General features: G+C 74.3%; 45 protein-coding genes, 1 other RNA gene and 1 pseudogene (1 of these 47 running past the window's edge). 24 read left to right on the top strand and 23 right to left on the bottom strand.

Annotated features, from left to right (window positions below; genetic code table 11):
- On the top strand, nt 1–1,521 hold a 1,521-nt coding region (locus K1Y72_RS34660), incomplete at its 5' end, for a copper resistance CopC/CopD family protein (protein WP_220170777.1).
- 96 nt (nt 1,522–1,617) lie between these two features.
- On the opposite strand, the gene K1Y72_RS34665 is transcribed toward K1Y72_RS34660, so the two are convergent.
- The 3 genes from K1Y72_RS34665 to K1Y72_RS34675 all read right to left on the bottom strand — a co-directional run bounded on the left by K1Y72_RS34665 (nt 1,618) and on the right by K1Y72_RS34675 (nt 4,373).
- Complete coding sequence (locus tag K1Y72_RS34665; RefSeq protein ID WP_220170778.1) at nt 1,618–2,865, bottom strand: GNAT family N-acetyltransferase; 1,248 nt, start codon at nt 2,863–2,865, stop codon at nt 1,618–1,620.
- Nucleotides 2,866–2,950: 85 nt separating this feature from the next.
- Nucleotides 2,951–3,532, bottom strand: a complete 582-nt coding sequence (locus tag K1Y72_RS34670) for a hypothetical protein (RefSeq protein WP_220170779.1) — start codon at nt 3,530–3,532, stop codon at nt 2,951–2,953.
- Nucleotides 3,533–3,596: 64 nt separating this feature from the next.
- Nucleotides 3,597–4,373 (bottom strand): C40 family peptidase, encoded by a 777-nt coding sequence (locus K1Y72_RS34675; protein WP_220170780.1) that lies wholly within the window; start codon nt 4,371–4,373, stop codon nt 3,597–3,599.
- A 330-nt stretch (nt 4,374–4,703) separates the two neighbouring features.
- On the opposite strand from K1Y72_RS34675, the gene K1Y72_RS37500 reads away from it, so the two are divergent.
- Both K1Y72_RS37500 and K1Y72_RS34685 read left to right on the top strand, forming a co-directional pair.
- A complete protein-coding gene (locus K1Y72_RS37500) occupies nt 4,704–6,326 on the top strand; it encodes a serine/threonine-protein kinase (protein WP_220170781.1) in 1,623 nt (540 codons plus the stop codon).
- A 186-nt stretch (nt 6,327–6,512) separates the two neighbouring features.
- On the top strand, nt 6,513–11,357 hold the full coding sequence (locus K1Y72_RS34685; protein WP_220170782.1) for an NAD-glutamate dehydrogenase: 4,845 nt from the start codon (nt 6,513–6,515) through the stop codon (nt 11,355–11,357).
- A 25-nt stretch (nt 11,358–11,382) separates the two neighbouring features.
- On the opposite strand, the gene K1Y72_RS34690 is transcribed toward K1Y72_RS34685, so the two are convergent.
- The 3 genes from K1Y72_RS34690 to prfB form a co-directional block, all read right to left on the bottom strand.
- Nucleotides 11,383–12,240, bottom strand: coding sequence for a DUF8094 domain-containing protein (locus tag K1Y72_RS34690; RefSeq protein ID WP_220170783.1), 858 nt, complete (start codon nt 12,238–12,240; stop codon nt 11,383–11,385).
- A 140-nt stretch (nt 12,241–12,380) separates the two neighbouring features.
- Nucleotides 12,381–13,340 (bottom strand): DUF8094 domain-containing protein, encoded by a 960-nt coding sequence (locus K1Y72_RS34695; RefSeq protein ID WP_220170784.1) that lies wholly within the window; start codon nt 13,338–13,340, stop codon nt 12,381–12,383.
- 132 nt (nt 13,341–13,472) lie between these two features.
- Nucleotides 13,473–14,591: a peptide chain release factor 2 gene (gene prfB, locus K1Y72_RS34700; RefSeq protein ID WP_220170785.1), complete on the bottom strand. Its 1,119-nt coding sequence runs from the start codon at nt 14,589–14,591 to the stop codon at nt 13,473–13,475.
- A gap of 185 nt (nt 14,592–14,776) precedes the next feature.
- Here prfB and K1Y72_RS34705 point away from each other — a divergent pair, with 185 nt between their 5' ends.
- A complete protein-coding gene (locus K1Y72_RS34705) occupies nt 14,777–15,838 on the top strand; it encodes a DUF8094 domain-containing protein (protein WP_220170786.1) in 1,062 nt (353 codons plus the stop codon).
- A gap of 39 nt (nt 15,839–15,877) precedes the next feature.
- Here the strand turns inward: K1Y72_RS34705 and K1Y72_RS34710 are convergent, their stop codons facing one another.
- The gene (locus K1Y72_RS34710) at nt 15,878–16,063 is read right to left on the bottom strand and encodes a hypothetical protein (protein WP_220170787.1); all 186 of its coding nucleotides are present in this window, start codon (nt 16,061–16,063) and stop codon (nt 15,878–15,880) included.
- Between the two features lie 576 nt (nt 16,064–16,639).
- Between K1Y72_RS34710 and ftsE the strand changes: the two genes are divergently transcribed.
- The 5 genes from ftsE (at nt 16,640) to ssrA (ending at nt 21,681) form a co-directional block, all read left to right on the top strand.
- Nucleotides 16,640–17,329: a cell division ATP-binding protein FtsE gene (gene ftsE / locus K1Y72_RS34715; RefSeq protein WP_220170788.1), complete on the top strand. Its 690-nt coding sequence runs from the start codon at nt 16,640–16,642 to the stop codon at nt 17,327–17,329.
- Between the two features lie 187 nt (nt 17,330–17,516).
- Nucleotides 17,517–18,422 carry a permease-like cell division protein FtsX gene (gene ftsX, locus K1Y72_RS34720; protein WP_220170789.1) on the top strand — a complete coding sequence of 302 codons (906 nt, stop codon included), beginning with the start codon at nt 17,517–17,519 and terminating at the stop codon, nt 18,420–18,422.
- A 143-nt stretch (nt 18,423–18,565) separates the two neighbouring features.
- Nucleotides 18,566–19,039 carry an SsrA-binding protein SmpB gene (gene smpB / locus K1Y72_RS34725; RefSeq protein ID WP_220170790.1) on the top strand — a complete coding sequence of 158 codons (474 nt, stop codon included), beginning with the start codon at nt 18,566–18,568 and terminating at the stop codon, nt 19,037–19,039.
- Between the two features lie 3 nt (nt 19,040–19,042).
- Nucleotides 19,043–21,004, top strand: a complete 1,962-nt coding sequence (locus K1Y72_RS34730) for a penicillin-binding transpeptidase domain-containing protein (protein ID WP_258574533.1) — start codon at nt 19,043–19,045, stop codon at nt 21,002–21,004.
- A 305-nt stretch (nt 21,005–21,309) separates the two neighbouring features.
- Nucleotides 21,310–21,681: a transfer-messenger RNA gene (ssrA, locus tag K1Y72_RS34735) on the top strand.
- Nucleotides 21,682–21,947: 266 nt separating this feature from the next.
- Here the strand turns inward: ssrA and K1Y72_RS34740 are convergent.
- From K1Y72_RS34740 to K1Y72_RS34755, 4 genes are read right to left on the bottom strand one after another with little or no spacing between them, the layout of a single operon-like run.
- Entirely contained in the window at nt 21,948–22,295 is a 348-nt protein-coding gene (locus K1Y72_RS34740; protein ID WP_220170791.1) for a hypothetical protein, read from the bottom strand.
- A complete protein-coding gene (locus K1Y72_RS34745) occupies nt 22,292–22,756 on the bottom strand; it encodes a hypothetical protein (protein WP_220170792.1) in 465 nt (154 codons plus the stop codon). The genes K1Y72_RS34740 and K1Y72_RS34745 overlap by 4 nt, the downstream gene beginning before the upstream one ends.
- A 47-nt stretch (nt 22,757–22,803) precedes the next feature.
- On the bottom strand, nt 22,804–23,181 hold the full coding sequence (locus K1Y72_RS34750; RefSeq protein WP_220170793.1) for a nitroreductase family deazaflavin-dependent oxidoreductase: 378 nt from the start codon (nt 23,179–23,181) through the stop codon (nt 22,804–22,806).
- A gap of 40 nt (nt 23,182–23,221) precedes the next feature.
- On the bottom strand, nt 23,222–24,001 hold the full coding sequence (locus K1Y72_RS34755) for a helix-turn-helix domain-containing protein (protein WP_220170794.1): 780 nt from the start codon (nt 23,999–24,001) through the stop codon (nt 23,222–23,224).
- An 85-nt stretch (nt 24,002–24,086) separates the two neighbouring features.
- Between K1Y72_RS34755 and K1Y72_RS34760 the strand changes: the two genes are divergently transcribed.
- From K1Y72_RS34760 to K1Y72_RS34785, 6 genes are all read left to right on the top strand, one after another.
- Complete coding sequence (locus K1Y72_RS34760) at nt 24,087–24,635, top strand: TIGR03086 family metal-binding protein (RefSeq protein WP_258574539.1); 549 nt, start codon at nt 24,087–24,089, stop codon at nt 24,633–24,635.
- 48 nt (nt 24,636–24,683) lie between these two features.
- Nucleotides 24,684–25,559, top strand: coding sequence for an SDR family NAD(P)-dependent oxidoreductase (locus K1Y72_RS34765; RefSeq protein ID WP_220170796.1), 876 nt, complete (start codon nt 24,684–24,686; stop codon nt 25,557–25,559).
- 10 nt (nt 25,560–25,569) lie between these two features.
- Nucleotides 25,570–26,394: an EI24 domain-containing protein gene (locus tag K1Y72_RS34770; RefSeq protein ID WP_308287376.1), complete on the top strand. Its 825-nt coding sequence runs from the start codon at nt 25,570–25,572 to the stop codon at nt 26,392–26,394.
- 72 nt (nt 26,395–26,466) lie between these two features.
- Nucleotides 26,467–27,957 (top strand): flagellar basal body-associated FliL family protein, encoded by a 1,491-nt coding sequence (locus tag K1Y72_RS34775; protein WP_220170797.1) that lies wholly within the window; start codon nt 26,467–26,469, stop codon nt 27,955–27,957.
- Nucleotides 27,958–28,005: 48 nt separating this feature from the next.
- Nucleotides 28,006–30,072 carry an acyl-CoA dehydrogenase family protein gene (locus K1Y72_RS34780; protein ID WP_220170798.1) on the top strand — a complete coding sequence of 689 codons (2,067 nt, stop codon included), beginning with the start codon at nt 28,006–28,008 and terminating at the stop codon, nt 30,070–30,072.
- Nucleotides 30,073–30,145: 73 nt separating this feature from the next.
- Nucleotides 30,146–31,603, top strand: a complete 1,458-nt coding sequence (locus tag K1Y72_RS34785; protein WP_220170799.1) for an acyltransferase family protein — start codon at nt 30,146–30,148, stop codon at nt 31,601–31,603.
- A 96-nt stretch (nt 31,604–31,699) separates the two neighbouring features.
- On the opposite strand, the gene K1Y72_RS34790 is transcribed toward K1Y72_RS34785, so the two are convergent.
- The 4 genes from K1Y72_RS34790 to K1Y72_RS34800 all read right to left on the bottom strand — a co-directional run bounded on the left by K1Y72_RS34790 (nt 31,700) and on the right by K1Y72_RS34800 (nt 39,232).
- Nucleotides 31,700–35,944: an alpha-(1->3)-arabinofuranosyltransferase domain-containing protein gene (locus K1Y72_RS34790; protein WP_220170800.1), complete on the bottom strand. Its 4,245-nt coding sequence runs from the start codon at nt 35,942–35,944 to the stop codon at nt 31,700–31,702.
- On the bottom strand, nt 35,941–37,383 hold the full coding sequence (locus K1Y72_RS34795; RefSeq protein ID WP_372453067.1) for a glycosyltransferase family 4 protein: 1,443 nt from the start codon (nt 37,381–37,383) through the stop codon (nt 35,941–35,943). The genes K1Y72_RS34790 and K1Y72_RS34795 overlap by 4 nt, the downstream gene beginning before the upstream one ends.
- 14 nt (nt 37,384–37,397) lie before the next feature.
- A complete protein-coding gene (locus K1Y72_RS36905) occupies nt 37,398–37,526 on the bottom strand; it encodes a hypothetical protein (protein WP_258574540.1) in 129 nt (42 codons plus the stop codon).
- 68 nt (nt 37,527–37,594) lie between these two features.
- The gene (locus K1Y72_RS34800; protein ID WP_504739495.1) at nt 37,595–39,232 is read right to left on the bottom strand and encodes an MmpA family trehalose lipid delivery protein; all 1,638 of its coding nucleotides are present in this window, start codon (nt 39,230–39,232) and stop codon (nt 37,595–37,597) included.
- Between the two features lie 193 nt (nt 39,233–39,425).
- On the opposite strand from K1Y72_RS34800, the gene pgfA reads away from it, so the two are divergent.
- Both pgfA and K1Y72_RS34810 read left to right on the top strand, forming a co-directional pair.
- A complete protein-coding gene (pgfA, locus tag K1Y72_RS34805) occupies nt 39,426–40,481 on the top strand; it encodes a cell envelope lipid trafficking protein PgfA (RefSeq protein ID WP_220170802.1) in 1,056 nt (351 codons plus the stop codon).
- 91 nt (nt 40,482–40,572) lie between these two features.
- A complete protein-coding gene (locus K1Y72_RS34810) occupies nt 40,573–41,685 on the top strand; it encodes an NAD(P)H-dependent flavin oxidoreductase (RefSeq protein ID WP_220170803.1) in 1,113 nt (370 codons plus the stop codon).
- 75 nt (nt 41,686–41,760) lie between these two features.
- Here K1Y72_RS34810 and K1Y72_RS34815 read toward each other — a convergent pair whose 3' ends face one another.
- From K1Y72_RS34815 to K1Y72_RS34835, 5 genes are all read right to left on the bottom strand, one after another.
- Nucleotides 41,761–42,282: a hypothetical protein gene (locus K1Y72_RS34815; RefSeq protein WP_220170804.1), complete on the bottom strand. Its 522-nt coding sequence runs from the start codon at nt 42,280–42,282 to the stop codon at nt 41,761–41,763.
- 101 nt (nt 42,283–42,383) lie between these two features.
- Nucleotides 42,384–44,612 carry a DUF7927 domain-containing protein gene (locus K1Y72_RS34820; RefSeq protein WP_220170805.1) on the bottom strand — a complete coding sequence of 743 codons (2,229 nt, stop codon included), beginning with the start codon at nt 44,610–44,612 and terminating at the stop codon, nt 42,384–42,386.
- 57 nt (nt 44,613–44,669) lie between these two features.
- Nucleotides 44,670–46,202, bottom strand: coding sequence for a sulfatase family protein (locus K1Y72_RS34825; protein WP_308287377.1), 1,533 nt, complete (start codon nt 46,200–46,202; stop codon nt 44,670–44,672).
- 1 nt (nt 46,203) lies between these two features.
- Nucleotides 46,204–47,322, bottom strand: coding sequence for a hypothetical protein (locus K1Y72_RS34830; protein WP_220170806.1), 1,119 nt, complete (start codon nt 47,320–47,322; stop codon nt 46,204–46,206).
- 99 nt (nt 47,323–47,421) lie between these two features.
- Entirely contained in the window at nt 47,422–48,234 is an 813-nt protein-coding gene (locus K1Y72_RS34835; RefSeq protein ID WP_220170807.1) for a crotonase/enoyl-CoA hydratase family protein, read from the bottom strand.
- A 169-nt stretch (nt 48,235–48,403) separates the two neighbouring features.
- Here K1Y72_RS34835 and K1Y72_RS34840 point away from each other — a divergent pair, with 169 nt between their 5' ends.
- The 5 genes and pseudogenes from K1Y72_RS34840 (at nt 48,404) to K1Y72_RS34860 (ending at nt 54,818) form a co-directional block, all read left to right on the top strand.
- Nucleotides 48,404–49,969, top strand: a complete 1,566-nt coding sequence (locus K1Y72_RS34840) for an acyl-CoA synthetase (RefSeq protein ID WP_220170808.1) — start codon at nt 48,404–48,406, stop codon at nt 49,967–49,969.
- Nucleotides 49,959–50,903 carry a Zn-ribbon domain-containing OB-fold protein gene (locus K1Y72_RS34845; protein ID WP_220170809.1) on the top strand — a complete coding sequence of 315 codons (945 nt, stop codon included), beginning with the start codon at nt 49,959–49,961 and terminating at the stop codon, nt 50,901–50,903. The genes K1Y72_RS34840 and K1Y72_RS34845 overlap by 11 nt, the downstream gene beginning before the upstream one ends.
- 109 nt (nt 50,904–51,012) lie before the next feature.
- On the top strand, nt 51,013–52,056 hold the full coding sequence (locus K1Y72_RS34850) for a thiolase family protein (RefSeq protein WP_220170810.1): 1,044 nt from the start codon (nt 51,013–51,015) through the stop codon (nt 52,054–52,056).
- Nucleotides 52,049–53,203: pseudogene (locus tag K1Y72_RS34855) on the top strand (thiolase family protein); the annotation flags it as partial. The gene K1Y72_RS34850 and the pseudogene K1Y72_RS34855, both read left to right, overlap by 8 nt.
- 43 nt (nt 53,204–53,246) lie before the next feature.
- Nucleotides 53,247–54,818, top strand: coding sequence for an acyl-CoA synthetase (locus tag K1Y72_RS34860; protein WP_220170811.1), 1,572 nt, complete (start codon nt 53,247–53,249; stop codon nt 54,816–54,818).
- A gap of 9 nt (nt 54,819–54,827) precedes the next feature.
- Here K1Y72_RS34860 and K1Y72_RS34865 read toward each other — a convergent pair whose 3' ends face one another.
- Nucleotides 54,828–55,466: a Uma2 family endonuclease gene (locus K1Y72_RS34865; RefSeq protein WP_220170812.1), complete on the bottom strand. Its 639-nt coding sequence runs from the start codon at nt 55,464–55,466 to the stop codon at nt 54,828–54,830.
- Between the two features lie 162 nt (nt 55,467–55,628).
- Between K1Y72_RS34865 and K1Y72_RS34870 the strand changes: the two genes are divergently transcribed.
- Together K1Y72_RS34870 and K1Y72_RS34875 are read left to right on the top strand one after the other, a co-directional pair.
- Nucleotides 55,629–55,919, top strand: coding sequence for a ubiquitin family protein (locus K1Y72_RS34870; protein WP_220170813.1), 291 nt, complete (start codon nt 55,629–55,631; stop codon nt 55,917–55,919).
- A gap of 79 nt (nt 55,920–55,998) precedes the next feature.
- A complete protein-coding gene (locus K1Y72_RS34875) occupies nt 55,999–56,466 on the top strand; it encodes a MarR family winged helix-turn-helix transcriptional regulator (protein WP_220170814.1) in 468 nt (155 codons plus the stop codon).
- On the opposite strand, the gene K1Y72_RS34880 is transcribed toward K1Y72_RS34875, so the two are convergent.
- Entirely contained in the window at nt 56,463–57,038 is a 576-nt protein-coding gene (locus K1Y72_RS34880) for a TetR/AcrR family transcriptional regulator (protein WP_220170815.1), read from the bottom strand. The two genes, K1Y72_RS34875 and K1Y72_RS34880, sit on opposite strands and share 4 nt — an antisense overlap.
- A gap of 14 nt (nt 57,039–57,052) precedes the next feature.
- Nucleotides 57,053–57,671, bottom strand: partial view of a YhgE/Pip domain-containing protein gene (locus K1Y72_RS34885; protein ID WP_220170816.1) — the 3' end only. It continues 1,457 nt past the right edge of the window; the window shows 619 of its 2,076 coding nt (coding positions 1,458–2,076); the start codon falls outside the window, past its right edge; it ends in the stop codon at nt 57,053–57,055.

Consider the following 57,671-nt stretch of genomic DNA (forward strand, 5'->3'; position numbering starts at 1 on the left):
GCGGCGGCCGTCGCGGTCGCCGTCCTCGCGCTGCTGCTCGCGCTCGCCCGCCCGGCCGGCGCGCACGCGCTGCTGGTGTCGAGCGACCCCGCCTACGGCGCGGCGCTCGCGTCCGCGCCCGCCCGGGTAACGCTGCGGTTCAGCGAGGCGGTCCACCTGTCGCGCGACTCGGTGACCGTCCGGGACGCCGCCGGGACGCTCGTCTCGCAGGGCGCCGCCGCGCACGCCGGGCGCGACGACACCGCGGCCGTCGCGCTGCGCGGCGGGCTGCCGCACGGCACCTACATCGTGACGTGGCGGCTGGTGTCGGCCGACACCCACCCGGTCGGCGGGTCGCTGGAGTTCGGCATCGGCGGCCCGCCCGACCCGGGCGCCGCGCCCGCGCCGCCGGAACCGTCCGCTCTGCTCACCTACGCCGCCGGCCTCGCGCACGCCGCCGCGCTCCTGGGGTTCGCGCTGTTCGCGGGCCTCGTCCTGTTCGGCTGGCTGGTCTGGCCCGACGCCCTCGTGCGGCGCGCGCCCCGGCAGCTCCTCACGATCGGCGGCTGGCTGCTCGCGGTCGCGACGGTCGCGCAGCTGCTCCTCCAGGGGCCGAGGACAGGGGAGTCCCTGGCGGGCACGCTCGGCTACCGCTACGGGCAGGCCGCCGTTGCGCGACTGGTCCTGCTCGCGGTCGCAGGGTGGGCGCTGCGCGCGCGCACGCCGTCACGTGCGCGGCGGGTGCTGGCGGGCGGAGCCGTCACCGGGGCGTTGTTCAGTGAGGCGCTGCTCGGTCATGCGGCGGCGGGCGGTGACGCGCCCTTCGCCGTATTCGCGGTGACGTTGCACCTGGCGGCGATGTGCCTCTGGACGGGCGGCCTCACCGTTCTCGTCCTGCTGGTGCTGGCGCGGCCCCGTCCGGACGCGCCGCTGCTGCTGCGGCGCTGGTCGCGCGCGGCGGCCTGGGCGGTCGGTGTGCTGGCCGTCACGGGCGCCTACCAGGCGTGGCGCGAGGTCGGCGCGTTCCCCGCCCTCGGCGGCACGCCCTACGGGCGGCTGCTCCTGGTCAAGCTCGGGCTGTTCGCGGCCGCGCTCGCCGCCGCCGGCGTCGCGCGCCGCCGCTTGGGCGCGCGGACGGCGCTGCGGCGCGCGGCGGCCGTCGAGCTCACCGCCCACCTGGCCGTCCTCGCCGTCACCGCGACCCTGACGGGGAGCAGGCCCGCCCGCACCGACTACGGGCCGCCCTTCCGGACGACCGCCGCCGCCGGGGAGACCCGCGTCCGCGTCGAGGTCGCCGCCACCCGCACCGGGCCGCAGCAGATCACCGTGTCCGCGCCGGGCCTCGCCGCCGTCACCGGCGGCCTCGCGCTGCCCGGCGAGCACCTCGGCCCCTTCGACGTGCGGTTCCGGCCCGACGGGCCGGGCCGCTTCACCAGCCAGGGCGCCGCCGCGCCCCGCCCCGGCACCTGGCGCCTCCGCCTGTCCCTGACCACCGGCGACCCTCTCGTCCACGTCCTCACCGTCCCCTACCGCGTCCACTGACCGGGGGGTCACCGAACGTCGAGTTGCGGCGTGTTGACCCTTGGGAGCGCTCCCGCAGGTCAACACGCCGCAACTCGACGGCGGGTGACCGGGAGGTCAGGGGCGGCGGGCGCGGCGGACGGCGCGCTCGCCGGCGGGGATCGCGAGGGGGAGGACGTTGCCGGCCGGGGGCAGCGGGCAGGCGACGTGGCGCGAGAACGCGCACGGCGGCAGGAAGGCGCGGTTGAAGTCGGCGACCGTGCGGCCCGCGGCATCGGGCGCGGGCAGGTCCAGGAAGCGGAAGCGCGGCCCGGCGTCGTCGCCGAAGACCGCGCGCAGCGCGCCGTCCTCGGCGGTGACCTTCAGGACGTGCGGGCCGCCCGGCAGCTCGACGGTCGCCTCGCCGGCGAGCGGCAGCTCGCGGCGCCCGCCGCCGGCGACGTCCACCGTCTCGGGCGTGACCGCCCGGTAGGGCCGGTAGGACGCCGCGCGCGTCCACGCCGGCGAGTACGGGAACGCGGCGATGCCGTCGAAGGCGAGCCGGGCGGGCGAGAACCCCTCGTAGGTGCGGACGGCGGGCGTCCCGTCCAGGACGAGCACGGCGAGCGGCCGCCCCTCGCCCGCCGCCAGGCTGCCCGTCCCGGCGGGCAGGTCGACGGAGCCCCCGACGGGGACGCCGTCCAGGGCGATCCCGTCGGCGGGGACCGCCTTCAGCCGGACGCCTCCCTCGATCGGCGCCCACAGCCCGGGGACACCGGGCAGCGGCCCCTCGCCATGGACGAGGTGCGTCCCGGTCAGCGCGAGCGGGCCGCGCGGCGCGCGCGCGTACCGCAACCGATCGTAGCGCCAGCGTCGCCACGCCTGCTCGGCCGGGGACGGGGCGGCGCCGGAGAGCTGCTTCTCGAACGGGAGCGGGCCGACGGTGAGGGGGTCGGCGTCCACGTCGAACATCGGCGTGTAGCCGGTCGCCAGGTACAGGCCGCGGGCCTCGGGCTGGCGCGGGCCGGTGGTCAGGTGGATCCGCTCGTAGCCGAGGCGCGCGGCGGCGCCCTCCAGCTCGCGCATGACGCGGCGGGCGAGGCCGCGCCGCCGCAGGGCGGGGTCGGCCCAGACCCGCTTCACCTCGGCGGTGACGGCGTCGTAGCGGCGGATCGCGCCGCCCGCGACCGTCCGGCCGCCCTCGGTCAGCACCACGAGGGCGCCGCCGGGCGCGGCGAACTCCGCGGCGGGGTAGCGGTCCATCTCGCGCGCGGCGCCCGGTCCGTAGCGGCCGGTGTACTCGCGCACCAGGTCGGCCAGCAGGGGTTCGACGAGCGGGTCGTCCAGCGCGACCCAGTGCGCCTCCAGCGGCACGGTCCACCTCACCGATAGCAGACTTTGTCTACCGGAATAGTATAGTTCATGGTCGCGGGGCGGGGCCGGGACCGCCGAGGACGTCTCCGCGCAGGGCTCAGCGGTCCTTGTACTTCAGGACGTCGGCGCGCCGGTAGAAGCGCCGCACCCGGCCGCCGCCGAGCGGCTCCTCCAGGGCGGGCTCGGGCCAGCCCGCGGGCGGCCGCTTCACGTAGACGGTGACGCTGCTCTGCGCCAGCCCGAGGATGCGCGCCGCCTCGGCCAGCGTGACGAGGTCGTCCGGCGCCTCCTCGGGCGCCGGCAGCGCCTCGTACCAGGTGAGCCACGCGACCTCGTCCCAGTACAGGGCCCGGCCGTGGCGGCGGGCGGGCTCGGGGTGGCCGTTGGACGCGCGGTCGGCCCACAGGGCCTTCAGGCGGTGCCGCCCCACCCCGTGCCGGGCGGCGAGGTCGTCGCGGGACGCCAGCCCCGGCGGGACGTCCGCCGCGCCGCGCCCGGCATGCCATCCGTCCCATTCCGCGGCGTCCCACACGAGCTGCGACCCGACCGTTCCGGCCGCTTCCGGATGGCCGTTCGCGGCGCGCTCGCGGTACCACTTCTCCAGCGTGCTGCGGCCGAGCCCGTGCGCCTCCATCAGCTCGGCGCGGGTGTAGACGCGGCGGCCGTCCAGCGTGGTCATGGGCTCATTGTGACCCATCGGGACCGCGCCGCGCGGGCGCGGCCCCGATATCGCCGGAGCCCTGTCAGAACAGGCTGGTCGGAATGGCGGGCAATTTCTTCCATCCCGGCCGCACCGCACCGGCGAAATTCGTCCGGTAATGGCCGCGGAGTTTCTCGACCGTCACGGTGCGGCCGGGCCGCGGCGAGTGCACGAACCGGTCGCCGCCGAGGAACATCCCGACGTGCGCGAGCCGGTTGAAGAAGATCAGGTCGCCGGGGCGCAGCTGGGTGCGCGCGACGTGCGTGCGCACCCCGGCGAACTGGTCGGTCGTCACCCGGGGGATGGCCACCCCCGCGTTCCGCCACGCCTGCTGGACGAGACCCGAGCAGTCGTAGCCGGAGGCCCCTGTGCCGCCCCACACGTAGGGGCGGCCCCGCTGCTGGAGCGCGAACCTCACCGCCTTCTCGGCCTTGGCCTCCCAGGACGAGACCAGCTTGGCCCGCTGCTCGCGCACGGCCTGCTGCAGCTCGGCGAGCATCCGGGCGTTCAGGCCCGCGCGCGTCCCGCGGGTGTGCAGCGTCCGGTGCGTCCCCCGCCCCTGCCGCACGGCCCGCGCGCGTCCTTCCTTGTTCTTGGCGGCCCTGCCCTTGAGCGCCTTGCCCCTGACGGCGCGGGCCTTGCGCGGGGCCTCCCTGCCGTCGGGGGAGGCGCGGCGCGCCTGCGGGACGCCCGGCGCGAGCCGGCCGTGCACCTGCTCCGAACGGATGTGCGCCTCCTCGGCGTGGGCCCCGGCCGCGCCCGGTCCGAGGACCAGGGTGACCGAGGCCGCTCCGCAGGCGGCCTTGAAGGGGATGTGCACGATCGCCGTACCTCCTTGTCAAGATCATCCGAGCGGATGTCTACCCGGCGCGCGCGGGCGGCATTCCTGCCATTCCCGCTAAACGCCCGTGTGACCTGCACAAATGTGGGACCATGTCGGAAGAGTGGCGGCTTGGGGGAGGGGCGGCCCGGTAGGGTGAAGCGGACTTGTTACACCCGAACGGCGGCCCGCGGCGGCATCGCGACGTAAGGTCTCCTGACCGGGTCAACTTCCGCGGACCCTGGGGCGTCTCACATCGGCGGTCCGCGCTTCGGCGGCCCGCGGCGGGCCCGCACGGGTCCGGGTGACAGGAAAGGGGCGGTTGCGCGCATGGAGGTTGGGACGCTGCGGCCCGGCGACCCGGAGACCCTCGGCCCCTACACCCTCATCGGCCGCATCGGCGAGGGCGGGCAGGGCAGCGTCCTGCTCGCCGAGGACGAGGCCGGCCGGCAGGTCGCCGTCAAGCTGCTGCACCCCGAGCTCACCGCCGACGACAAGGCCCGCTCGCGGTTCCTGCGCGAGCTGGAGGTCGCCAAGCGGGTCGCGCCGTTCTGCACCGCCCAGGTCATCGACGCCGACGTGGACGGCGACCGCCCCTACATCGTCAGCGAGTACGTGCGCGGCCCGTCGCTGAACCAGCTCGTGACGGCCGAGGGCCCGCTCGCCGGCGCCGCCCTGGAGCGGCTCGCCGTCGGCACCGCCACCGCGCTCGCCGCCATCCACCAGGGCGGCATCATCCACCGCGACTTCAAGCCGCACAACGTGCTGATCGGCCCGGACGGCCCGCGCGTCATCGACTTCGGCGTGGCCCGCGCCGTCAGCGGCGACACCACGCTCACCAGCAAGGTCATCGGCACCCCGTCCTACATGGCGCCCGAGCAGATCCAGGGCGAGCCGTCCGGGCCGCCCGCCGACGTCTTCTGCTGGGCCGCCACGCTGGTGTTCGCCGCGACCGGCGAGCCGCCCTACGGCCAGGACACCATCCCCGCCGTCATCAACCGCATCCTGCACGAGGAGCCCGATCTCGGCGGCATGACCGGGCCGCTTCGCGACCTGGTCGCCGACTGCCTGGAGAAGGACCCGGCGGTCCGCCCGAAGGCCCGCACCCTGCTGATGCGGCTGCTCGGCCACGAGGACACCACCGGCGGCCAGCGCGTGTACGCCGCGCCCGCCGCCGCCCCGGCCGAGACCGCCATCGACGGGCGCGCCGCCGCGGCGTCCCTGCACGGCGACGACGCGACGGCGATGCTGGCGGCGGGCAGCGAGCTCGCCGCCGACCTCGGCGACGAGGAGCTGCGCGCCGCCGAGTCCCGCGCCGTCCGCAGCCTCGACCTCGACGAGCCGTCCACCACCGGCACCGTCGCCGTCGCTCCCGCCGGTGGCGCGGCCGCCGAGCCGCCGTCCCCGCGCGAGTGGGCCGCCGAGAACACCCTGCCGCCCGACGCGACGGCCGCCCCGGCCGCCGCGCGGCGCGCCGGTCTCGCCGGGCTCGCGGCCCGCCCCGCCGCGCTCGCCGGCGCCGCCGCGCTGATCGTCGTGGCGGTGATCGCCTCCACGGTGCTGGCGCTCACCAGCGCGTCCGGCGACAAGCCGACCAAGCAGGTCAGCGACCCCCGGCAGAGCCTCCCGGCGGGCAGCCGCGCGCCCGAGGCGCAGGTCACCCACCGCCGCAGCCAGGTCCCCGGCACCGACCCGACCGCCTCGGCCTTCCCGACCGAGGGGACCGCCTCGCCGACCGCGTCCCCGTCGGCGAGCGCCACGCCCACCCCGACGGCGGCGCCGACCACGCGCCGCCCGACGCAGGGCCCGACCCAGGCGCCGCCGACGAGCGCGCCGCCGGTCAGCCCGCCGCCGAGCACGCCCGACACGCCCCCCACCACCGAGCCGGCCGACCCCGGCGGCGGCACCGGCGCGGGCACGGACGGCACCACCGCCCAGGACGCCGGCCACTGACGGGCCATTCCTGAAACTGGCCCGGACTAGTCCCCCCGTTTCGGCGGAACCCGCCGGGTAGGGGCTGACAGGCTGGGGCCGTGGCCACCCGCCGACCCCACCGGTCGGCTTTGTCATGTTTCGTGGCTACGCTGACGCAGTGAGCGGCGCCACAACGAGGTGGCGGAAGTTCTCTAGGGAGTGTTGATGGGCGGCAAGCTCGACCAGGCCAAGGACGACATGCTCCGGCGGGCGGCGGAGACCTGCGCGCAGCGGCCGGGGGCGCGGGGGGACGTCGCGGAGGCCGTCGCCTTCCTGCGCCTCTACTACCGGCACGTCGCCCCCGAGGACCTGCTGGCCCGCGACCCGGGCGACATCTGCGGCCCGGCGATGGCGCAGCGGCTGCTCGGCGAGGAGCGGCCGCAGGGCCGCGCCAAGGTGCGGGTGTTCACCCCCACCCTGGAGGAGCACGGCTGGGATCCCGGGCACACCGTCGTGCAGGTGGTCACCGACGACATGCCGTTCCTGGTCGACTCGGTGACGATGGAGCTGACCCGCCACCAGCTCACCACCCATCTGATCGTGCACCCGCTGCTCGGCGTGGACCGCGACGTCGCGGGCCACCTGCGCGGCTTCCGCGGCAAGCTGGACAGCGACACCGACCTGGACGAGTCGTGGATCCACATCGAGGTGGACCGCACCACCGACCGGGCCCGGCTGGACGAGCTGGAGGACGACCTGCGCCGCGTCCTGTCGGACGTGCGGGTCGCCGAGGAGGACGCGGCGAAGATGCGCGCGCGGGCCGGCGAGGTCGCCCGCGAGATCGGCGCGAACCCGCCGCCGCTGCCCGAGGCCGAGCGCGCCGAGGGCGTCGAGCTGCTGGACTGGCTCGCCGACGGGCACTTCATCTTCCTCGGCTACCGCGACTACACCCTCGTCGAGGACGGCACCGTCCTGCGCCCCGAGCCCGGCACCGGCCTCGGCATCCTGCGCAACGACAAGAGCGAGTCCGACAGCTTCGCGGCGCTGCCGCCCGAGGTGCGGGCCCGCGCCACCGACAGGCACCTGCTGATCCTCACCAAGGCCAACTCGCGGTCCACGGTGCACCGGCCGATCTACCTCGACTACATCGGCGTGAAGAAGTTCGACGCCGACGGCAACGTCACCGGCGAGCGCCGCTTCCTCGGCCTGTTCACGCACGTCGCCTATAGCGAGTCGATCGCGCACGTCCCGGTCCTGAAGCGCAAGCTCGCCGAGGTGCTGGACAGCGCCGGGTTCACCGCCGACTCCTACGACGGCCAGGACCTGGTGGAGATCCTGGAGAGCTACCCGCGCGACGAGCTGTTCCAGATCCCCGTCGCCGACCTGCTGCCGATCGCGCTCGGCGTGCTGCGCCTCCGCGAGCGCCGGCAGCTCAAGCTGTTCCTGCGCAAGGACCTGTACGGCCGGTTCATGTCGTGCATGGTGTACCTGCCGCGCGACCGCTACACCACGCAGATACGGCTGCGCATCCAGGAGATACTGCGCCGCGCGTTCGACGGCGTCAGCGTCGACTACAGCGCCAACGTCACCGAGTCGGTCCTCGCCCGCCTGCACGTGGTGGTGCGGGTCGAGCGCGGCCACGCGCTGCCCGACGTGGACGCCGACGAGCTGGAGGCGCGCCTCGCCGCCGCCACCCGCTCGTGGGCCGACGACCTCGCCGACGCCATCACCGACCAGTGCGGCGAGGAGGCGTCCGGGACGCTCGCCCGCCGCTACGGCGACGCGTTCCCCGAGGGCTACAAGGCCGACTTCCCGGCCCGCACCGCCGTCGCCGACCTGCGCCGCCTGGACGACCTCAGCGCGGACGCCGACACCTCCATCAGCCTGTACGAGCCGTTCGGCGCCGCGCCCGGCGAGCGCCGCCTGAAGATCTACCGGCTGGGCGAGCCGATCTCGCTGTCGCGGGTGCTGCCGCTGCTGCAGAACATGGGCGTCGAGGTCATCGACGAGCGCCCCTACGAGGTGATGCCGGCCGACCGGCCGCGCGCGTGGGTGTACGACCTCGGCCTCCGCTACGACCCGCCGCGGGACGTGTCCGAGGACGCCGCCAAGGCGCTGTTCCAGGACGCCTTCATCGCGCTCTGGCGCGGCGACATCGAGAACGACGGCTTCAACGCGCTCGTCCTGCACGTCGGCCTGGACTGGCGGCAGACGATGGTGCTGCGCGCCTACGCCCTGTACCTGCGGCAGACCGGCACCTCGTTCTCCAAGCGCTACATCGAGCAGGTGCTGCTCCGCAACGCCGGCATCACCCGGCTGCTCGTCCGGCTCTGGGAGTCACGGCTGGACCCGGGCATGGCGGGCGGCGAGGGCGAGCGCAGCGAGGCGATCGCCGAGGAGCTGCGCGGCCGCCTGGAGGAGGTCGCGAGCCTCGACGAGGACCGCATCCTGCGCGCCTACCTGGCGATGATCCAGGCGACCCTGCGCACCAACCACTACCAGCGCAAGCGCTACCTGTCGCTGAAGTTCGACCCCGAGGGCATCCCCGACCTGCCGCTGCCCCGCCCCAAGTACGAGATCTTCGTGTACTCGCCGGCGGTCGAGGGCGTGCACCTGCGGTTCGGGTCGGTCGCGCGCGGCGGCCTGCGCTGGTCGGACCGGCGCGAGGACTTCCGCACCGAGATCCTCGGCCTGGCCAAGGCGCAGGCGGTGAAGAACACCGTGATCGTCCCGGCCGGCGCCAAGGGCGGCTTCGTCGGCAAGCAGCTGCCCGACCCCGCCGCCGACCGCGAGGCGTTCATGAACGCCGGCATCGCCTGCTACAAGGACTTCATCTCCGGCCTCCTCGACGTCACCGACAACCTGGTGGACGGCAAGGTCGTCCCGCCCGAGGACGTGGTCCGCCACGACGGCGACGACACCTACCTGGTCGTCGCCGCCGACAAGGGCACCGCGACGTTCTCCGACATCGCCAACGGCGTCGCCCGCGAGTACGGGTTCTGGCTCGGCGACGCGTTCGCCTCCGGCGGCTCGGTCGGCTACGACCACAAGGCGATGGGCATCACCGCCCGCGGCGCCTGGGAGTCGGTGAAGTACCACTTCCGGTCGCTCGGCACCGACATCCAGAACGAGGACTTCACCGTCGTCGGCGTCGGCGACATGTCCGGCGACGTGTTCGGCAACGGGATGCTGCTGAGCGAGCACATCAAGCTCGTCGCCGCCTTCGACCACCGGCACGTGTTCATCGACCCCGACCCCGACCCGGCGGCGTCGTTCGAGGAGCGCAAGCGCCTGTTCGCGCTCCCGCGCAGCTCGTGGGCCGACTACGACGCCGCGCTGATCTCGCGCGGCGGCGGCGTGTTCCCGCGCACCGCCAAGTCGGTGAAGCTGACGCCGGAGATCCGCGCCGCGCTCGGCATCGCCGGCGACGTGCACGCCCTCACCCCGTTCGAGCTGATCCGCGCCGCGCTGACGGCGCCCGTCGACCTGCTGTGGAACGGCGGCATCGGCACCTACGTCAAGGCCGGGAGCGAGAACAACGCCGACGTCGGCGACAAGGCCAACGACCCGGTGCGGGTGGACGGCGCCGAGCTGCGCTGCCGCGTCGTCGGCGAGGGCGGCAACCTCGGCCTCACCCAGCTCGGCCGGATCGAGTACGCCCGCGGCGGCGGCCTCGTCAACACCGACTTCATCGACAACTCGGCGGGCGTGGACACCTCCGACCACGAGGTGAACATCAAGATCCTGCTGGACCAGGCGGTGCGCGACGGCGAGCTCACCGGCAAGCAGCGCGACCAGCTCCTCTACTCGATGACCGACGAGGTCGGCGACCTGGTGCTGCGCGACAACTACGCGCAGAACGTGGTGCTCGCGGCGGCCCGCGCGCAGGCCCCGGCGATGCTGCACGTGCACACCCGGATGCTGCGGCGGCTGGAGCGCGACGGGCGGCTGAAGCGCCGGCTGGAGTTCCTGCCCGACGACAAGGCGCTCGCCGAGCGCCGGCAGGCCGGCCTCGGCCTCACCGGCCCGGAGTTCTCGGTGCTGCTCGCCTACGCCAAGCTCGCCCTGGACGGCGACATCATCGCCTCCGACCTGCCCGACGACCCCTACCTGGCGTCCTGGCTCGTCGGGTACTTCCCGACGCCGCTGCGCGAGCGCTACGTCGACCACATGACGCTGCACCCGCTGCGCCGCGAGATCATCACCACCGCGGTGGTGAACGACGTGGTGAACTCCTCCGGCAGCACGTTCGTGTTCCGGCTGAACGAGGAGACCGGCGCGTCGTCGTCCGACATCGCCCGCGCCTACCTCGTCGCCCGCGAGGTGCTGGACATGCCGCGCCTCTGGGCGGCGATCGAGGGCCTGTCGCACCAGGTGGAGGAGTCCACGCAGGTCGCGATGCTGCTGGAGGGCCGCAAGCTGACCGAGCGCGGCGCCCGCTGGCTGCTGCACAACCGGCGGCCCCCGTTCGACATCTGCGACAGCATCGCGTTCTTCGGCGAGGGCGCGCTGCGGCTCAGCGGGCAGCTCCCGAAGCTGCTGTCGGGCCTGGACCTGGCGGCGTTCGAGGCGCGCCGCGACCAGTTCGCCGAGCTCGGCGTCCCCGACGAGCTCGCCGAGCAGGTCGCGATGCTGGTCAACGCCTACTCCACCTTCGACCTGGTCAACGTCGCGCACGACACGGGCCGCCCGGTGGAGGAGGTCGCCGAGGTCTACTTCGACCTCGCCGACAAGCTCCAGCTCAGCCGGCTGCGCGAGCGGATCATCGCGCTGCCCCGCGACGACCGCTGGAAGTCGATGGCCCGCAGCGCCCTCCGCGACGACCTGTACGCCGCGCACGCCGCGCTCGCCCGCGACGTCATCGTGACGAGCGAGCCGGGCGTGGACCCCGAGCAGCGGCTCGCCCGCTGGACCGAGAAGAACGGCCCGGCGGTGCGGCGGGCGGCGCAGACGCTGTCGGAGATCTGGGAGAGCGACAGCTTCGACCTCGCCACCCTGTCGGTCGCCCTCGGCTCCATCCGCACGCTGGTGACCGCCAGCGCCCTGCCGAGCGTCAAGACCGAGGCGTAGCCGTCCCGGCGGCCGGGGCCGCGCCTCAGTACGCGTCGGTGAGGGCGACCGACTCGTCGAGGACGCGGCTCCGGCCCTCCAGGGGCGCGGTGCCGAGGACGAGCCACTGCCGGCTCGTGCGGACCTTGCCGTCCGGGGACGCGCCGCGCTCGTCGAGGCGGGCGCGGACGTCGGCGGGCAGGTCGCCGCGGTCGCCGCCGGTGAGGGTCTGCTGCTGGGTGAGCCCGTACCAGACGAGCGCGCCGCCGTCCTTGGTGCGGAGGGCGTAGCTGGCGCCGGGGCCGGGGGAGAAGCGGCCGGGTTCGGCCTTCCAGCCGCCGACCTTCGCGGCGCGGGCCCTGGCGGACGCGGCGTCGGGGACGAGGGCGGACTGGTCGCCGCTCGCCAGGTAGTCGGCGTGCGCCGTGGGCAGCGCCCGGTCGTCGGCGGCGACGGCGTAGCCCTGCGCGTCGAAGGACGGCTCGGGCAGGCGGCCGGCGGTCTCGATCCAGTGCGCGGCCCGCCAGGCGTCCCCGGCCTTGTCCTGGACGAACACCGCGAGCGCCTGCTTCTTCCCGGCGGGCGCGGCGGCGGCGAACCAGCGCGGGTAGCCGGCGAGGCGGGGCACGTAGAACACCGGGTCGCGCAGCTCGACGTCCCCGGACGGCCCGCCGCCCGCGCGGACGGCCGCGGCGAGCGCCCCGGTGACGGCGTCGCGCCGGGAGTTCCCGCCGCCGTTGTACGCCTTCGCCCAGGCCGTGACGGTGCGCAGCGACGCGTCCGCGCCGATCGCGGGCGAGGCGGCGGCGCCGAGCGGCGCGCCCTGCGTGCTCTCGCCGCCGGAGCAGCCGGCGAGCGCGAGGGCGAGCGCGCAGGCGGAGGCCGCCCCGACGAATCCCCGCATATCCCCACTCCGGCGGACGTGTTCCGATGGCTGACGCGCCAGTGTACGGGCAGGTGACCGACGGGTGCGGGGCGGTCCCACCGCAGCGGTCAAGAAGAAGCGGGACCGCCCCGGCACCCGGCGGAGTCTGGACGGGGCGGCTAGGAGCCGCCCGCGGAGACGGCCTTGCGGTACATGCCGGACACCGGCGCGGCGCCCTTGCGGGGCACGGTCGCCAGGTAGGAGACGAGCACGGTGCTGGTCATCCGCGTCCGGACCCGGCGCGGCGGGACGAGCCCGACCAGATCCCCCGACACCGACAGTCTCCCCGCGTGAGCGGACGAGTACTCCTCGTTCTGCCGGATCGTGTACCAGACGACCGCGCCGCCGCCGCGCGTGCGCAGCGCGTAGGCCGGGACGGGGGCGGGCGCGAACGTCGAGGCCAGCGTGATGCCCTTGGCCGCGAGCGCGGCCTGCCCCGCGCGCAGCGCCCGGTACGCCTCGGTGGTCTTCGGACCGGCCGCGAGACCCTGCGCGGCCGGGGCCTTCGGCCCCTTCGACAGCAGCGCGGCGTGCGCGGCGGCCAGTTTCCCGGGCGCGAGGGGAAGGCCGGTGTTGCCGGCGGGCACGGCGGTGGCGAGGCCGTCGGCGTCGAGCGCGACCGCCGCCAGCGGGTCGTCGGCGGGGTAGGGGTCGGCGGTGGCGAGCCACGGCGCGCCCGCCCGCGCCTGCGTGAACAGCAGCGCGTGCCGGAGCAGGTCCTTGCCCGAGCCCGACATCGCGTCCACCGCGAACCAGCGCGGGTAGCCGGCGGCGCGCGGGATGAGGAACGCGGTGTCGGTGAACTTCAGCGGCGTCGTCTTGCGGCCGACCGCCTTGCGCAGCTTGATGGAGGCGCCGTCCATGGCCAGCAGCGGCGCGGTCTCGACGGCGGGCAGGCCCGCCGCGTCCAGGCTCCGGCCGGCGTGGTCGGCCGCGGCGGCGTACCGCGCCAGCACCCGCTCGGCCTCGGGACGCGCGAGCGCGGCCGGCGCCGCCGACGCGGCGTCGTCCGAGCACCCGGCGGCGAGCCCCGACGCGAGCAGCGCCGACGCGAGCAGGACGGTGGAGCGTGCGGTCATGGACGGCCCCTGGGGGATGAGGCGGACGAAAACCCGCGGAAGCGGGTCGCCGACATCATCGCAGGGTCATCGAGTGATCACGGAGCGAATCCGAAATGAGAGGTCCGCCCCGTCTCGCCCCGCCCGCCGCCGCTAGGAGGCCGTCCCCGACTCCTGCTGGCGGAGCCAGCGGATCTCGGCCTCGATGAACTCGTCCAGGTCGCCGTCCAGGACCGACGTCGGGTTGCCCGCCTCCACGCCGGTGCGCAGGTCCTTGACGATCTGGTAGGGGTGCAGCACGTAGTTGCGGATCTGGGTGCCCCACGAGCTGGTGCCCTCGCCGCGCAGGGCGGACATCTTCTCCGCCTCCTCCTGGCGCTTGCGCTCCAGCAGCTTGGCCTGCAGCACGTTCATCGCCGACGCCTTGTTCTGCAGCTGGCTCCGCTCGTTCTGGCAGGACACCACGATGCCGGTCGGCAGGTGGGTGAGCCGGACCGCCGAGTCGGTGGTGTTCACGCCCTGGCCGCCGGGGCCCGAGGACCGGTAGACGTCCACCCGCAGGTCGCTCTCGTCGATGTCGACGTGGTCGCTCTGCTCCACGACCGGGACGACGTCCAGGCCGGCGAACGAGGTCTGCCGGCGCGCCTGGCTGTCGAAGGGGGAGATGCGGACGAGGCGGTGCGTGCCGTGCTCGCCGCGCAGCGTCCCGTAGGCGTAGGGCGCCTTGACGGCGAAGGTGGTCGACTTGATGCCGGCCTCTTCGGCGTAGGAGGTCTCGTAGACCTCCGTCGGGTAGTTGTGGCGCTCGGCCCAGCGCAGGTACATGCGCTGGAGCTGCTCGGCCCAGTCGGCCGCGTCCACGCCGCCGGCCTGCGCGTTGATGGTGACGAGGGCCTCGCGGGCGTCGTACTCGCCCGACATGAGGGTGCGGACCTCCAGCTGCTGGACCGCCTTGTGCAGCGACTCCAGCTCGCCGTCGGCCTCGGCGCGGGTGTCGGCGTCGTCCATCTCGTCGGCCATCTCGTACAGCGTGACGACGTCCTCCAGCCGCTGCCGGAGGCCCTCGACGCGGCCGAGCTCGGCCTCCAGGTAGGACAGGCGGCGCGTCACCGACTGGGCGCGCTCCTGGTCCGACCACAGGTCCGGGTCGGCGGACTGCTCGCGCAGCTCGGCGATGTCCCGGCGCATCGCGTCCAGGTCGAGGACCTGCTCGATGCCCTCCAGGGTCGAGCCGAGCTCCCTGAGCTGTTCCTTCGTGTCGATTCCTGCCACGTGCCGAGCCTATCGCCGCCGCAGGGGTGCCCGAGCGGCCGGAGGGCCCGCACCGGTGGCAGAATCGCGTGCCGTGGAGATCGGTCCATGCCGGTCGGCGGGGACAAATAGAGTGTCCGCACGGATCCCCGCGGGGATCCGTCGATCGGTGAGTCGGTAGTCGGTGTTTGGAGCCGGGGGCGGGCGTGCGGAAGACCTCTGTGGCGGTGGCGGCGCTGCTGCTCGCCGTGCCCGCCGCGCTGGCCGGCTGCGGCGGCGGCGGCAAGGCCCGGGTGAGCCCGGTGGCGATGCCGAGCGTGCCGGCGCCGACGCCCGAGCCGCTCACGCCGCAGGCGGCGACGCAGGCATTCCAGTCCTACATCGTCAACGACGACGTGGCGCGCGCCGCGGGCGACGAGCGCCTCGCGCTGTCGTGGGTGTCGGACGGGCAGTTCGCGCTCACCGCGAGCGAGTACCGCAAGGCCGCCTTCGACGGGCGCCAGGTCGCGCGCTACACCTACGGCCGGCCGCGCCTCTACGTCCCGAAGATCGAGGAGAAGACCTACCCGCAGTGGTTCGTCGCCGACGTGCGGCGCGGCGTCGCCGGCGCGTCCGGCAAGGACGCGGGCGGCCGGCAGACGCTGATGGGGTTCGTCCGCAAGTCCGCCGCCGACGGCTGGACGCTGAGCTCCACCACCGCGCTCGCGCCGAAGGCGCACATGCCGAAGGTGCTCGTCGACGCCGACGGGTACGCCACGTCGCTGTCGCCGACCGACGCGTCGCTGCTCATCAAGCCGCGCTCGCTGCCGGGCATCCAGGCGACGATCGCGTCCGAGGGGCCCGACAGCGTCGCCACCGGCGTGATGAGGACCGGCGCCTTCACCACCGGCCTCTACAGCCAGACGCGCCGCGAGGTGCGCAAGGCCAGGAACCTGAACCGGCAGACCGTCGTCGTCGCGACCGGGTTCCCGCTGTTCGCGCTGCGCGCCGAGCACGGGGCGGCGCTGGTGCTCTACGCGCTGTCGCGCAACACGACGCTGACGCCGAAGAGCGGCGACCGCGACTCCAAGCCGCCGATCCCGGCCGAGGTCGCGTTCCTGCTGGACGGCACCGTCGACGGCAACGAGATCGACATGTACGAGACGCTCCAGATGGCCGCCTACGACCCGGGCCGGGCCAAGAAGGGCGCGACGCAGGCGAAGGCCGACGTCCTCGGCCAGGTCGGCGGGTACATCAAGGCGAGCACGCCGCCGCTCAAGTCGCCCTGACCCGCCGTCCCCCGGGACGGCGTTTTCCGGGCGGCGGGCTCAGCCGGCGACGCGCTGCAGCAGCAGCGCCGCGAAGAGCAGCGCGACGAGGCCCGCCAGCACCAGCATCGGCGGGATCGCCGGGCCGCCGGCGTGCATGCGGTCGCGGGCGTTCCGGCAGGTCGGGCAGTGGCCCTCCCGCACCGGGTGGGCGCAGTGAGCGCAGATCAGATGGTCGCAGCTCATGCCGACCGCCCCTCTCGACGGGCTCTCCTCGGGTGGTTCCTGTCACTGAGAACTTTAAGCTCCGTTTCGCGGCAATCGGCATGGACGGGCGGTAAAGTCCTGCCAGACCACCGGGTCCCGGGCGGGGCCGGCGGGCGGGCCGCGCGGCGGCCGCGTGGTCGAGGCAGGATCCCCCCGCCCCTACACTGCTCGGGACGTGTCGGGCCATCCGGCCGGCGCGTCCGGGAGCCCCGAAGGCGTCCCCCGCCGCAGGCGCGGACCGGCGCCGGCCGGGTCTCCCGAACCCCTGACGACGGCTGTCCGGGCCGGTCACGACCCGATCGGCGCAGCCCATGGCCGCCTGCGGAGGTGAGGTAACGGTCGGAGGGGCGGCGGTATGATGCCGCCCCAAGGCAGGTCTTCGGGCGGTGGGCGGACGGCCCGCCGGCGCCCGCGGTCCGCACCCCGGCCAACGCTCGGCAGGAGCCCACGGGACCGCGGCCCGCCGCCGCGACCTCCGGGGCGACCCCCCTGGGCCGCTCCGGGGGAAGACAAGGACTCTCCGCAAGAAGGTGCTGAAACCGCCGTGATGCAGCCGTGATCCACTTCGACAACGTCACCAAGTCCTACAAGACCCAGAACCGGCCGGCCCTCCAGCACGTGAACGTCGCCATCGAGAAGGGCGAGTTCCTGTTCCTGGTGGGCCCCTCCGGCTCCGGCAAGTCGACCTTCCTGCGCCTGATCCTGAAGGAGGAGCGCCCCTCCCAGGGCCACGTCCACGTGGCGGGCAAGGACCTCAGCCGCATCAGCAACTGGAAGGTCCCGCACCTGCGGCGCCGCATCGGCTGCGTCTTCCAGGACTTCCGGCTGCTGCCGAACAAGAACGTCTTCGAGAACGTCGCGTTCGCGCTCGAAGTGATCGGCAAGCCGCGGCGCTTCATCCACAAGGTGGTGCCCGAGGTCATCGACCTGGTCGGGCTGGAGGGCAAGGGCAACCGGATGCCCGACGAGCTGTCGGGCGGCGAGCAGCAGCGCGTCGCGATCGCCCGCGCCTTCGTCAACCGCCCCATGATCCTGCTCGCCGACGAGCCGACCGGGAACATCGACCCGGCCACCTCGATCGGCATCATGAAGGTGCTGGACCGCATCAACCGGACCGGCACCACCGTCGTCATGGCCACCCACGACGCCGCGATCGTCGACGCCTTCCGCAAGCGCGTCGTCGAGCTGGAGGACGGCCGCGTCGTCCGCGACCAGTCCCGCGGCGTGTACGGCCAGGCGTACTGACCGAGGACGGCCGCGGCGGCCCCCGCCGCCGCACCGCCCGAACCGCACGCGCGGTCCGCCCCGCCGCAGGCTGATGAACCGGCGGGCCGGGACGGCGCGTACGGCCATCCGACCAGAACAGTCCGATGACCTAGCCTGCACCGGACTTCCGCTCCCTCGGGGCACAGGCGATCAAGGACAGCGAGGCATGCGCGTACAGTTCGTTCTCCAGGAGATCTGGATCGGTCTCCGCCGGAACCTCACGATGACGGTCTCCCTCATCATCACCGTCGCCATCGCCATGGCGCTGGTCGGCACCGGCCTGCTCATCAGGGGGCAGGTGAACGCCTCCAAGAGCTACTGGTACGACAAGATCGAGGTCTCGGTCTTCCTGTGCGCCAAATCCAGCTCCAACCCCTCCTGCAACAAGCAGGAGGCGACGCAGGCGGACAAGGACGCGCTGAAGAAGCAGCTCGGCGGCATGTCCCAGGTCGCCGCCGTCACCTACGAGACCAAGGACCAGGCGTACGCCCGCTTCAAGGACCGCTTCTCCAGCTCCCCGGCGTTCGTCAACAGCGTGCGCTCCGGCGACATCCCCGACTCCTTCCGGATCCGGCTGAAGGACCCCCAGCAGTACAAGCCGGTGGTGCAGGCCCTGCTCGGCCAGAAGGGCGTCGACCAGGTCATCAACGAGCAGGAGATCCTGAAGAAGTTCTTCAACATCCTGAACGGCCTGCAGAACGCGGCCTGGATCGTCGCGGTCTTCCAGCTCGCCGCGGCGGTGCTGCTCGTCGGCAACACCGTCCGGCTGTCGGCGTTCAACCGGCGGCGGGAGACCGGCATCATGCGGCTGGTCGGCGCGTCCAACACCTACATCCAGATGCCGTTCATCCTGGAGGGAGCGGTCGCCGGACTGATCGGCGGCCTGGTCGCCGCCGTCCTGCTGGTGATGAGCAAATCCCTGCTCATCGACAAGCTGGCGGGGGACCTGCAGTTCGCCAGCCAGCTCGGCTGGGGGACGGTGCTCGCCGTCATCGTGCTGTCGGTCTGCTTCGGCGTGCTGCTCTGCGCGATCGCCTCCTTCCTGACGCTGCGGCGCTACCTGCGGGTCTAGGCCGGATACCCGCGCGACGGCGGGGCGCGGTGATCGTAGGATCTCCTACCTATGGGAAAGGGTTCGGATGGGCCGGGCGGCGCCCCAGCGGCACCGCGCGGCCCGTTCGCCATGCTGCCGGACAAGGACCGAGGCTGATCTCGTTGTCGCGTGAGACAGGGCGCAAGCTGATCGCCCAGAACAAGCGTGCCCGCTACGACTATGAAATCCCCGACACCTGGGAGGCCGGCATGGTGCTGACCGGCACCGAGGTGAAGGCCCTGCGGGCCGGCCGCGCCACCCTCACCGACGGCTACGCCCACGTCATGGACGGCGAGGTGTGGCTGGAGGGGGTGCACATCCCCGAGTACACCCAGGGGACGTGGACCAACCACGCGCCGCGCCGCCGCCGCAAGCTGCTGCTGAACCGGCGCGAGATCAACAAGATCGTCGCGGGGGTGTCGGAGCCGGGCTGGACGCTCGTCCCGCTGGCGCTGTACTTCAAGGACGGCAAGGCCAAGGTCGAGATCGGCCTCGCCCGTGGTAAGAAGTCCTACGACAAGCGTCAGGCGATCGCCAAGCGCGAGGCCGACCGGGAGATGCGCAAGGCGGCCGCGGCCCGGCTGAGGAGACGGTGAAGCATGCCGATGAACAGCCGTAGGCAGCGGCGCAGGGCCGTCTCGGCGGCCGTCGTCGGGACGCTGGTCGCGGGGCTCACGTCCGGCTGCTTCGCCGAGCCGTCGGCGATGCCGACCGTCCGCGACTTCCTCATCGCCTGGCAGGTCGGCAACTTCGAGGCCGCCGCCAAGCTCACCACCGGCGCCGACCGCGCCGCCGTCCGCGACACCCTCGGGCAGGTCGGCTCGCAGCTGGACGCGGCGTCGCTGAAGCTCGCGCTCGGCGTCCCCACCACCGACGGGCGGGACGGCCCCGACGCGATCCGCAAGCAGGGCGACGAGGCCGACGCCCGCTTCTCCGTCAAGATCGACCTGGGCGAGAACGGGCAGCCGTGGACCTACACGAGCCTGCTGCACCTGAAGCGCGTCGGCCGCGACTGGCGGGTCGTGTGGAACCCCTCGGTCGTCAACCTCAGCCTGAAGCAGGGGCAGCGCCTCGCCGTCCTCACCGAGGTGCCGAAGCGCGCCGACATCCTCGACAACGCCGGCAAGAGCCTGCAGAACAAGGTGCTCGCCGACGTCGTCGGCGTCTACCCCGGCCAGCTGAAGAGCCCGCAGAAGACGCTGGAGGGGCTCGCCAGGGCCGTCCGCCAGGAGCAGGGCGCCAGCCTCGACGTGGAGCGCCTCCTCGGCCGCGTCCGGTCGGCGCCCCCGCAGAACCTCCTGCCGCTGCTCACCCTCCAGCGCGCCGGCAACAAGTCGCTCGTCCAGCGGCTGCGGCAGGTGAGCGGCCTGCGGGTCGTCGCCCAGCAGCTGCCGATCGCGCCGAAGGCCGCGCCCGAGCTCGTCGGCAGCCTCGGCCCCGCCACCGACACCACCCTCCAGCAGGTCGGCGCCCCCTACCAGCCGGGGGACACCATCGGCGTCAACGGGCTGCAGCTCGCCATGCAGCGGCGCCTCGCGGGGACGCCGACCGTCAGCGTCGTCGTGCAGAACCCCTCCGGCGGGGACACGCAGGTCCTGAAGACCTGGCAGGGCGTCGCGGCGCAGCCGGTCAACACCACCCTCGGCAGCGTCTACCAGGCCCGCGCCCAGGCCGCCCTGGACGGGCTGACGGCGCCCGCGTCCATCGTCGCGCTGAAGCCGAGCACCGGGCAGGTGCTCGCCGTCGCCAACCACGGCACCAACGGCGCCGACCTGGCGCTGGAGGGCCGGTACGCGCCGGGCCTCACCTTCGGGCTCGTCTCGGCGCAGCCGTCCCTGCTGGCCGGCACGACCGTCAACACCAAGATCAACTGCCCGGCGACGGCGCCCGCCGGCGACCAGACCGTCGACGCCGCCTCGCCGGGGGAGACCACCCTGCTGAAGCTCTTCTCCAACGGCTGCTCCACCGGCCTCGCCGACCTCGGCAAGCGGACCGACACCGCGGCGCTGATGAAGGCGGTCGCCGACGTCGGCATCGGCAAGTCCTGGGAGCTGCCGGTCGGCGCCTTCACCGGCACCGTCCCGGCCCCCGCCGACGACAACGCCAAGGCCGCCGTCGCGGCGGGCGTCGGCGGCGTCCGGATGAGCCCGCTCGCCATGGCGGCGATCGCCGGCGCCGTGCAGAGCGGCACCTGGCGGCCGCCGACCCTGCTGGCGCCGCCGCAGGCCGCGGCGGGCCCGGCCCCCGTCGTCCTGAACTCCGGCGTCACCTCGGCCGTGCAGCAGCTCGCCCGCCGCTCGGTCAAGGACAGCGCCACCGCCGCCAACGTCAAGGGCGCGGGCTCGGTCTCGGGCATCGCGACGACCGTCGACTACAAGGACGGCGCGACGGCCAGGAAGGTCTCCTGGTTCGTCGGCTTCCGCGGCGACGTGGCCTTCGCCATCGCCGTCGAGGGCAAGGCCGACACCGCCGAGCTCGCCGCGCGCTTCCTCAAGGGCGCCCCCACCGTCCCGACCACCCCGCAGCGGACCGCCCCCACCACCCCCCAGCAGCCCCGCTGAGGCCCTTGGCCAGGTCTTTACCCGATGATCGTCAACCCGCCGGGACGCCCCCGGCGTCTTCCCGGATGACTGGGAACCGCTCGGGGGTTGCGGACTCAGTCGCCGTGATGAGACCAGAGCCTCGTCTCGGGGGAGGCTCTGCCGTCCGGACCGGCCCGACCCTGCCGGTCGGCCCCGGTGGCCGCGCCACGCGGCCACCGGGGCGTCACTCCCCCCACCCGGGAATCACGTTGGCGCCGCGCGCGTTGTGCCCTGTAGAGTCGGAACGCGGACGCTCCCACAGGTCCGCTTTGACAACTCAACATGGGGGTGACCGGCTTCGACTTCGGTAGGTCGAGCCAGGGGAAGCGGGTCGAGGGTGGTCGTCATGACCTCGTAAATCCTGTGACGGCGATCAATATCTGCCAACAAGAAGCAGAACGAGTTCGCCCTCGCCGCCTAGGCGAGGAGCGAACTCTGTCAGCCCGGGAGCGTCTCCGACCCGGGGTCTGGCATCGTAAGGAGACTCCACCTGCAAGCCCGGTCGCGGGACCTGTAGGGAAACCGAACAGCGACTGAGCCCGTCGGCGACACGCCTGCGTGAGCGCCGGGACTGAGAAAACGACTAGCAGGCTGCACCCGGAGAAGCCCTGACTCATCACCGAAGGACGCGGGTTCGATTCCCGCCACCTCCACTCATGCGATACGCGTGCCCGCAGACTCCGTCTGCGGGCCGCTTTCGTTCCGGCATGTCCCCCGGGGGACGACCCCCGGACCCCCGGGTGCTCGCGCGCCAGCGCGCCCTGCGCCGCCCCCGGGCTAAGCCTCAAGCTCACGCTGACGCGCCCTGCGCCATCCCGGGCCGAGCCTCAAACCCGCGCTGGCGCGCCCTGCGCGGGCTGGGCTCAAACACCGCGCGCTAGCGCGGCGTGTGCGGGCTGGGCTTTCAAGGCTCGCGGGCGGATCAGTCGGTCGCTTTGGGGTGGCCGGGGCCGGCGTGGACGATCCACAGGGTCTTGGCCGCGTCGTCAATGGCGTACCAGAGGCGGCCGGCACCGGTGATCTCGTACTGCCAGAGTTCGCAGACGACTCCCTCGACGCTCTTCTCGGCCAGCCGCCCCTTGAGTCGGTGCTGGCGCGAGGGATTCGCGCCACTGCGCGGATCCTCGGTCAGGGCGATCCACGCGCGGCGGAGGTTGCCACCCGCTTGGCGAGCCAGCTCGTGCCATCCGTCCGCTGCCTGCCTGTCGACAGCCCTCACCCGCCATGCCGACGGCGGAGGCAGGTGTTCGCCGCGCTTCCCCTTGGTCACTCACCGGAGTCTGGCATGGACAGGGCGACAGCGTCGGCGGTGTCGTCGGATCGCGTGAGGCGGGCGGCGGTCGCAGGGTCGCTCCACGCCTCGGCGGTGTGCTGCCAGGCGACGAGGCTGCGCGCGAACGGCATGAAGAGGCCGGTGTGCGCGCCGGCCAGGAGCTCGCCGAGGAGGTCGCGCACGCACTGCTCTCGATCGTCGGCGGGCAGCCAGCGCAGCCAGGGGAGTTCCTCGGCGAAGACCTCCTCGGCGAGCCCCCGGTCCGCCTTGGCGACCAGCGCGAGGGAGCGTGCGGCCAACCGCAAACTCCCGGCCATGGCCCGGTAGCGCTCGTCCCGCATGAGCACCAGGTTCTCGGCGTCCCGACGTTCCAGAACGACGTCCGAGTCCGCGAGCGCGGGGAACACGCTGGTCTGCTCGCGGATCAGCGTGCTGAAGGGGATGGACGTGGTGCTCATATCCCGAGTGTACCCCGGTTTACTGAACTAGTTCTGAAGTGGGCCGATCAGGGCCTGGACAGGTGGAGGAAGTCGGTGACGCCTAGGAGGGTGAGGGCCTGCTTGACGCCGGGGGGCATGCCGGTGCGGGCGGGGTCGTGGACGACGCGGGGGGCGGTGGCGGCGACGGTGCGGCCGCGGATCTCCAGTTCGCAGCCGCCGGCGGCGACGATGTTCTTCACCCAGTCGCGGTCCGGGCCGTAGGTGAGGGCGATGACGTAGCCGTCGGGGCGGGCGAAGAGGCCGACGGGCGTCCGGTAGGGGCGGCCGGACGTGCGGCCGTTGTGGCGCACGACGGCGAAGCCGGGCAGGCGGGCGGTGAAGGGCCGCAGCACGCGGTTGGTGGCGACCCGGTTGAAGCGGGCGACGGCGTTGGGGATCGGCATGCCTCCGATCCTCCCGAGGCGCACCGGCCCTGTCGACCCCCTAGGTACGGGCGTACTTACTCGGGGGTGTGCCGACGGTGGCGGTGAAGTCACGGCTGAGGTGGGCCTGGTCGGCGTAGCCGAGGTCGGCGGCGAGGGCCGCCCAGTCGACCGCCCGGCCCGCGTCCGCGCGCGCCGCCGCCTCCTGGAGGCGGGCACGGCGCAGCACCCACTTCGGGCTCGCGCCCACGTACTCGCCGAACAGCCGCTGCAGCGTCCGCACCGAGACGCCGAGCAGGGCGGCGGCCTCGTCGACGCGGGTGAGGGACGGGTCGGCGGCGATCCGCTCGACGATCTCGGCGGCGTCGGCGGCGAGCGGGTCGGGCTCGGCGGGCAGCAGCGGGTCGAGGAAGTCCTCGGCGAGCGCGGCCATGGCGGCGGCGTCGGGGGCGCCCAGGATCGCGGCGTTCAGCGCGGACAGGTCGCCGAACAGGTCGGCGGCGGGGACGCTGCGGTCGGCGAGGTCGAGGACGGGGCCGCCCGCCAGCGGCCGGAAGCCGCCGGGCCGGAACTTCACCCCGAGCACCTGCCCGCGCCCCTCCAGCGTCCGCACGAACAGCCCCCGGTCGACGCCGTAGACCCGCGCGGCGGGCTCCTCGAACACCAGGTGGACGCTCGGGTGCGCGAGGACCTTGGTCTGGTAGGGCTCCCGGACGTTCCAGCGCACGTTCCAGAAGTGCTCCACGAACGGCGCCAGCCGGGCCGAGGGCGCGCGGCGGTCGAGGACGGCCATCGCGGCGTGCTCGTCCGGGTAGAGGACGCCCCGTCCGAAATCTGCCATGGGTCCAGGCTAGTGGCGCGTTTGTTCAAGAGGCGGCCGGGCGGGCGGCCGTAGCGTCGCGGGCATGGGAACGCATCACGCATACATGGTCGAATGTGCCGCCGAGGCCGCGCGGGTCGCGCGCGGCGTCCGCCCGGAGCAGCTCGGCGATCCCACCCCGTGCGCCGACTTCGACGTCCGCGCGCTGGTCAACCACTGGGTGCTCTACAGCGGCTACGGGCTGGAGAAGCGGGCCCTGCGCGAGGACCTTCCCGAGGAGTGGACGGCGCGCGACTTCACCGCCGAGCCGGACTGGGCCGGGCGGTACGCCGCGCAGCTCGACCGCGCGGTCGCGGCGTGGGCCGATCCGCTGGTGTGGGAGGGCGACATCCCGCTCGGCGATCAGAAGGTGCCCGCCGCGACGATCGCCGGACTGGTGATCAAGGAGATGGCGGTGCACGGCTGGGACGTGGCGACCGCGACCGGGCAGGAGTTCGGGGTGTCCGAGGCGGTCGGGGAGTTCCTCCTCGGTGTCGTGGAGGAGAACGCCGAGATGTACCGGCGGTACGGCGGTTTCGCCGAGCCGGTGGACCCGCCGGCGGGGGCGCCGGCGTTCGCGCGGGCGCTCGCGCTGTCGGGACGCGACCCAAGATGATCATTCTTGGTCTTCCACTGTGACGCATATCTCCGCGAAGCTGTCCGGATGACGGACAACAGAATCGCCGTGGTGACCGGCGCGACGTCGGGGATCGGGAAGGAGATCGCCCGGGGGCTGGTCCGCGACGGCTTCCGGGTCGGGATCGTCGGCCGCGGCCAGGTGCGCGGCGACGACACCAGGGCCGAGCTGGAGGCCGAGGCGCCCGGCGCCCGGGTGGACTCCTTCCTCGCCGACCTGTCCAGCCGCGCGGAGGTGCGCGGGCTGGCGGGCGCGGTGCGCGAGCGGTACGGGCGGCTCGACGTCCTGGTGAACAACGCCGGCGTGCACAACCTGCGGGCCAAGGTCAGCGTGGACGGCTTCGACCGGATGGTCGCCACCAACCACCTCGGCCCGTTCCTGCTGACGAACCTGCTGCTCGGGCTGCTGAAGCGGAGCGCGCCGGCGCGGATCGTGGTGGTGGCGTCCGAGGCGCACCGGCAGAACGACCTGCGCGACGACGTCGCCGGCCTCGCCGAGCCCGCCTCCTACGGGCCGCTCGGCTCCCTGCGCGTCTACGGCCGCACCAAGCTGCTGAACATCCTGTTCACCCAGGAACTCGCCGAGCGGCTCGCCGGGACCGGCGTCGTCGTCAACGCGGTCTGCCCGGGGATGGTCGCGACGGGCCTGACGCGCGAGTTCCCGGCGGCCCGGCGGCTGCTGCCCGCGCTGTCGCGGACGCCGGTGCTGCGCACGCCCGCCCAGGGCGCCCGGATGGCGCTGCGGCTCGCCCTGGACCCCGCGTACGCCGAGACGTCCGGGGGCTTCTACAGCTCGACGCCCGGCGGCGGGCTGCTGCCCGCGGCGGCCAAGACGCGGGACGCGGCGCTCCGGCGTGCGGTTTGGGAGCGTTCGAGCCAGCTCGCCGGGCTTCCGGCCCGGTAGGTTCTCCCGCGTGAGTCAGCCCAACATGCCCCCTCGCAAGAGCTCCCCGATCAAGGACCTGTTCGCCGGCGTCGGCTACCTGTTCCGCGGGATCGGCTGGACGTTCCGGCACCCCGCGCAGTGGCTGTTCGGCCTGATCCCGGCCCTGATCGTCCTGGTGTTCTACGCCGCAGCGCTGGTCGCGCTCGGCTGGAACCTGGACGATCTGGGGTCCTGGGTGACGCCGTTCGCCGACGACTGGTCCAAGAGCGCCCGCGACCTGGCCCGCGTCATGGCCGGGATCGCGCTGTTCGGCGCGTCGCTGTTCTTCGCCGTCCTGACCTTCACCGCCGTCACCCTCCTGGTCGGCAGCCCCTTCTACGAGGCGATCGCGGTCCGGGTGGAGGAGTCGCAGGGCGGCGCGCCGCCCGAGCCGGACGTCCCGCTGGGCGTCCAGATCGCCCGCGCGATCAAGGACACGGTGCTGCTCGGCGCCATCGCGATCTGCTTCGCGCTGCTGTTCTTCGCCCTCGGGTTCCTGCCGGTGATCGGGCAGACGGTGGTGCCGGTGGTCGCCGCGCTGGTGTCGGGCTACTTCCTGGCCGCCGAGCTGACGGGCGTCGCGCTGGAGCGGCGCGGCCTGGTCCGCAAGCAGCGTTTCGCGCTGCTGAAGCGGCACCGGGCGCTCGGCGTCGGCTTCGGCACCGCGGCGTTTGCGGTCTTCCTCATCCCGCTCGGCGCGGTGGTCGCGATGCCCGGCGCCGTCGCGGGCGGGACGCTGCTCGCCCGGGAGCGGCTGGCGATCAATCCGCTGGTCACCGGGGGTGGCGGCGGCGCTCCGCAGCATCGCCGATGAGATAGGAAGATGTGTCCTGAGCGTGATTACCGGCCGGGTCGTTAATGAGGATCTTGGCGTAACGTGTCCCGCATGTCCGATCAGGGGGAGCGCGGTGCGCGCTGGACCGAGATGAACGAGCAGGACGGGCCCACCGGCTCCCGGCCGCAGCAGCCGCACGACGTGTGGGGCAAGATCGAGGAGCCCGCGCAGCGGATCGAGCCCAAGACCGTGCCCGAACCGGGGTACGAGCCGCTGCGGCCCGCGCCCGACGAGGAGGAGCCGGCCGGCCCGCTGTTCGCGGCCGAGCCGGAGGTGCCCGCGCGGCGGCCCCGGCCGCCGGCCCGCGAGCTGCCCGCCGCCGACGACGACGAGCCCGCGAGCGGGGCGGGCGGCGAGGCGTGCCGCACGTACGAGATCGACGACGAGCACGAGGCGCCCACCCGCGACGAGCGCGTCTACGACGCCGACGACGACGGCGGCCCCGGAACGGGCCCGCTGTTCGCGGCCGAGCCGGAGGTGCCGGCGCGCCGCCCGGCCGTCCGCGACGAGCCCGCGCCGGCGGCGTCCCCGGCGTCCCCGGCGTCCCCGGCGCCCGCCGAGCCCGCCGCCGAGGACGGCGTCCGCGTGGCGCCGGCCGCCGAGCAGCCCGCCTGGGAGGGCTCGCTGTTCGACGGCGAGGACGGCGGGTCCGCCGCGGCCGACAGCCGCTACGTCGCGCCGACCGGCGACCACGGCCCCGGCAAGTCCGGCAAGCCGTCCAGCGGCAACTGGCAGATGCCCGACTGGATGGCCGACGAGAACGCCGCCGACGCCAAGCTCGGCGTCCAGGGCTCGCTGGACGACGCCGGGTCGGGCCGCTCCCGCCTGATGCTGTTCGGCGGCGTCGGCCTGCTCGCCGTCGCGGTGCTCGCGGCCGGCGGCGTCTACTTCGTGACGAAGTCCGGCGACTCCGCCGCCTCCTCCGACGAGCGCCGCTCGGCGACCGCGCGGACGCCCGCGCAGCCGAAGGCGTCGCTGCCGCCGGACAAGCCGCTGCGCCGCTTCGCGGGCACGCCCGACCGCGTCCTCGGCTTCGTCAAGGACCCGATGTCGGGCCTGTCCTACCCGCGCTTCGCGGCGCCGTGGCAGACGCCGAACAAGAAGAACAAGCTCGCGGTGTCCGGCTGGTCCGGCCAGCAGATCAAGGTGACCGAGCGCAGGGCGGGCCAGATCTGGTACGGCCAGTTCCTCACCGGGCTGCTGTCCCCGTCGCTGCAGGACTCCTACCAGGGCCCGGAGAGCGCGCGGAAGGTCGCGGCGCTCGTCGCGGCGGACCTGGAGGCGCAGTACTACGGCTTCCAGCACAGGACGGTCCCGCTGGCCTCGCAGGAGCTCACCGTGGGCGCCCGCAAGGGCTGGCTGGTCGCGTCCTACCTCACCTACAAGCGGCCGCCGTTCAAGGCGACCGGGGAGGTCGTGGCCACCGCCGTCATCGACACCGGCAAGGACGTCCCGGCCGTCGCGTTCGCGTCGATGCCGAACACCGAGCGCAAGGCGTGGCCGGACGTCAACGAGTTCTTCGGCAAGCTGCGCGCGAGCTGACCGAACCGGGTTCTAGTAGGCTGCGGCCCACCCCTGGGGAGGTGGGTCATGGCGATCGGGTTGACCGAGGAGCACCGGGAGCTCGCCGCGGCGGCGCGCGGGCTGGCCGAGCGGCACGGCGGCGCGCCCGCGCTGCGGGCCGAGCTGGCGGGGCTGCACCTGCCCGCCGAGCACGGCGGGCAGGGCTACGGCCTGCTGGAGCAGGCCGTCGTCCTGGAGGAGCTCGGCCGGGCCCTCACGCCTGGCCCCTACGCGCCGACGGTCCTCGCCGCCGCCGCCATCGCGGCGGGCGGCGGCGCGGACCTGCGCGCGGACGTCCTGCCCGGCCTCGCGGACGGCTCCCGCGCCGCCGCCGTCGGGCTCGGCGGCGCCCCCGTCCTCGGGGCGCCCGGCGCCGACGTGTTCCTGCTGCCGGACGGCGGCGGCTGGGCCGTCCACGACGCCGCGGCCGTCGAGGTCGCCGAGCTGGAGTCGCTCGACGAGGACCGCCCCGTCGGCGCCGTCACCGCGCGGGGCGCGGGCCGCCCGGTGGACGCCGACGTGCGGGCGCTCGCCGCCGTCCTGCTCGGCGCCGAGGCGTGCGGCGTCGCGGGCCGGGCGCTGGACGACGCCGTCGCCTACGCCAAGGCCCGCGAGCAGTTCGGGCGGCCGATCGGGCAGTTCCAGGGCGTCAAGCACCGCTGCGCCCGGATGCTGATCGCCGTCGAGCGGGCCCGCGCCGCCGTCTGGGACGCCGCGCGGTCCCTCGACCCGTACGCGGTGGGCGTCGCCGCCGCGCTCGCCGCCGACGCGGCCGTCCAGTGCGCCGAGGGCAACATCCAGGTGCACGGCGGCATCGGCTACACCTACGAGCACAGCGCCCACCGGATCTACCGGCGCGCCCTCACCCTGCGCGCCCTCATCGGCCGGGCGTCCGCCGCCCGCGCGGACGTCGCGGCGCTGGCGCTCGCGGGCACCCGCCGCGAGATGGAGGTCGAGCTGCCCGCGGACGCCGAGGGGCTGCGCGCGGACGTCCGCGCCCGCGTCGCCGAGCTCGCCGCGATGGAGCTCGCCGACCAGCGCGCCGCCATGGCCGCCGAGGGCTGGGTGACGCCGCACCTGCCGCGGCCGTGGGGGCGGGACGCCGGGCCGGTCGAGCAGATCGTGATCCAGCAGGAGCTGGCGGCCGCCGCCGTCCGCCCCGTCCCGCTGATGATCGCCGCCTGGGTGGTGCCGTCGCTCGTCCAGTACGGGTCGGACGCGCAGCGCGAGCGGTTCCTGCCGCCCACGCTGCGCGGCGAGATCATCTGGTGCCAGCTGTTCTCCGAGCCCGGCGCGGGCTCCGACCTCGCCGGGCTCGCCACCCGCGCCGAGCGCGCCGAGGGCGGCTGGACGATCACCGGGCAGAAGATCTGGACGTCGCTCGCCCGCGACGCGCAGTGGGGCATCTGCCTCGCCCGCACGGACCGGGACCGGCCGAAGCACGACGGCATCACCTACTTCCTGGTGGACATGGCCTCGCCCGGCGTCGAGATCAGGCCGCTGCGCGAGTGCACCGGCGACGCGGTGTTCAACGAGGTGTTCCTCGACGGCGTCTTCGTCCCCGACGACCTCGTCGTCGGGCCCGTGAACGAGGGCTGGCGGGTCGCCCGCAACACCCTCGCCAACGAGCGCGTCGGCCTCACCGGCTCGTTCCAGCTCGGCGGCACCCTGCCGAAGCTCGTCCGCCTCGCCGGGGAGCTCGGGCTCGCGGACGACCCGGTCGTCCGCGACGAGATCGGCGCGCTGGCCTGCGACGAGCACGCCTTCAACCTCCTCGGCCTCCGCGCCACCCTCAAGCAACTCGCGCGTTCTTCCCGACCAACCGACCCCGACCGACCTCCCGGGACGGATCCCGGCGCGACCGCCAACGTCCGCAAGCTCGTCGCCATGGAGCACGGCCAGCGCGTCACCGAGTACGGGTTCACCCTCCTCGGCGCGGAGGGCGCCCTCACCGGCGGCTGGCGGTCGGACCTGCGGCGCCGCTGGACGCGCCACCTGCTCGCGTCGCGGGCCATGTCGATCGGCGGCGGCACCACCGAGGTCAACCTCAACGTGATCGGCGAGCGGCTGCTCGGCCTGCCCCGGGACGCGTGACCGCCCGCGGGGGCTCCCCAGCACCACCCGGCACAGGGCAGACTGGGACGACCCGTCCCCCTGGAGAGCGTCCATGTCAGTGATCGACCGGCGGAGCGGCCGCCCGGACGCCGTCGTGCCGCGCCCGGCGCCCGGCGCCGGCCCCGCGCACCTGGCGGCGCTGGACGGCGTCCGGGCGGTCGCGATCGCCATGGTGATCGCGCTGCACGTCTCGGAGAGCACCGCGATGGCGTCCGAGGACGGCCTGGTCTGGCGCACCGTCAACCAGGGCCGCGTCGGCGTGCCGATCTTCTTCGTGCTGTCGGGGCTGCTGCTCTACCGGCCCTGGGCCGCCCAGACGCTGCGCGGCGGCCCGGCGCCGTCCGTACGGGTCTACCTGTGGCGGCGGGGGCTGCGGATCCTGCCCGCCTACTGGCTGATGCTCGCGGTCGTGTTCGCGCTGTTCTCGCGGAGCCACCTGACCTCGCCGCGCGCCTGGCTGGAGTGGCTGACGCTGACGCAGCACTACGACCCGCGGCCCTGGTGGAAGGGCGTCGGCCCGCCCGGCCTGTCGCCGATCTGGAGCCTGGCGGTCGAGGCCGCGTTCTACCTCTGCCTGCCGGTGCTCGCCGCCGGCCTCCGCCGCTTCGCGCAGCGCGGCGGCGTCACCGACGTGGACGTCCGGGCGCGGCGGCTGCTGTGGGGCATCGGCGCGCTGACGCTGTTCAGCGCGGCGGTGACGACGGTCGTCCGCGTCTTCGGCGACTACGGGACGCTGTTCTACTGGGAGCACCTGCTGCCGCGCTCCCTCATGTACTTCGCCGCCGGCATGGCCCTCGCCGTCGCCGTCCGGTGGGCGTCGCTGCGGCCCGGGACGCCGGTCGCGCGCCGCGTCGAGACCTGCGGCGCGGTGCCGGGCGTCTGGTGGACCGCCGCGCTCTGCCTCATGGTGCTCGCCGCCACGCAGATCTCCACGCCGTCCGCCGGCCTCGCGCAGAACGCCGGCCAGTACCTGGTGAGCGCCGCCCTCTACCTGCTGATCGGCGCCGCCGTGGTCCTGCCCGCCGCGTTCGCGCCCGGCGACCGGATCACCATGGCGGCGCTCGGCAACCCGGTGGTGCGGCGGATCGGCCTCGTCTCCTACGGCGTGTTCCTCTGGCACATGGCCGTCATCGAGGGCTGGAATCGCTACACCGGCCGGCCGATCTTCCACCACGACTTCTGGACGGTGTTCCCCGCCGTCACCGCGCTCTCCCTCCTGATCGCGACGGTCAGTTACCTGGCTCTGGAACGCCCCGCCCAGCACCTCCGCGACCGCGTCCGCCCCCGCTCCCGCCCCGCCGACCACCCCCGGCAGCCCCTCCCACCCGAGCCCCGCTCCGGGCCCGCCCTGCGCTCCGGGATCGCTCCCCGCCCCGAAGGGCCCTACGAACCCGAGGGCGCGCCCCATCCCGAGGGCGCCCACGGCCGCCCTCACGAGGCCCCGCGCCGTGCACCGGAGGACGTCCAGGTCGCCTCCCGCCCCCCGTCCCGCCCCCGCCGCCGTCGCTGACCCCCTGGTCACTCAACGTTGACTTGCGGCGTGTTGCCCTCTGGGAGCGCTCCCAGAGGGCAACACGCCGCATCTCAACGAGCGGTGACCGGGGGGTCAGCGGGGTGGGCGGGTGGGGCGGCGGGACGGGGACGGGCGGCCGTTGCCGTTGGGGGGCGGGTCGGCGGGGGCCGGGCGCCAGACGAGGTGGATGTCGGGCTGGGTGAGGTCGGGGCGGGCGGCGGCGTCGGGAGTGGCCGGGCCGGGGGACGGGGCCGGAGAGGCGGACGCCGAGGGCTCGGAGAGCATGCGCAGGACCAGGCCGAGGGCGACCAGGACCAGGACGAGCGGGACGGTCTCGGTGAGCGGCTCGGACGCCCCCGCCGCACCGCGCAGCGTCAGCCACGAGCCGAACGCCTGGACGCCCCCCGCGACGGCGGTGAGGACGAGCGCCGTCCAGCCGCCGAGGCGCCGGTGCAGGCCGAGCGCGAGGCCCGCCGGGACGAGCGCCAGCCCGGCGAACCCGCCGATCCAGAAGCCCGCGGCCGCCGCCAGCGGCCACCGCAGCAAGCCCCAGCGCGCAAACGGCGTCGCGGGCGGCAGCGGCGACGCGGACGGCGCCGCGCGGCGGCCCGGGAGGGTGATGCCGGCGACGAGCAGCACCAGCACCAGCCCCGCGACCAGCACCAGCCGGTACGGCCGGTCCGGGGCGTAGACGAGCTCGACGGGCCCGGTCGTTCCCGCCGGCAGCAGCCACGCCTGCCGCCAGCCGTCGAGCCGGACGGCGCGGAGCGCCTGCCCGCCCGCCGTGGCCTCCCACCCCTTGTTGAAGTTCTCGTTCAGCACCAGGTAGGACGCCCTGGCGACGTCGCCGATCTGGAGGGTGCGGCGCTGCGGCGTCCAGCGGGAGACGTCCGGGGCGTCGCCGTCGACCTCGGCGGCGGCCTCGGCGGCGGCGGGCGCGAGGACGGCGGTCGCGATCCGGTAGGCGTCGGTGGCGGGCACGACGAGGTGCCGCCGCCCCTGCGCGACCGGCACCTGCCCGCACGCGGCGTACCGGACGGGGCGGCCCTGCACGAGGTCGGCGACGGTGCCGCCGACGAGCCGCGTCCGGATCTCGGCGCCGTCGAGGCGGAACGCCGGCCCGGTGCCGCAGCGGGTGTTCAGGGCCAGCGGCGCCGGCTCGCCGAGCGCCTTCACGCCGGGGACGGTGACGTCGGTGACCTGGACGCCCGGCGCGTCGGGGAACGCGATGCGCAGGTTCCGGGTGTGCAGGGGCGTGAAGGTGAAGGTGCCGTCGGCGGCGGTGAGGCCGGAGCGGGTGCCGTCGTCGCCGGTGACCTCGACGCGGTGCCGGCCGCCGCCCGGGAACGCGATCTTGATCTTCCCGACGGTGAGCGCCCGCGCGGCGAGCTCGGCGGTGAGGGCCGGCCGGGTGTCGTCGGGGGCGGCGATCCAGGTCGTCGCGGGGTCGCCGTCGAAGGCCGAGCGGGCGAGCAGCGCGGGGTGGTCGACGAACGCCGAGGACGCCTTGACCTTGGGGTAGCCGAAGGAGGTGGCGGACGCGATCCGGTCCAGGTCGGTGATGATCGCCGACCCGGTGAGGGTGCGCCGGGACGGGGACGCGGCGGTGAACGTGCGGTCGAAGGCGGCGCCGTCGTCGCCGCGCCGCTGGAGCTGCGGGTTGCACGTCCACTTCTGCGGGCCGCGCATGCAGGGCTGCGCCCAGTCGTCCAGGCCGGTGAAGACGGTGGTGGAGCCCCCGGCGGGCGGGACGAGCGTGCGGGACGGCAGCAGGCCGGGGACGGTGACCTGGGTGAGCGCCACCCGCGAGCCGATCTTGTCGACGCCGGCGGTGCGGGTCACCGTGATCTTCAGGTGGTCGCTGGTGCCGGCCGGCCCGGCGAGCGCCTGCGCGGTGCTGCCGGCGGCGACGGGCCGCACGACCGAGCCGTTGGAGCCCTCCAGCCGCACCTCGCTGACGGCGGGCCCGAGGAAGTCGGCGGTGCTGAACGTCAGCTGGATCCGGTCGAGGCGGAGCGGCCGGTCGAACCTGATGTCGATCCACTCGCCGACGGCGCCGTTCCAGCCGGAGGTGACCCACTGGGTGTCGGGGTCGCCGTCGAGCGCCGAGTAGGGCTGGCGGCTCTTGGAGTCGGTGTTGGACGGCGCCGCCACGTCGGCCGCCGACGACGACGCCGTCACCGACGCGACGCCGCTGTACTTCGCGACCGTCCGGTACGGCGCCCAGGCGGGGTCGGTGACGTCCTTGACCTTGGAGGTGCCGGTGTAGGGCTGGCCGGCGGTCATCGTCGGGGACGCGCCGTTGCGCAGGTCGGAGTAGTTGACCTCGCGGCGCCGCAGCGTGTCCGTGCTGACCGTGTCGGCGGCGGGGATCTTCGCGCCGGCCGGGTCGTCGCCGAACACCACGGGCCGGTCGCCGTCGAGCAGCCCCTCGTCGGCGAGGGTGAGCAGCGCTTCGGGGCCGCCGAGGACGCGCAGCGGGCGGGCCGCCGCGACCGTCGTGGCGGGCGCCGCCGCCCCCGCCACCTCGTAGATCTCCACGGCGTTGTACGCCTGGTCGAAGGAGCCGGCGGCGTCGGCCTCGCCGACGCTGCCGACGGCGCCGCCGAAGTCGGCGACCTTGGTCATGCCGGGGGAGGCGGCGAGCGCCTCGTGGACGCGGGCGGGCCAGGCGCCGCCGAGCTCGACGCGGTCCAGGTCGTTGCGGACGACGACGAACCGGACGCCCATCCGCGCCAGCACCAGGGTGAGGCCCTTGGAGCCGCGGCCGGTGGCGAACCGCTGGTCGATCGCCTCCATCAGCCGGGACGCGCCCGCCGAGCCGTAGGGGACGCCCATCCGGTTCGCCCAGCTCACCGACAGCATCGCCTGGAGGGGGTCGTCCATGGCCCGGCCCCAGGTGAAGTCGCCGGTCCGCACGCCCGGGACGGCGAGCGAGGTGTTGAGCCCGCCGCGGCTGTTCAGCCAGCCGGTGGCCTGCCGCCAGTAGGCGGGCACCGCGTCCGGCATGTTCGCCTTGGACGCCGGGCCGGGGTCGAGCATGGGGACGCTCGCGAGGACGACGGCGGTGCCCGCGGCGAGGCCCGCGACGGTCCGCCAGGACCGCCGCCACCAGGCGACCGGGACGATGGTGCGGGGCGGCAGCGCGACGGGCAGCCGGGCGAGGCCGAGGACGAGCGGCAGCCTGATCAGCGCGTCGAACTTGTGGACGTTGCGGAAGGGGGCGAGCGTGCCGTCCAGCAGGCCGCGGAGGCGCCCGTCGAAGGGCGCGGCGAGCGCGCCGGGGTGCCCGGACACGATGATCGCGGCGCCGAGGACGAGGCTGAGGACGAGGAACGCGCGCTCGGGCATGCCGCTGCGGGCGAGGCCGTAGAGGCCGAACCCGGCGACGAGCGCGGTCGCCGCGATCAGCCACGGCGTCGTCGCGAGGGCGTTCCCGGCGGGCCACCAGGGGTTGGTGTCGACCGGCAGGTAGGCGGTCCAGGCGGACGTGCCGCGCAGCGCGTTCAGCAGCGAGGTGGTGCTGGTGGTCGTCGCCGCCGACTCGGTGTAGTCCAGGAAGGGGAAGATGTACTTGCCCATGAGGTAGGTCGGGACGACCCACCAGAACGTCGCGGCGGCGAGCAGCGGCAGCCACCACGCCAGCAGCCGCCGCTTGCGCTTGCCGCCCGCCCGCGTCAGCAGGTAGAGCAGCGGGACGGCGAGCACGGCGGCCTCGGCGGTCGCGTTGATGCCGCCGCAGCAGACGACGGCGAGCGCCGACAGCCCGGCGGCGCGGCGCGGCGCCAGGTCGCCGCGCGCGCCCCTGACCAGCGGCAGCAGCATCCACGGCAGCAGCGCGGCGGGCAGGAACTCCGAGGAGTTCACGCCGAGCAGGAGCTGCGCCTTGGGGGCGAGGGCGTAGGCGAACCCGGCGAGCAGGCGCCCGTTCGGCGTCCCGACGTCCAGGGCGGCGGCGAGCCGGACGAGGCCGCTGAACGCCGCGACCATGACGAGGGCGAGCCAGAGCCGCTGCGTCACCCACGGCGGCAGGTGCGCGGCGTGCCCGGCCAGGTAGAACGGCCCCATCGGGAACAGGTAGCCGTACGCCTGGTTCTGGACCTGCCCGAAGGAGGACCCGGCGTCCCACATGTGCAGGGCGCGGCCGAGGAAGGCGCCGGGGTTCAGCGCCATGTCGAGCTTGGTGTCGGCGATGATCCGGCCGGGCGCGATCGCGAAGGACAGCGTGACCAGCGCGAGCGCGGCGGCCCGGCGCCGCAGCCGGTCGCGCAGCGCGGCGTCCACGCCCGCCGGTTCGGCGGGGCGCGGCGGGACGGGAAGGGTGCGGGGGCTGCTCACTGATCCGATCCGGGGCGGCCGGTCAGCAGCTCGATCCGGCTGGCCGGGCGGATCCCGATGATCTCGCCCGCGCCGGCGAGCTGCGCCCGGAGCCTTGCGGGGTGGGTGTTCTCGACCAGCACGACGTGCTCGGTGCCGCCTTCACGGTAGTGCACGACGCAGGGTTCCCCGCCCGGCCGGCGGCGGACGGGCCGGGACCGCTCGGCGCGGATCAGCCGGGCCATCCGCTCGCCGGTCGCCGCCCAGGAGAACCGGCCGGCCCAGGCGGTGCAGGCGGCGGCGACCTCGGCCTTGCGGACCGGGTCGGCGATCTCCTTCAGCGCCCGCTCCACCACGTCGGCCAGGGACTCGGCGGGGTCGGCGAGCCAGCCGGTGCGGCCGTCGCGGACCGCCTCGCGCAGGCCGTCGACGTCGTAGGCGACGGTCGGGACGCCGAGCGAGGCCGCCTCGATCACCGACAGGCCCCAGCCCTCGAACTCCGACGCGGTGACGTGCAGGTCGACGCCGGCGAGCAGGGCGTTCTTGTCGGCCTCGGGCAGGTAGCCGTGCAGGTGGACGACGTCCTGGAGGCCGTTCGCGGCGATCCGGGCGGCGAGCGCCTCCTCCTCGTGGCCGCGGCCGACGATGTGCAGCCGCAGGCCCGGCCACCGCTCGGCGAGCGCCCCGGCGGCGTCGATCACCCGGTCGACGCGCTTGTGCGTGACGAGCCGCCCGACGCAGGCGAGCGACGGCCCGTCCTGCGCGACGGCGCCGCCGGGCGGCAGCGGCAGCGGCCGCGACCCGTTCGGCACGATGTAGATGGGGCCGCGCCAGCCGAGGCGGGTGCGCATCGCGTCGGCGGTGGACGCCGACACCGCGACCGCCGACCGCGCCCGGTAGGCGCGCCGGGCGACCGGCCCCTCCAGCGACTTGCCGAACAGCGCGGCGAGGAAGGGGAAGTAGACGAAGAACTGCCGCCCGTGCACGTGGTGGACGAGCAGCAGGACGCGGGTGCGGCGGGGCAGCACCAGCGCGGCGAAGAACGGGATGCCGTTCATGCAGTCGACCGCGGCGTCGAAGTCGCGGCGGTGCCGGGCCAGCCAGGCCGTCACGGCGGGGTAGCGCGAGTACTTGCCGCCCATCCGGGCGATGCGGACGCCGTCGCGGGTCTCGCGGCGGGCCTGGCCGGGCTCGCGGCTCGTCACGTAGGTGACGCGGGCGCCGCGGTCGCGGAGCTGCAGGCTCATCTGCCAGGCGTACTCCTCGGCGCCGCCGGCGGCCTCCTGCCAGGGGTCGCGCCAGTTGACCATGGCGATCCGCAGGCCGTCGAGGCGCGCGGCGCCGGCGGCCGCCTCGGGGAGGCGGTCGGGCAGCCGGGTGGCGGGCAGCGGGTGCAGGGTGCACGCCGGGCGGGCGCCGGCCCGCCCCGCCGCGCACGCGCAGTCGGGGGTGGGCCGCACGGTGCCGGGCGGGATCAGCGCGTGCCGTAGTGGTACAGCGGCTTGACCTGCGGGTCGGGCGTCGAGTTCGCGGCGTTGACGACGGCGAAGGACGACGCCCCCGCGATCAGCACGCCGAGCAGGACCGCGATCAGGATGCGCATGGGGGGAGGTCTCCCTAGGTACGGGCGAGGTACGGGCTACCGGACCGGCTGGTCGCCGGCCCGGCTTGCTACCGGCTGGTACGCGGAGTCCCGACCAGGGTAGTGGCATATGTCCCGTAAGACCACAGGACCAGGCACAGGGCCAGAATATCCCCGGTTGTGACAGGCAACACCGGAACACCGGGCGGTGCGGGGGCCGGTTCCCGCCCGTCGAGGCGGAGGACGGTGAGGTCGCGGCCGTCCAGGACGGTCCGCGCGCCCGCGAGCCGCGCCCGCAGCGCGGCCTCGCCGGGGTCGCCGACCTTGGCGAGCACCACGTACCGGTAGCCGGCCGCCGCGAGCGGGCCGGTCAGCGGGCCGGGGGCGCGCAGGAGGGCGTCGGCGTCGCGGGCGAGGGGGTCCTCGACGGCGAGCGCCCGGTCCCCGACGCGCAGGCCGTCGTTCCAGACGGTGCGGCGCGCCAGCATGCGGGGGAGCGGGTCGAGGACGGTCCGGCCGTGGTTCCAGGCGTAGTTCCGGTAGCCGCCCCAGGGCAGCGCGAGGGCGTACCCGGCGGCCGGATCGGCGTTGATCATCTGCTGGGCGCGCGTCCAGTCGGCGGGGAAGTCGACGGCGCGGAGCTGCCCGGCGAGGGTCGGCAGCAGCACGACCGGGGCGGCGACGAGGACGGCGCCGAGCGCGCCGAGGGCCCGCTGGACCGCCAGCGTCACCAGGAACGCGACGCCGAGGGCCTGGAGCAGGGCGAGCGGCGCGACGAAGGTGTGCGCGTCGCGCAGCACCCCGAACCCGGGCCAGAACCCGACCAGGCCGCGCACCAGCGCCCGTCCGGGGCCGAGCGAGGCGAGGCAGGCGACCGCGAACCCGGCGCCGGCCGACCAGGCGAGCGCCGCCAGCAGCGGGTCGCGCGTCCGGCGCAGCGTGACGGCGAACGCCGCTATCGCGGCGAGGGAGAGCAGCAGCCGCCCCGCCGCGATGGGCCAGGACCCGAAGCCGGGCGGGACGGCCTCGGCGTTCCACAGGCCGCCGAGCGACAGCAGGCTGCCGACCGTCCCGAACGGGGTGTCGGCGCGCGGCGCGAACAGGTCGACGCCCGCCGGGTCGGTCCGGCCGCCGCCGGCGGCGAGCAGCGCCGGGACGAGCCAGGGCAGCGCGAGACCGAGCAGGACGGCCAGGGACGCGGCGATCCGGCGGGGCCGGGCGGTGAACCTTCCGAGAACGACCAGCGCCGAGACGTTCCAGGCCGCGAACCCGCCGACGGCCGCCGGGAGCAGGGCGCGCGCGAGCCCGGCGGGCGTCCGCGCGGTCAGCACCCAGGGCAGCCCCGCGTAGCCGAGGAGCAGCGCCCACTGGCCGAGCAGCAGGCGCTCGGCGACGAAGGGGTTCCAGCAGTAGAAGGCGGCCGCGGCCAGCTTCGGCGCGAGCCGGTCGCCCGGCACCGCCCGCGCGGCGCCCGCCGCGGCCACCGCGAAGACCGCCAGGAGCAGGGCCTTCTCCACCAGGTCGCCCGGCAGCAGGTGCCCGAGGGCCGCCGCGACCGCGTCGCTCGGCACCTGCCGGGGGAAGCCGCCGGACAGGCCCAGCATCGCGCCCGTCCACGCCGGGTGCGGGACGAACACCAGGTCGTAGCTCAGCACGTAGCCGGGCGCGAGGCCCGCGCCGAGGGCGAGCGCGCCGAGCAGGAGCCCGAGCAGGGCGGACCAGCGCAGGGGGGCCTCCGGGCGGGACGGTCGGAACGGTGCCGCCGAGGGTACCCGCGATCACCGCCGGCCGGCCCCGTGAACAGCGCGGATAGGCCGGACGAAGCAGGGCAAGCGCTTCCTGACCGGTCGTGTAGGGTTGTCGCGCCCCGGTGGGCAGACCCCCCCGTATCGCCCGTGCTCTGCGGACCTGGAGGTGGACATGAGGCGACCGGCCGCCCTGATCCTGATCGGCCTGGGGGCGTTCTTCCTCGCCCTCGCCCCGCTGTGCCGCTTCTACGTCGCGGGCCAGGTCGTGCAGGCGCCGCTCGACCAGTACCAGGAGACGCACCTGGAGGCGCAGAACGCGACCTACTTCGACCAGGCGACGCTGAAGGCGCGGACCGGCGTCACGATGGTCGCCGACAACACCGTCCGCGGCGACGTGCGCGGCAACAACGGCAACCAGAGGATCGCGGTGTGGGAGGCGTCCACCGTCTTCTTCGACAAGGCGCAGCCCGACAAGCAGGTCGACATCCAGAAGTTCCGGATCGCCTTCGACCGCCGCACCGGCGCGCTCGTCAACTGCTGCAGCGTCAACATGGACGGCGACTCCGACATCCAGCTCTCGGGGTACGGGCTGCTGTTCCCCCTCGCCGACGTGCGGAAGCGCGACTACACCTTCTACGACACCACGACCAAGCAGGCGCTGCCGATGAAGTACGACGGCACCGACAAGGTCGAGGGGCTGGCCACCTACCGGTTCGTCCAGCAGGTGCCCGAGACCAAGGTCGCCAAGGTGGACTACAAGGTGCCCGGCGAGCTGCTCGGCCTCGGCAAGAAGAGCGACGCCGAGACGGTGGACCGCTACTTCAGCGCCACGATCACCGTCTGGGTGGACCCGCGGACCGGCGTCCCGGTCAAGCACGACCAGAAGATCAACAGCACCGTCCGGACGCCGGACGGGCAGGGCCGGATGACGGTGGCCGCCGCCGACCTGGTCACGATCCCGGCGGACCAGAAGAAGCTGGTCGACGTGGCGAACGACTCCGCGTTCAAGATCGCGATGGTGCGCTCCCGCGTCCCGATCGGCTCGCTGGCGCTCGGCGTCCTGCTGCTGCTCGCGGGCGCGGGCGTCGGCGTCCTCGGGTCGCGGCGCGCGGCGAGCGCCCCGCCGGCCCCGCGCCGCGCGGACGGCAAGTTCGGCGCGGCGCCCGAGGCCCCGGCCGGCCCGCCGAAGCCCCCGCCGCCCCCGGCTCCGCCGGCCCGCCGGCGTTGATGTGGTACGGGTTCTAGTGCGGTGAGGCGAGCCGCGAACAAGTAAGTAGAACCTGTTGCAGTTTCATCCGGGGGCGCCTAGCCTCGGGGGCGTGCGGACACGAGTCACCGAACTATTCGGCATCGAGTACCCGATCTTCGCGTTCAGTCACTGCCGCGACGTGGTCGCCGCGGTGAGCCGCGCCGGCGGCATGGGCGTCCTCGGCGCCCTGTACTTCACCCCCGAGGAGCTCGAACTGGAGCTCAAGTGGATCGACGAGCACGTCGGCGGCAAGCCCTACGGGGTGGACGTCGTGATGCCCGCCAAGTACGAGGGGGCGGACGCGGGCGACGCCGAGGAGCTGCTCGGCCGCCTCCAGTCGATGATCCCCGAGGGGCACCGCGCGTTCCTGGAGGGCCTGCTCGCCGAGCACGGCGTCGAGCCGGCCGCCGAGGGCGCCGGCCGGGTGCTGCTCGGCTGGACCGACCAGACGGCGCGGCCGCAGGTCGAGGTGGCGCTCCGGCACCCGATCGCGCTGCTGGCGAGCGCCCTCGGGCCGCCCCCGGCCGACGTCGTCGAGCTCGCCCACGAGCACGGCGTGAAGGTCGCGGGCCTCGCCTCCAACGCCCGGCACGCCCGCAAGCAGGTCGAGGTCGGCGCCGACATCATCGTCGCGCAGGGCACCGAGGCGGGCGGCCACACCGGCGACGTGTCGACCATGGTCCTCATCCCCGAGGTGGTGGACGCGGTCGGCGCGGACACGATCGTGCTCGCCGCGGGCGGCATCGGCCGCGGCCGGCAGGTCGCGGCGGGCCTCGCGCTCGGCGCCGACGGCGTGTGGACCGGGTCGATCTGGCTGACGGTGGACGAGGCCGACACCCCCGAGAGCGCCCTGCCGAAGCTGCTGAAGGCCACCTCGCGCGACACCGTCCGGTCCCGGGCCTGGACGGGCAAGCCCGCGCGGTTCCTCAAGACCGCCTGGACCGAGGCGTGGGAGGGCGAGAAGTCGCCCGGCTACCTGCCGATGCCCATGCAGTTCATGCTGGTCGCCGACGCGCTGCCGCGCATCGCGCGGTCGGGCGACGGCGAGCTGGTCACCTTCCCGGTCGGGCAGATCGTCGGGTCGATGAACCAGGTGAAGCCGGCCGCGCAGGTCGTCTACGACCTGATCGAGGAGTACGTCGAGGCCATCGAGCGGCTGAACGCCGTCACCGGCGGCGACTGACCCCCGCGGCAGGGCGAGGGCCCGCCCGGAGCATCGGCTCCGGGCGGGCCCTCGCCCTGCCGGGCGGCCGCTCCCTCAGAAGCGGGTGATCCAGGCCAGCACGCGGCCGAGCGCGTAGTAGACGGCCGCGGCGATGCCCCAGTTGATGTAGAGCTGCTGGTCGGGGTCGCTGCGGGTGAACATGTCGTGGAACGGCGTGGCGAGCCGGCGGCCCGCGTCCAGGACGGCGTCCACCAGCGTGTTGCCGGGGTTGGCGCCCGCCCAGGTGAGGGCGATGCCGAGCACCAGGATCAGCGCGGCGACGAGGCCGAGTGCGCCGATCAGCATGCTGACCGGGTTGCGGCGGTGCCGCCGCCACCGGCGGCTGGACGTGCGCCGGACGTCCTTGCGGTCCGCCCGCTCGGTGACGGGCGGCGCCGAGACGGGCGGCGGCGGGGGCGCCGGCGGCGCGACCGGGCCCGCGACGCGGGTGTCGGTGGCGGAGGTGTCGGCGGACGCCGCGCGGGCGGCCGGAGCGCGGGTGTCGGCGGCGGGCGCGTCCGGCGCGGCGGGCGCGTCCGTGCCCCGCCCCTGCCGGCGCCCGAGATGCAAGACCATGTCCGGTTCTCCTCAGTGTCGTCCGTGCACGCGAGGGTTTCCGCCCGATCTCCGCAATAACCCGGAACCCTATTTCGGACGACCGTTATTACCTTTGCGGTCTACTTGACGTGCCGGGGCGTGACGAGCGTGCGCGTCCGGACGACGCCGGGCGAGCCCTTCCAGCGGACGGTGTTGACCATCCGCCCGGCGTGGTCGGCGACCACGGTGAACGTCACCGTCGCGGTGGCGCCGGGCGCCAGCGTCCCGGTCCAGACGAGCGTCCGCCCGGCGCGCCGGACGGTGCCCGCGCTCGCGTGCGCCGCCCCGGAAAGGCGGGCGTGGCGGAGCACCGACGCGAGGTGGTCGGTGAACGCGGCGCCGGTCAGCGTGCTGCCGCCGCCGTTGCGGGCCGTCACGGTGTAGCGGACCTTCCCGCCGACGCGGACGGCGGACCTCGACGCGGTCTTGCGCACCTGGAGCCGTCCGGGCGCGTCCTTCCACTGGGCGTAGACGGTGCGGTCGGCCGACAGCCCGGTGTCGGGGCCGATGGTGACGTCCTCGCCGCTCCCGTCGCGCGCGGTGTTGTAGCCGAGGAAGGTATGGCCCTTCCACGTCGGGTGCGCCGGGACGGTGCGGGCGCCGGCCCGGAACGAGGTGGCGAACACCCGGACGGCGCGGGTCGGGGTTCCGCCGTTGGCGTCGAAGGTGATGAGGAAGTTGTGCGGCAGCACCTTCAGCTTCGCCCAGTCGACGTGGCTCGTGGGGAGCTGGATCGCGCCGTCGTTGACGACCTCGCCGGGCCGCGCGGCTGCCACGGCGCGCGGCCGGGACGGGCGCGCCGCGCGGGCCGACCGGCCGGAGCCGTCGTCGTACCCGTCGCGGGCCTCGCTCCCGGCGGGCAGGGGCAGCTTCTTCGGCTGCGCCGGCGCTTCGGGCGCCGTGGTGAAGGGCAGGGCCGCCGCGTGCTGCCGCAGGTAGCCGTCCCAGGGGACGGTGACGCCGTCGAGGACGCGCAGCACGGCGTCCGGCGGGATGGCGAGGGTGCCGGGCGCGTCGATGCGGAGCGATCCGAAACCGGTGCCGCCGTCGCCCTGCCCGACCGCCGAGGAGTCCCCGGCGTTCCGGTTGTTGCCCGCGACGACCGTGCCGCCCTCGATCTTCACCTGGCCGCCCTTGCCGCCGCTGCCGTTGCGGGCCTGGCCGCCGCCGATCCCGGCGCCGGCGCCGTCGCTCGCGGCGGTCACGGCGGGCGAGCCGGTGAAGGTCGCCGTCCCGCCGTCGCCGCCCCGGCCGCCGCCGATCCCGGCGGAGTTGCCGGTCGCCCGCGCCGTCAGGGACGCCGATTCCCGCACCGTGAGCGTGCCGCCCTTGCCGCCGTAGGCGCCGCCGCCGACGCCGGAGCCCGAGTCGTAGGCGCCGGCCGGCTCGGCGAGCGCGGTGACGCGGGCCCTCCCGCCGATCGTGACGGTGCCGCCGGCGCTGCCGCCGCGCTCCGGCTCGGCCCAGGGGAACGTGCCGCCGCCGATGCCGGCGCCGCCGTCGGTGCCGTGGGCGGACACGGTGGCGTCGCCGCCGACGGCGAGGGCGCCGCCGCTGCCGCCCCAGTAGCCGCCGCCGATGCCCGAGCCCGCGCCGAGCCCGGCGGCGGTGACGTCGGCGCCGCCCTCGATCGTCACGGTGCCGCCGTCGGCGTAGTCGCCGCCGCCGATGCCCGAGCCGCCGCCGTCCTCGTTGCCGTAGGCGTGCACGGTGGCCCTGCCGGCGATGGTGACCCGCCCGCCGCGGGCGCCGTCGCCGCCGCCGATGCCGGCGCCGAACTGGCCGCCGCGGGCGGTGACGGAGGCGTCGCCGCGGACGGTGACGGTCCCGCCGTCCGCGTCGCCCGGCCCGCCGCCGATGCCGGCGCAGCAGGTGGTGCCGGAGGCGTCGGCCGCCACCTCGGCTCTCCCCTCGACGACGAGGGTGGCGCCGGTCGTGCGGATGCCCGGTTCCGTCGCGTTGCCGGCGCCGGTCGTGGCGGCGAGCCGGCCGGGCGTGCCGGCGGTGTCGGTCACGGTCAGCGTGGAGCCGGCGCCGAGGTCGACCATCCGCGTCGTCAGCTCGTGCCCGTTCAGGTCCAGCGTCAGCGACGCGCCCGCCGCCAGCGTCAGGTTCGCGGCCGCGCCCTGGTCCAGGTCGGCGCCGAGCGACGCCGTTCCGCCCGCCCCGGACGGGTCGGCGAAGGCGGCCGCGAGGGCGGCGAAGTCGTTCACCGTGGCGGCGAGCGCCACCGGTGCGAGCGAGGTGACGGCGAGCCCGGAAACGGTCGCCACGGCGAGGGCGCGCCTGACCGGCGCCATAGTGATCATGAGCGCAGGATAATCAAACGATCACGTTAGGTGATCGACCGGGGTGGGCCGGTCGTTTCAGGGCGCCTCGGACTCGGCCCGGCGGCAGGCCGCGCCCGCGCACGCCCGGAGCGCGGCGAGCAGCGCCGACAGCCGGGACGCGGCCGGGTCGGCGGCCGCCAGGTTGCGGAGCTGGTAGGGGTCGGCGGCCATGTCGTACAGCTCCCGCTCGCCGGTGACGTACTCCAGGTAGAGGTAGCGCTCCGTGCGCAACCCGGCGAAGGCCGGCAGGTACGCCTCGTCGCGCGTGGCGGGGGTGTACGGGTGCGGCGGGACGCCCGGCCCGTCGTAGGCGGGCGCGGGGTGGGTGCCGCGCGCCGTCCCGTGCTCCAGCAGGTAGGCGCGGCGCCCGGAGGCGGGGGCGCCGTGCAGCAGCGCGCGGAGCGAGCGGCCGTCGGCGAGCGGCGGCGTCCAGGCCCCGGCGAGGTCGGCGAGGGTCGGCGCGACGTCGACGTTGCCGGTGAGCGCGTGCGAGACGCGGCCGGGCGGGACGCCGGGGCCGCGCACCACGAACGGCACCCGGACGTCGTTCTCGTAGCCGGTGTTCTTGCCCGGCGCGAGCCGGTAGGAGCCGATGTGGAAGCCGTTGTCGGAGGTGAAGACCAGGTAGGTGTCGTTCAGGCGCCCGGCCGTGCGGAGCGTGCTCACCAGCGCCTCGACCATCTCGTCCACCGCCTGCATCGACTGGACGCGGCGGCGGAACAGCGCGTCGCCGGCCTTCTCGTCGGCGGCCGTCAGCCGGGGGAGGCGGCGCAGCTCGGCGGGCTTGCCCGTCATGTCGGCGAGGTCGTAGGACGGGTCGCGCGGCGCCTTCAACCCCGGGAACAGGTTCTTGTGCCGGGGCGCGGGCACCGCGGGCGGGTGCGGGACGGTCGGCGCGATGTAGGCGAAGAACGGGCGCTCATCGGCGGCGCCGACGAACTTCTGCGCCTCCCGCGACAGGACGTCGGTGAAGTAGGTCTTCGCCGAAGGCGGCCGGTGCACGAGCCGCCCGTTCTCGTTCAGCGTGTAGTCGAAGCCCTGGAACGGGCTGCCCGCCACCGGGCTCACCCACGTGCTCCAGCCGGGCGGGACGTAGGTGGCGGGGGTGCCGGGCGCCTGCTCGGGGTAGCCGTTGAGGTACTTGCCGAACAGGCCCGTCCGGTATCCGGCCGACTCCAGCCACGTCGCGAGCGTCGAGTCTTCCTCACCGCGCTTCTGGAACTCGGCGAAGCCGCCGTTCGGCGGGTTGTTGCTCCAGATCCCGGTGTTGTGCGCGTACTCGCCGAGCAGCAGGGTCGCCCGCGACGGGCAGCACCACGACAGGTTCACGTAGTACCGGTCCAGGGTGGTGCCGTGCGCGGTGAGCAGCCGGTTCACCCGCGGGAGGTACGGCATCAGGGAGGAGTCGAGGTCGTCGGCGAGCACCACGACGAAGTTCGGCTTCGGGCCCTTCGCTGCGGCCGTGCTCGGGGGCGGGCCGGACGCCCGCGAGCCCGGCAGGCATCCGGCCAGCAGGACCAGCAGGGCCGGCAGGCACCACCGCGACCGCGCCCGGGGGGAGCGCGCCACGTCAGCGCCGGGCGCCGAAGCGGCGGCGCGTCGGGGCGGGGGGCTGGGGGAAGTCGGCCCGGTCGGCGAGCGCCATGACGGCGGCGGCGGCCGCGTCGGCGACCTCGCCGGCCGACGGGGGCCGGTGCACGTCGCGGGCGGCGTCGAAGCGCAGGTCGTCCAGGTCGCCGAGGACGCGGGCGCCGGTGGCGAGCAGGTCGGCGACGTCCTCGCGGCTCCAGCGCTCCACCGTCGCGCGGGCGGCGGCCGGGACGCCGACGCGCGGGCCGCGCTCGGTGCGGGCCAGCATGCCGTTCAGCAGCAGCCGCTCGCGGACGGCCCGCGCGCTGTAGGTGGTCCAGCCGTCCTTGCCGAGCAGCGCGTTCACCCGGACGAGGACCTGCGCCTCGGGCAGCGTGAGGCCCGAGTGGGTGCGGCGCTCCAGCACCGCCTCCGGCGGCCGCCCGGCGAAGGACGGCGCGCCGATCGCCTCGGCGAACAGCCGCCAGAGCCGGTCGGGCGGCGAGCCGGGGTTGACGATGACGGTGACGCGCTCGGGCCCGACGACGGCGGCCCAGCGCCGCACCAGCCGCCCGATCGCGAACGCGCGCCACAGGTGCTGCTCGCGGTCGCGCTCGATGACCTCGGGGCCGAGGTCGCGCTGCCCGGCGAGCTGCTCGAAGTACCGCTCGATCTCCTGGCGGCGCCCGTTGCGGACGTGCTGCTGCCAGAGCGAGGGCAGCGTCCGGCCGAGGCCGCGCGTGGTGATGACGACGTGCGGCTCGGCGGGCGCGAACGCCGCGACGACGTCGCGGACCGCCCCGGCCCGCACCACCGACAGCGCCTCGGCCGACACCAGCACGGTGCCGGGCCACTCCGCGGCCCGCGCGGCGAGCCGCGTCCACTTGCGCTGCTCGCCGGCGGCCTGCGCGGCGGTCACCCACGGGTACTCGGTGCCGAGCAGCCCGTAGGTGGCGCGCTCGTGGTTCTCGATCGCGTCGGGGAGGACGTCCCGCAGGGAGGGCGGGAACCAGATCCCGGCCTCCCCGGCGAGCTCGCCCGCGCAGTGTCCGAGCACCTCCTGAAGATAGGTGGTGCCCGATTTCTGCTGCCCGATGTGCAGAATCACCTTTTCGGCCACGGCGGCAGGTTAGCGGCGCGCTAACCTGCCCTTCGCCGAAAGGAGCCCTGTTGGCGAACGGTTGGCCGACTGTTCACGCGCCCGCCGGACGGCCGCGGGTCACGCGCCCCGGTAGACGGCGGGCCGCTTCTCCTTGAAGGCGCGCGAGCCCTCCTTGGCGTCCTCGGACCCGATGACCGGCCAGCCGATCTCGTCGGAGATCTTCAGTGCCTCCTCCTCCGGCAGGTGCGCGGTCTCCCGGTAGGTGCGCAGGATCGCCTGCACGGCGAGCGGCCCGCACTCGGCGATCTGGTCGGCGAGCTCGCGGGCGGCGGCGAGCGCCGTCCCCGACGGCACCACCTTGTTGATCAGTCCCATGTCCAGGGCCTCCCGCGGCGACACCGAGCGGGCCGTCAGCAGGATGTCCATCGCGGCGGCGTAGCCGATCTGGCGGGGCAGCCGGATCGCCGAGCCGCCCATCGGGAACAGGCCGCGCCTGGCCTCGTACAGGCCGAGCGTCGCGTCCTCGGCGACGACGCGCAGGTCGGTGCCGACGAGCAGCTCGGTGCCGCCGGCCACGGCGTACCCCTCGATCGCGGCGATGATCGGCTTGGTCGGCCGCCCGTCGCGCAGCAGGCCCTTCCAGTGGAAGTTCGGGATCTGCGCCATCCGCTCCCGCACGGCCGGATCGGACGGCGGCTGCCCCATCGCCTTGAGGTCGGCGCCCGCGCAGAACGTCCCCTGCGCGCCGGTCAGGATGCCCACGCGCACCTCCGGCGTCTCGGAGATGTAGGCCCAGGCGCTCGCGAGGCCGACGAGCATCGCCGAGCTGAGCGCGTTGCGGGCCTCGGGGCGGTCCATGGTGACGACGACCACGTGCCCGTCCCGCTCGACCGTGCAGTGCTCGGTGCTGATCGGCAGTCGTTCGGCCATGGGTTCCTCCAGCTCAGAACCGTTCACGCGGGCTAAAACAGGAACCGATTCTAGTGAAGTGGATGCTTCCCCGACAGGTCTTGCCCGATAAAACGAGAACGTGATCTACTTTGGGCGCCGGGTGCCGCCGCGAGGCGGTGCCCACATGCCGATCAGCGAGGGAGATCCGATGGGATCGTTGGGCTTCTGGCGGCTGGCGCAGGCGGACCCGGAGTGGGTCGCCGCCGTCGACCCGGACGGGACCGAGTACACCGCGGGCGACCTGCTGGCCCGCGCGAACCGGCTCGTGCACGGGCTGCGCGACCTCGGCCTGGAGAAGAACGACGGCATCTGCGGGCTCGTCCCGAACGGCGTCGAGGGCCTGGTGCTGTACCTGGCCGCGCTGCAGGCCGGCTGGTACTACACCCCGATCAACTGGCACCTGACCGGCCCGGAGATCGGCTACATCGTGGCCGACAGCGAGGCCAAGGCGTTCTTCGTGCACGAGCGCTACGCCGCCGAGGGCGTCCGCGCCGCCGAGGAGAGCGGGATCGACCCGCGCCGCCGCTTCGCCTTCGGGGACGTGCCGGGCTTCCGCCCCTACGCCGAGCTCGTGGACGGGCGGCCGGACACGCTGCCGGCCGACCGCAGCAACGGCGCCACCATGCACTACACCTCCGGCACGACCGGGCGGCCGAAGGGCGTCCGCCGCGCCCTGTACGGCATCGACCCCGACGACAGCGCCGAGATGATGACGTTCCTGCTCGGCATGTTCGGGATGGCGCCGGGGCGCCCGGCGGGCGGCGAGCCGCAGGCGCACCTCATCACCTCGCCGAACTACCACACCGCCGTCACCCAGTTCGGCGGCACCGCGCTCCAGATGGGGCACACCCTGGTCTACGTCGACCGGTGGGACGCCGAGGACACCCTCCGCCTCATCGAGAAGTACAAGATCACCAACACGCACATGGTGCCGACGCACTTCAAGCGGCTGCTCGGCCTGCCGGACGAGGTCAAGAAGCGCTACGACGTCTCGTCCATGAAGTGGGCCATCCACGCCGCCGCGCCCTGCCCCGTCCCGATCAAGCAGGCGATGCTCGACTGGTGGGGCGACTGCATCTGGGAGTACTACGCGGCCACCGAGGGCGGCGGCACCATCGCCAGCCCGCAGGACTGGCGCGCCCACCCCGGCACCGTCGGCAACGCCTGGCCGATCGCCGAGCTGCTGATCGTCGACGACGACGGCGACGAGGTGCCCGCCGGGGCGCCCGGGACCATCTACATGAAGATGGCGAGCGGCGACTTCGAGTACAAGGGCGACAAGGAGAAGACCGAGAAGAACCGGCTGAAGGGCTTCTTCACCGTCGGCGACATCGGCTACCTCACCGAGGACGGGTTCCTGTTCCTGTCCGACCGCAAGGCCGACATGATCATCTCGGGCGGGGCCAACATCTACCCGGCCGAGATCGAGAACGAGATCACCCTGCATCCCAAGGTCGCCGACGTCGCGGTCTTCGGCATCCCCGACGACGAGTGGGGCGAGCAGATCAAGGCCGTCGTGGAGCCCGCCGAGGGCGTCGCGCCCGGCCCCGAGCTCGCCGCCGAGATCCTGGCGTCGCTGGAGGGCCGGCTCGCCCGGATGAAGTGGCCGAAGACCGTCGACTTCATCGAGACGATGCCGCGCGAGCCGAACGGCAAGCTCCTCAAGCGGAAGCTGCGCGACCCGTACTGGAAGGACCGCGACAGTGCCATCTGAGGCGACCTCGCAAGCCCCGAACCACATCCTGGAGTTCCCCGGCGGCTACACGCGCTCGGTCGGGCCGGTCATCGGCCGGTTCCTGTCCGAGCTGCGCGACGGCAACCTCGTCGGCGTCCGCACGCGCGCCGGCCGGGTGCTGTTCCCGCCGCTGGAGTACGACCCCGACACCGGCGACGCCGTCACCGGGGAGTTCGTCCCGGTCGGCCCCGTCGGGACCGTCACCACCTGGTCGTGGGTCGCGCACCCGCGCGCCGAGCACCCCCTCGACCGGCCGTTCGCCTGGGCGCTGATCCGCCCCGACGGCGCCGACACCGCGATCCTGCACGCGCTGGACGCCGGCGTCCTCGAACCGGGCGCGGCGGCGCCCAAGCACCTGAGGACCGGCATGCGGGTCCGCGCCCAGTGGAAGGACGACCGCGTCGGCGACATCAACGACATCGCGGCGTTCCGCCCCGAGGTCACGATGATCACCGCGCCGACGCGGCTGGCGTACCGGCTGAAGGGCGGCCGCGCCCTGGACCGGTTCCTGGAGGGCATCTCCGAGGGCCGCATCATCGGCCACCGCTGCCCGGTCTGCGAGCAGGTCATCGTCCCGATGAAGGGTTTGTGCCCCCGCGACGGCGTCCCGACGAGCGAGGAGGTCGAGCTGCCGCACACCGGCACCGTCACCACGTTCGCGGTGAACAACCTGCCCGACCCGCGCGCCCCCGAGGTGCCGTTCGTGTCGGCCTACATCCTGCTGGACGGCGCCGACCTGACGATGCTCACCCTCGTCGCCGGCATCCCCGCCGACCAGGTCCGCATGGGCATGCGGGTGAAGGCCGCCTGGAAGCCCCGCGAGGAGTGGGGCCGCACGATGGCCAACATCCGGTGGTTCGAGCCGCTCGACGAGCCCGACGTCCCCTTCGACGCGATCAAGGACTATCTATGAGCGCGCGGCCGCGCGGCGGCTGGACTGAGGAACGCCGGGAGCGAAGCGACCAGAGTGACGAGGGAAGCCGCCGCGTAAAGCGGACGCGCGCAGTGAGCGGAGCGAACAAATGAGCAGGGAAATCGCTGTCGTCGCGTTCGTGCAGACCGAGCACACCGGCGAGGACACCGGAGCGTCCGAGACCGAGCTGCTGGCGCCGGTCATCACCGAGATCAAGGAGCGGACCGGCCGGAACCGGTTCGACTTCACCTGCTCGGGCTCCAACGACTACCTCGTCGGCGCGCCGTTCTCGTTCGTGTCGGCGCTCGACGCGATCGGCGCCTGGCCGCCGATCTCCGAGAGCCACGTCGAGATGGACGCCGCCTGGGCGCTGTACGAGGCGTGGGTGAAGCTGCGGATCGGCGCGATCGACACCGCGCTCGTCTACGGGTTCGGCAAGACCTCGCAGGGCGACTACCCGGCGGTGTTCACCCAGCTCCTCGACCCCTACTACCTGGCGCCGCTCGGCGTGGACGCCGACTCGCTCGCCGCCCTCCAGGCGCGCGCCTACCTGGAGCGGTCGGGCGCCAAGGAGGACGACCTGCGCGCCGTCGCCGCCCGGTCCCGCGCGGCGGGCCGGGAGAACCGGTTCGCGCTGGACCTCGACGACCCGGCCGCCGACGCCCCCTACGGCGTCGCGCCGCTCCGCGCGCACGACGTCGCGCCCGTCACCGACGGCGCCGCCGCGATCGTCCTCGCCGCCGGCGACGCCGCCCGCGACCTGTGCGAGCGGCCCGCCTGGATCCGCGGCATCGACCACCGCGCCGAGGCGCACTCGCCGGGCGTCCGCGACCTGTCGGTGTCGAACGCCGCCCGCCTCGCGGGCGAGAAGAGCGGCGCGTCCGGCATCGAGGTCGCCGAGCTGCACGCCCGCTACAGCCACGAGGAGCTCATCCTGCGGGAGGCGCTCGGCCTCGGCGAGGAGGTGGCCGTCAACCCCTCCGGCGGCCCGCTCGCCGCCGACCCGGTGATGGCGACCGGCCTCATCCGCATCGGCGAGGCGGCGGCCCGCATCCACGACGGCACCGCGAACCGGACGCTCGGCCACGCCGCGTCCGGGCCGTGCCTCCAGCAGAACCTCGTCTGCGTCCTCTCGGGAGACAGCAATGGGTAACCCGTGCGCCGTCATCGGCGTGGGTCAGACCGCGTACAAGACCAAGCGGCTGGACGTGTCGATGGCCGGGCTGCTGCGCGAGGCGGCCGTCAAGGCCCTCGACGACGCCGGGCTGACCTGGAACGACATCGACGCCGTCGTCATCGGCAAGGCCCCCGACCTGTTCGAGGGCGTGATGATGCCGGAGTCCTACCTGGCCGACGCGCTCGGCGCCGCCGGCAAGCCGATCATGCGGGTGCACACCGCCGGGTCGGTGGGCGGCTCCACCGCGATCGTCGCGGCGAGCCTCGTGCAGAGCGGCGTGCACGACCGCGTCCTCACGGTGGCGTGGGAGAAGCAGTCGGAGTCCAACGCCACCTGGGCGCTGACGGTGAACACGCCGTTCACGACGTCGCTGGTGGTCGGCGCGGGCGGCTACTTCGCGCCGCACATCCGCGCCTACATGCGCCGGTCGGGCGCGCCCGACCACATCGGCACGCTCGTCGCGGTCAAGGACCGGCAGAACGCGCTGAAGAACCCCGTCGCGCACCTGAAGATCCCCGGCATCTCGCGGGAGATGGTCGAGTCCACGCCGATGCTGTGGGAGCCGATCCGCTACCTGGAGACCTGCCCGTCGTCGGACGGCGCGTGCGCGATGGTGCTGGCGTCCGAGGACGCCGCCCGCAAGGCGCCGAACAAGCCGGCGTGGGTGCACGGCACCGCCATGCGCTCCGAGCCGATCTTCTTCGCGGGCCGCGACACCGTCAGCCCGCAGGGCGGCAAGGACTGCGCCGCCGACGTGTACCGGCAGGCCGGCATCGCCGACCCGCGCCGCGAGATCGACGTCGCGGAGGTGTACGTCCCGTTCTCCTGGTACGAGCCGATGTGGCTGGAGAACCTGGGGTTCTGCGGCGAGGGCGAGGGCTGGAAGCTCACCGAGTCCGGCGCGACCGCCCTGGACGGCGACATCCCCTGGAACGCCTCGGGCGGCGTGCTGTCGTCCAACCCCATCGGCGCCTCCGGCATGATCCGCTTCGCCGAGGCGGCGCTGCAGGTCCGCGGCATGGCGGGCGGGCACCAGGTGGACGGCGCCCGGCGCGCCCTCGGGCACGCCTACGGCGGCGGAGCCCAGTTCTTCGCCATGTGGATCGTCGGCAGCGAGAAGCCGTACCCCCCCGCCGCAACCCCCTCCCCACCCCCCGGAGGCCCGGATGGAGTTCAACTACGCCGACCTGTTCGAGGGCGTCGCCGACGCGATCGGGGACCGCACGGCCCTGGTGTGCGGCGACGTCCGCCTCACCTACGCCGAGCTCGACGCGCACGCGACGCGGCTCGCGCACCACCTGGCGGGCGCGGGCGTCGAGGCCGGGCAGCACGTCGCGGTGCAGCTCTACAACGGCATCGAGTACGCCGCGACGCTCCTCGCCGCGCTGAAGATCCGGGCCGTTCCGATCAACGTGAACTACCGGTACGTCGAGGCCGAGCTGCGCTACCTGTACACCGACTCCGACAGCGTCGCGCTCGTCTACGACACCGAGTTCGAGGAGCGCGTCGCGGCGGTCCTGCCCGAGACGCCGAAGGTGCGGCACTTCATCGCGGTCGGCGGGACGCCGGCGATCGACGGCGCGGTCCGCTACGAGGACGCGGTCGCGGGCGGCTCGGACGTCCGCGACTTCGGGCCGCGCTCGGCGACGGACCGCTACATCATCTACACCGGCGGCACGACCGGCATGCCGAAGGGGGTGATGTGGGAGTCCGAGCAGATGCTGCTGGCGTTCTGGAACCCCACGTTCCCGCGCCCGGCCAAGCCGGAGGACGTCGTGGAGCAGGCCCGCACCAACGGGCCGATCATCATGATGCCGGTGGCGCCGCTCATGCACGGCGCCGCGCAGATGGCGACGTTCATCGCCTGGTGGATGGGCGCGACCGTCGTCTACGCGCGCCGCTTCGACGCCGCCGAGGTGTGGCGGACGATCGAGCGCGAGAAGGTCAACTCGCTCACCATCACCGGCGACGCGATGGCCATCCCGATGGCCGAGGAGCTGGCGAAGGGCGGCTACGACACCTCCTCGCTGTTCGCCTACGTCTCCACCGGCGCGATCTTCACCGGGACGGTCCGCGAGCGCATCCAGGAGCTGCTGCCGAACGCGATGGTGCTGGACCGGTTCGGGTCCACCGAGTCGGGCTCGACGGCCGAGGCCGTCTCGGGCTCGGCGCCGGAGAAGGGCCTGCGGTTCGCGCCGGACGTCGCCGACGTCACCGTCCTCGACGACGCCCTCCGCCCGGTCGAGCCGGGCTCGGGCGTCATCGGGCAGGTCGCGCGGAGCGGCCACATCGCGAGCGGCTACTACAACGACCCGGAGAAGTCGGCCCGCACCTTCCCCGAGGTGGACGGCCGCCGCTGGCTGCTCACCGGCGACATCGCCACGGTCGAGGCCGACGGGTCGATCGCGGTGTTCGGGCGCGGCTCGCAGGCCATCAACACCGGCGGCGAGAAGGTGTTCCCCGAGGAGGTCGAGGCGGTCCTGAAGGGCCACCCCGACGTCTACGACGCCGTCGTCACCGGCCTGCCGGACGAGCGCTGGGGCAGCCGCGTCGCCGCCGTCGTCCAGCCGGCCGAGGGCGTCACGCCCGACCCGGCCGACCTGGACGCGCACTGCCGCAAGGAGCTGTCGGGCTACAAGGTCCCGCGCGCCTACGCGTTCGTCCCGGAGATGAAGCGCTCCCCGGCCGGCAAGGCCGACTACCGCTGGGCCAAGGAGATCGCCACCAACGCCGTCTGATCGCGCGGATCAGTCCACGCCGAGGTCGAGTTCGGTCCAGGTGACGGTCGCCGTGAAAGGGTCGAGCATGCTGATCGCGACATCTGTCGCGAGGGAGCGCTGCGCGGTCTGCTGTATCGAATAGGTGCCGTCGGAACCGAGCTGGAGCATCTCGATGGACGCCACGGGGCCGTTGTGCTCCGCCATCCGGACGATCCAGTAGTGCGGGATGCCAAAGCGTGCATATTCGACCCTTTTGTCCATCGTGTCGGCGGTGATGGTGCTCGGGGAGACCACCTCGACCACCAGAAGGGTGTCGGCTACCAGCGGTTTCTTGCGCCAGCGGGGACGGGCCGTGTCGATGCGGCGGTAGACGATGACATCCGGCCGCTTGAAATGGAAGGGGACTTCGGAGACGAGCATGTCCACATCGCCGTTGACCCGCAGGCAAGGCGAACCATCGCGGCGCGCGGCTATGCCGCGAAGCAAGGCCGCTTGGAGGTTCCGGGCGATCGCGTTGTGGTTGGGCGACGGGGACTCGCAGACGGTGACGAGCCCGTCCTTGATCTCGATCCGGCGGGAGAGGTCTTCGGGGATCTCCAGGTACATGTCCAGGTCGACGCCGGTGAGATACGTCGAGAGCTGCTGCCAATCGCGCGCTTCGGACAAGATCGCCGTCCCCTCGTTGCTCCCGGGCCGCCATGCTAGGCCACCCGGCGCCCGCCCGCCGTGGCCCCGGCGGAACCCGCCGTCACGCATTTGTGCAGGCAGAGGCGGGTATGGGAGTTTCCGACTGGGCGGCCGGGGGGCCGCCGGGGCGGGGGATCGGTCATGAGCGTCGTCGTCAGCATTCCGCCGTCGCTGCGGCGGTACGCCGACAAGCAGGCCACGGTGAAGGTGAAGGCCGACACCGTCAACGGGGTCGTGTCCGAGCTGTTCGGCCGGTACCCGGGGCTGGAGAAGCGGCTCGTGGAGGAGCGCGGCCCGCTCACCCTGTCGGAGATCTATGTCGACGACCGGGAGATCGGCGCGATGGACGGCATGGACACCCCGACGCCCGACGGCGCCCGGGTCGACATCGTCGCCTACGTGGACGACGACCCGGACGCCGGCGCGCCCTGACCGGGGGGCCGCGTTGGCCACGGCGGGACGCCCCGGGGTAGGGTTTCTCTCGATTAGAGACACCCCGGAGAGGCGGACCGTGACCGGCGAGCGCGCGCAGATCATCGAGGAGCTGCGGGCGGCCGCGCAGCGCGGCACGATGTTCACCGTCCTGCTGCACCACGCGACCGCCACCAAGGCGGGCCTCAACGTCACCGACGCGCAGTGCATCAACGCGCTCACCCTGGACGGCCCGCAGACGCCGGGGCGGCTCGCCCAGCTCATGGGCATCACCACCGGCGGCGCGATCACCGCCGTCGTCGACCGGCTGGAGAAGGCCGGCTACGTGCGGCGGTCCCGCGACCCGGACGACCGGCGCCGCGTCATCATCGAGCTCGTGCCCGAGGCCGTCGCCCGGTTCAGCGACTACTTCGAGCCGATCGCCCGGTCCTTCGCCGGCCTCGTCGCCGACTACGACGACGACCGGCTGCGCCTCCTGCTGGAGTGGATGCGGGCCAGCAACGCGCGGATGCCCGGCGTCATCGAGCAGGTCCGCGACCTGCCCTAGGGGACGAGGCGGCCGCGCAGCAGGTCCATGAGGGTGGCGCGGACGTCGTCCACCGGCCGCTCCGGCTGCAGCGCGCGCCAGTCGAGCGCGACCGTCAGGACCATCCCGAACACCGCGGACGCCGCCGTCGCCACGTCCAGGTCGCGGCGGAGGACGCCCGCCGCCACCGCGTCGCGGAGCGCGCCCGCCAGGACCTCGACGGCGCGCTCGCGGATGAGGCGGGCGGCGCGCTGCCAGTCGCCGCCCGACCGCCAGGTCTCGGCGATGAGCAGCCGGGCGAACGGCTCGTGCTCCCCGATGAACGCCAGCTCGGCGGCGACGGCGGCCTCCAGCGCCTCCAGCGGGGGCCGCCCGGCGACGGCGTCGCGCAGGGTGGCGGCGAGGCGCTCGACGCCGAACTCCAGCAGCGCGGAGAACAGCTCGGCCTTGCTGCCGAAGTTGTAGTAGACGGTGCCCTTGGCGACGCCGGCCCGCGCGGCGATCTGGTCCACCGTGGTCGCGGCGAGGCCGCTCTCGGCGATCAGCTCGATCGCGGCGGCGAACAGCCGCTCCCGGGTGGCGCTGCGGGTCACGGTCGCACGGCTCCTCAGAGTCTCAGGACGGGGTGCAGGCGCTCCACCGTCCACGTCCGGGCGCGCCGCACCGCGAGCGAGGTCAGCGCGAGGCCGCCCGCGAGGAACAGCGCCAGCACGGCACCACCCTGCCACACGGGCGCGAGGTCGCCGCCGCTGATCAGCCGCCGCGCGCCGTCCACCACCCACGACATCGGCAGGTACGGGCGGATCGCGCCGAAGAACGCCGGGCTCGTCTCGATCGGGTAGGTGCCGGCGGCCGAGGTGAGCTGGAGCATCAGCAGCGCGAGCGCGACGATCCGGCCGGCCGGCCCGAACCGCGCGTTCACCCACTGGACGACCGCCATGTCGGCGGCGGCGGCGAGCATCAGGAACGCGACGAGCCCCGGCCAGTGCCGCGCTTGCAGCCCGAGCCCGAAGTGCAGCACGGCGAGGACGGCGCCGACCTGCGCGGCGCCGATCGCGGCGGCGGGCAGCCAGCCCGCGAGCGCGACCCGGAGGCCGGGCGCGTTCGCGGCGACGGCGCGCGGGTTCAGCGGCCGCAGCAGCATGTAGACGATCATCGCGCCGACCCAGAGGGACAGCGGGACGAAGAACGGCGCGAACCCCGTGCCGTAGTTGGGCGCCTTGTTG

The organism is Actinomadura parmotrematis, assembly GCF_019458805.1.
Lineage (GTDB): Bacteria > Actinomycetota > Actinomycetes > Streptosporangiales > Streptosporangiaceae > Spirillospora > Spirillospora parmotrematis.

Coding starts and splice junctions, on each gene's coding strand:
- K1Y72_RS34670 (WP_220170779.1), bottom strand. CDS start 3,532: ATGACCACGCTGGACGGCCGCCGCGTCTACACCCGCGCCGAGCTGATG.
- K1Y72_RS37500 (WP_220170781.1), top strand. CDS start 4,704: ATGGAGGTTGGGACGCTGCGGCCCGGCGACCCGGAGACCCTCGGCCCC.
- K1Y72_RS34685 (WP_220170782.1), top strand. CDS start 6,513: ATGGGCGGCAAGCTCGACCAGGCCAAGGACGACATGCTCCGGCGGGCG.
- K1Y72_RS34690 (WP_220170783.1), bottom strand. CDS start 12,240: ATGCGGGGATTCGTCGGGGCGGCCTCCGCCTGCGCGCTCGCCCTCGCG.
- K1Y72_RS34695 (WP_220170784.1), bottom strand. CDS start 13,340: ATGACCGCACGCTCCACCGTCCTGCTCGCGTCGGCGCTGCTCGCGTCG.
- K1Y72_RS34710 (WP_220170787.1), bottom strand. CDS start 16,063: ATGAGCTGCGACCATCTGATCTGCGCTCACTGCGCCCACCCGGTGCGG.
- ftsX (WP_220170789.1), top strand. CDS start 17,517: ATGCGCGTACAGTTCGTTCTCCAGGAGATCTGGATCGGTCTCCGCCGG.
- K1Y72_RS34730 (WP_258574533.1), top strand. CDS start 19,043: ATGCCGATGAACAGCCGTAGGCAGCGGCGCAGGGCCGTCTCGGCGGCC.
- K1Y72_RS34745 (WP_220170792.1), bottom strand. CDS start 22,756: ATGAGCACCACGTCCATCCCCTTCAGCACGCTGATCCGCGAGCAGACC.
- K1Y72_RS34750 (WP_220170793.1), bottom strand. CDS start 23,181: ATGCCGATCCCCAACGCCGTCGCCCGCTTCAACCGGGTCGCCACCAAC.
- K1Y72_RS34755 (WP_220170794.1), bottom strand. CDS start 24,001: ATGGCAGATTTCGGACGGGGCGTCCTCTACCCGGACGAGCACGCCGCG.
- K1Y72_RS34760 (WP_258574539.1), top strand. CDS start 24,087: ATGGTCGAATGTGCCGCCGAGGCCGCGCGGGTCGCGCGCGGCGTCCGC.
- K1Y72_RS34765 (WP_220170796.1), top strand. CDS start 24,684: ATGACGGACAACAGAATCGCCGTGGTGACCGGCGCGACGTCGGGGATC.
- K1Y72_RS34775 (WP_220170797.1), top strand. CDS start 26,467: ATGTCCGATCAGGGGGAGCGCGGTGCGCGCTGGACCGAGATGAACGAG.
- K1Y72_RS34780 (WP_220170798.1), top strand. CDS start 28,006: ATGGCGATCGGGTTGACCGAGGAGCACCGGGAGCTCGCCGCGGCGGCG.
- K1Y72_RS34785 (WP_220170799.1), top strand. CDS start 30,146: ATGTCAGTGATCGACCGGCGGAGCGGCCGCCCGGACGCCGTCGTGCCG.
- K1Y72_RS36905 (WP_258574540.1), bottom strand. CDS start 37,526: ATGCGCATCCTGATCGCGGTCCTGCTCGGCGTGCTGATCGCGGGGGCG.
- pgfA (WP_220170802.1), top strand. CDS start 39,426: ATGAGGCGACCGGCCGCCCTGATCCTGATCGGCCTGGGGGCGTTCTTC.
- K1Y72_RS34815 (WP_220170804.1), bottom strand. CDS start 42,282: ATGGTCTTGCATCTCGGGCGCCGGCAGGGGCGGGGCACGGACGCGCCC.
- K1Y72_RS34820 (WP_220170805.1), bottom strand. CDS start 44,612: ATGATCACTATGGCGCCGGTCAGGCGCGCCCTCGCCGTGGCGACCGTT.
- K1Y72_RS34835 (WP_220170807.1), bottom strand. CDS start 48,234: ATGGCCGAACGACTGCCGATCAGCACCGAGCACTGCACGGTCGAGCGG.
- K1Y72_RS34840 (WP_220170808.1), top strand. CDS start 48,404: ATGGGATCGTTGGGCTTCTGGCGGCTGGCGCAGGCGGACCCGGAGTGG.
- K1Y72_RS34850 (WP_220170810.1), top strand. CDS start 51,013: ATGAGCAGGGAAATCGCTGTCGTCGCGTTCGTGCAGACCGAGCACACC.
- K1Y72_RS34860 (WP_220170811.1), top strand. CDS start 53,247: ATGGAGTTCAACTACGCCGACCTGTTCGAGGGCGTCGCCGACGCGATC.
- K1Y72_RS34870 (WP_220170813.1), top strand. CDS start 55,629: ATGAGCGTCGTCGTCAGCATTCCGCCGTCGCTGCGGCGGTACGCCGAC.